The sequence below is a fragment of the Streptomyces sp. NPDC056987 genome, from assembly GCF_042673865.1.
Taxonomy (GTDB): domain Bacteria; phylum Actinomycetota; class Actinomycetes; order Streptomycetales; family Streptomycetaceae; genus Streptomyces.
Genome location: NZ_JBHURV010000060.1, coordinates 1 through 43948, shown reverse-complemented (window position 1 = coordinate 43948; position 43948 = coordinate 1). Strand labels below are relative to the sequence as shown.

At 69.9% G+C, this 43948-nt stretch carries 39 protein-coding genes, 1 pseudogene and 1 riboswitch; of the genes and pseudogenes, 11 read left to right on the top strand and 29 right to left on the bottom strand.

Annotated features, from left to right (window positions below):
* Positions 1-350: 350 nt before the first annotated feature.
* From ACFTZC_RS39600 to ACFTZC_RS39590, 3 genes are all read right to left on the bottom strand, one after another.
* Positions 351-1607, bottom strand: coding sequence for an IS256 family transposase (locus tag ACFTZC_RS39600; RefSeq protein WP_382898677.1), 1257 nt, complete (start codon positions 1605-1607; stop codon positions 351-353).
* A gap of 757 nt (positions 1608-2364) precedes the next feature.
* A complete protein-coding gene (locus tag ACFTZC_RS39595) occupies positions 2365-3852 on the bottom strand; it encodes an MFS transporter (RefSeq protein WP_382898675.1) in 1488 nt (495 codons plus the stop codon).
* Positions 3853-4557: 705 nt separating this feature from the next.
* Positions 4558-5577, bottom strand: coding sequence for a helix-turn-helix transcriptional regulator (locus ACFTZC_RS39590; RefSeq protein ID WP_382898673.1), 1020 nt, complete (start codon positions 5575-5577; stop codon positions 4558-4560).
* Between the two features lie 157 nt (positions 5578-5734).
* Between ACFTZC_RS39590 and ACFTZC_RS39585 the strand changes: the two genes are divergently transcribed.
* From ACFTZC_RS39585 to ACFTZC_RS39570, 4 genes are all read left to right on the top strand, one after another.
* A complete protein-coding gene (locus ACFTZC_RS39585; RefSeq protein WP_382898672.1) occupies positions 5735-6109 on the top strand; it encodes a nuclear transport factor 2 family protein in 375 nt (124 codons plus the stop codon).
* A gap of 89 nt (positions 6110-6198) precedes the next feature.
* Positions 6199-6963, top strand: coding sequence for a DNA/RNA nuclease SfsA (locus ACFTZC_RS39580; RefSeq protein WP_382898670.1), 765 nt, complete (start codon positions 6199-6201; stop codon positions 6961-6963).
* A 102-nt stretch (positions 6964-7065) separates the two neighbouring features.
* Entirely contained in the window at positions 7066-8016 is a 951-nt protein-coding gene (locus ACFTZC_RS39575; protein WP_382898668.1) for an NAD(P)-dependent alcohol dehydrogenase, read from the top strand.
* A gap of 369 nt (positions 8017-8385) precedes the next feature.
* Entirely contained in the window at positions 8386-8763 is a 378-nt protein-coding gene (locus ACFTZC_RS39570) for a DUF952 domain-containing protein (RefSeq protein WP_382898666.1), read from the top strand.
* Positions 8764-9036: 273 nt separating this feature from the next.
* Here ACFTZC_RS39570 and ACFTZC_RS39565 read toward each other — a convergent pair whose 3' ends face one another.
* Together ACFTZC_RS39565 and ACFTZC_RS39560 are read right to left on the bottom strand one after the other, a co-directional pair.
* Positions 9037-9153 (bottom strand): hypothetical protein, encoded by a 117-nt coding sequence (locus tag ACFTZC_RS39565; protein ID WP_382898683.1) that lies wholly within the window; start codon positions 9151-9153, stop codon positions 9037-9039.
* Between the two features lie 165 nt (positions 9154-9318).
* A complete protein-coding gene (locus tag ACFTZC_RS39560; protein ID WP_382898664.1) occupies positions 9319-9546 on the bottom strand; it encodes a hypothetical protein in 228 nt (75 codons plus the stop codon).
* 643 nt (positions 9547-10189) lie between these two features.
* Positions 10190-10393: riboswitch (cobalamin riboswitch) on the top strand.
* A gap of 164 nt (positions 10394-10557) precedes the next feature.
* Between ACFTZC_RS39560 and metE the strand changes: the two genes are divergently transcribed.
* Entirely contained in the window at positions 10558-12876 is a 2319-nt protein-coding gene (metE, locus tag ACFTZC_RS39555; protein ID WP_382898663.1) for a 5-methyltetrahydropteroyltriglutamate--homocysteine S-methyltransferase, read from the top strand.
* A gap of 168 nt (positions 12877-13044) precedes the next feature.
* Here metE and ACFTZC_RS39550 read toward each other — a convergent pair whose 3' ends face one another.
* From ACFTZC_RS39550 to ACFTZC_RS39535, 4 genes are all read right to left on the bottom strand, one after another.
* Positions 13045-13401, bottom strand: a complete 357-nt coding sequence (locus tag ACFTZC_RS39550) for an SDR family NAD(P)-dependent oxidoreductase (protein ID WP_382898661.1) — start codon at positions 13399-13401, stop codon at positions 13045-13047.
* Between the two features lie 30 nt (positions 13402-13431).
* The gene (locus tag ACFTZC_RS39545) at positions 13432-13827 is read right to left on the bottom strand and encodes a hypothetical protein (RefSeq protein WP_382898659.1); all 396 of its coding nucleotides are present in this window, start codon (positions 13825-13827) and stop codon (positions 13432-13434) included.
* Between the two features lie 193 nt (positions 13828-14020).
* The gene (locus tag ACFTZC_RS39540) at positions 14021-14743 is read right to left on the bottom strand and encodes a cation transporter (RefSeq protein ID WP_382898657.1); all 723 of its coding nucleotides are present in this window, start codon (positions 14741-14743) and stop codon (positions 14021-14023) included.
* Positions 14740-15078, bottom strand: coding sequence for an ArsR/SmtB family transcription factor (locus ACFTZC_RS39535; RefSeq protein WP_382898655.1), 339 nt, complete (start codon positions 15076-15078; stop codon positions 14740-14742). The genes ACFTZC_RS39540 and ACFTZC_RS39535 overlap by 4 nt, the downstream gene beginning before the upstream one ends.
* A 107-nt stretch (positions 15079-15185) precedes the next feature.
* On the opposite strand from ACFTZC_RS39535, the gene ACFTZC_RS39530 reads away from it, so the two are divergent.
* The 5 genes from ACFTZC_RS39530 (at position 15186) to manD (ending at position 20625) form a co-directional block, all read left to right on the top strand.
* Entirely contained in the window at positions 15186-15971 is a 786-nt protein-coding gene (locus ACFTZC_RS39530) for a FadR/GntR family transcriptional regulator (protein WP_382898653.1), read from the top strand.
* A gap of 196 nt (positions 15972-16167) precedes the next feature.
* A complete protein-coding gene (locus tag ACFTZC_RS39525) occupies positions 16168-17490 on the top strand; it encodes an ABC transporter substrate-binding protein (RefSeq protein ID WP_382898651.1) in 1323 nt (440 codons plus the stop codon).
* On the top strand, positions 17490-18476 hold the full coding sequence (locus tag ACFTZC_RS39520; RefSeq protein WP_382898649.1) for a carbohydrate ABC transporter permease: 987 nt from the start codon (positions 17490-17492) through the stop codon (positions 18474-18476). The genes ACFTZC_RS39525 and ACFTZC_RS39520 overlap by 1 nt, the downstream gene beginning before the upstream one ends.
* On the top strand, positions 18473-19348 hold the full coding sequence (locus ACFTZC_RS39515) for a carbohydrate ABC transporter permease (RefSeq protein WP_382898648.1): 876 nt from the start codon (positions 18473-18475) through the stop codon (positions 19346-19348). Before ACFTZC_RS39520 ends, ACFTZC_RS39515 begins: the two co-directional genes overlap by 4 nt.
* A gap of 62 nt (positions 19349-19410) precedes the next feature.
* Positions 19411-20625, top strand: coding sequence for a D-mannonate dehydratase ManD (manD, locus tag ACFTZC_RS39510; protein ID WP_382898646.1), 1215 nt, complete (start codon positions 19411-19413; stop codon positions 20623-20625).
* 54 nt (positions 20626-20679) lie between these two features.
* Here the strand turns inward: manD and ACFTZC_RS39505 are convergent, their stop codons facing one another.
* The 6 genes and pseudogenes from ACFTZC_RS39505 to ACFTZC_RS39480 all read right to left on the bottom strand — a co-directional run.
* Positions 20680-22311, bottom strand: a complete 1632-nt coding sequence (locus ACFTZC_RS39505) for a glycoside hydrolase family 13 protein (RefSeq protein ID WP_382898644.1) — start codon at positions 22309-22311, stop codon at positions 20680-20682.
* A 30-nt stretch (positions 22312-22341) separates the two neighbouring features.
* Complete coding sequence (locus ACFTZC_RS39500) at positions 22342-23274, bottom strand: carbohydrate ABC transporter permease (RefSeq protein ID WP_382898643.1); 933 nt, start codon at positions 23272-23274, stop codon at positions 22342-22344.
* 25 nt (positions 23275-23299) lie between these two features.
* Positions 23300-24259, bottom strand: coding sequence for a carbohydrate ABC transporter permease (locus tag ACFTZC_RS39495; protein WP_382898641.1), 960 nt, complete (start codon positions 24257-24259; stop codon positions 23300-23302).
* Between the two features lie 7 nt (positions 24260-24266).
* Positions 24267-25616, bottom strand: coding sequence for an ABC transporter substrate-binding protein (locus ACFTZC_RS39490; protein WP_382898640.1), 1350 nt, complete (start codon positions 25614-25616; stop codon positions 24267-24269).
* A gap of 180 nt (positions 25617-25796) precedes the next feature.
* Positions 25797-26816, bottom strand: a complete 1020-nt coding sequence (locus ACFTZC_RS39485; protein WP_382898638.1) for a LacI family DNA-binding transcriptional regulator — start codon at positions 26814-26816, stop codon at positions 25797-25799.
* Between the two features lie 151 nt (positions 26817-26967).
* Positions 26968-30747: pseudogene (locus ACFTZC_RS39480) on the bottom strand (discoidin domain-containing protein); the annotation flags it as partial.
* A 568-nt stretch (positions 30748-31315) separates the two neighbouring features.
* On the opposite strand from ACFTZC_RS39480, the gene ACFTZC_RS39475 reads away from it, so the two are divergent.
* Positions 31316-31651, top strand: coding sequence for an SCO0607 family lipoprotein (locus ACFTZC_RS39475; RefSeq protein WP_382898636.1), 336 nt, complete (start codon positions 31316-31318; stop codon positions 31649-31651).
* A 7-nt stretch (positions 31652-31658) separates the two neighbouring features.
* Here ACFTZC_RS39475 and ACFTZC_RS39470 read toward each other — a convergent pair whose 3' ends face one another.
* From ACFTZC_RS39470 to ACFTZC_RS39405, 14 genes are all read right to left on the bottom strand, one after another.
* The gene (locus ACFTZC_RS39470; RefSeq protein WP_382898634.1) at positions 31659-32909 is read right to left on the bottom strand and encodes an amidase family protein; all 1251 of its coding nucleotides are present in this window, start codon (positions 32907-32909) and stop codon (positions 31659-31661) included.
* 71 nt (positions 32910-32980) lie between these two features.
* Positions 32981-33487 carry a flavin reductase gene (locus ACFTZC_RS39465; RefSeq protein WP_382898632.1) on the bottom strand — a complete coding sequence of 169 codons (507 nt, stop codon included), beginning with the start codon at positions 33485-33487 and terminating at the stop codon, positions 32981-32983.
* A 116-nt stretch (positions 33488-33603) separates the two neighbouring features.
* Positions 33604-34557 (bottom strand): PDR/VanB family oxidoreductase, encoded by a 954-nt coding sequence (locus ACFTZC_RS39460; RefSeq protein WP_382898630.1) that lies wholly within the window; start codon positions 34555-34557, stop codon positions 33604-33606.
* A 41-nt stretch (positions 34558-34598) separates the two neighbouring features.
* Complete coding sequence (locus ACFTZC_RS39455) at positions 34599-35378, bottom strand: SDR family NAD(P)-dependent oxidoreductase (protein ID WP_382898628.1); 780 nt, start codon at positions 35376-35378, stop codon at positions 34599-34601.
* Positions 35375-35929: an aromatic-ring-hydroxylating dioxygenase subunit beta gene (locus ACFTZC_RS39450; RefSeq protein WP_382898627.1), complete on the bottom strand. Its 555-nt coding sequence runs from the start codon at positions 35927-35929 to the stop codon at positions 35375-35377. Before ACFTZC_RS39450 ends, ACFTZC_RS39455 begins: the two co-directional genes overlap by 4 nt.
* On the bottom strand, positions 35919-37193 hold the full coding sequence (locus ACFTZC_RS39445; protein WP_382898626.1) for a Rieske 2Fe-2S domain-containing protein: 1275 nt from the start codon (positions 37191-37193) through the stop codon (positions 35919-35921). The genes ACFTZC_RS39450 and ACFTZC_RS39445 overlap by 11 nt, the downstream gene beginning before the upstream one ends.
* The gene (locus tag ACFTZC_RS39440; RefSeq protein ID WP_382898624.1) at positions 37190-37564 is read right to left on the bottom strand and encodes a hypothetical protein; all 375 of its coding nucleotides are present in this window, start codon (positions 37562-37564) and stop codon (positions 37190-37192) included. Before ACFTZC_RS39440 ends, ACFTZC_RS39445 begins: the two co-directional genes overlap by 4 nt.
* A gap of 59 nt (positions 37565-37623) precedes the next feature.
* The gene (locus tag ACFTZC_RS39435) at positions 37624-38763 is read right to left on the bottom strand and encodes an acyl-CoA dehydrogenase family protein (RefSeq protein ID WP_382898681.1); all 1140 of its coding nucleotides are present in this window, start codon (positions 38761-38763) and stop codon (positions 37624-37626) included.
* Positions 38764-38955: 192 nt separating this feature from the next.
* Entirely contained in the window at positions 38956-40413 is a 1458-nt protein-coding gene (locus ACFTZC_RS39430) for an ATP-binding protein (RefSeq protein WP_382898623.1), read from the bottom strand.
* 13 nt (positions 40414-40426) lie between these two features.
* Positions 40427-41047 carry a response regulator transcription factor gene (locus ACFTZC_RS39425; RefSeq protein WP_382898621.1) on the bottom strand — a complete coding sequence of 207 codons (621 nt, stop codon included), beginning with the start codon at positions 41045-41047 and terminating at the stop codon, positions 40427-40429.
* A 1-nt stretch (position 41048) separates the two neighbouring features.
* Entirely contained in the window at positions 41049-41330 is a 282-nt protein-coding gene (locus ACFTZC_RS39420; protein WP_382898620.1) for a hypothetical protein, read from the bottom strand.
* Entirely contained in the window at positions 41327-41791 is a 465-nt protein-coding gene (locus tag ACFTZC_RS39415) for a nuclear transport factor 2 family protein (protein WP_382898618.1), read from the bottom strand. Before ACFTZC_RS39415 ends, ACFTZC_RS39420 begins: the two co-directional genes overlap by 4 nt.
* Positions 41788-42582, bottom strand: a complete 795-nt coding sequence (locus ACFTZC_RS39410; RefSeq protein ID WP_382898679.1) for an ATP-binding cassette domain-containing protein — start codon at positions 42580-42582, stop codon at positions 41788-41790. Before ACFTZC_RS39410 ends, ACFTZC_RS39415 begins: the two co-directional genes overlap by 4 nt.
* Positions 42583-42683: 101 nt before the next feature.
* Positions 42684-43948: dipeptide/oligopeptide/nickel ABC transporter permease/ATP-binding protein (locus ACFTZC_RS39405; protein ID WP_382898616.1), on the bottom strand; the 1265-nt coding region annotated here is incomplete at its 5' end.

Below are 43948 nucleotides of genomic sequence, written 5' to 3'. Positions count from 1 at the left end.
TCAGGCCGCCTCCTTGTGGATACCGCATGCTCCGGTGATACCGCACGGGCAACGAGCCGTCAGCCCCTACGACTCCACGAGTTCAACCTCAGTAGGCAAGTCTACTTGGGGACGGACACAGGGCACGGGTGAATGTGCCTGCGAACACTTTGAGTGTTCTCGGAACCCTATCTCCGCGCTGAAACCTCGCATCGGCACGGTCGTCACGTTTGCGCTGGAAGTCGCTGTCGAGTCGAGCAGATCCCAGACGCGCTCGCGTACTCGTTGCTTGGCTTCGTCCACATGTGTGCGCATGTAGGGCGCGTTCACGCTGGAGTAATAGTCAAGATCTCTGGATCAGTTGAGGTTGTTCATGCCGCGCGGGCTGAGGATCGCTCGACGAGGATGCCCCGCTTGAAGTCGGCCCCGGCACGGACCAGTGCGACGAGGTGGGGTGCGTTCACGGCTCGCCACCGCTGCTGGGCGGACTCCACCAGTTTGAAGACCATCGCCAAGGCGGCGGCCGCGCTGCCGGCGCCCTTCGTGACCTTCGTGCGGAGCCGAACCGTTGCGAAGGTGGACTCGATGGGGTTCGTGATGCGCAGGTGGATCCAGTGCTCGGCGGGGAAGTCGTAAAACGCGAGCAGTTCGTCCGTGTCATCGGTGATCTTCTTGACCGCTTTGGGAAACTTCGCCCTGTAGGTCTTCTCAAATGCCGCGACGGCCTTGAGTGCGTGGTCGCGGTCCTCTGCGTTGTAGATCTCTCGCAGGGCCTTCTTCGCCCCAGGCTGGGCAGACTTCGGCAGGGCGTTCGCGACGTTGGCGATCTTGTGAACCCAGCACCTCTGATGGCGGGCCTGAGGGAAGACCTCGGTCAGAGCCTTCCAGAAACCGAGCGCGCCATCGCCGACCGCCAGGACAGGGGCGCGCATCCCGCGCCGCTGACAGTTGCGCAGCAAGTCGCCCCAGGCGTCGGCCGATTCCCGGTAGCCGTCGCTCATGGCGATCAGCTCCTTGGTGCCATCCGCGCGCACGCCCATCAGTACGAGCACGCACGACCTCGCCTCCCGCAGGCGTATGCGCAGGTGGATGCCATCGGCCCACACGTAGATGTAGTCGCTGCCGGACAGATCGCGCTCGCCAAACGCCTGGTGATCGGCCTGCCACTGCTGGGTGAGCCGGGTGACCGTCGCCGGTGACAGGCCCGCCGAGCTGCCGAGGAACTGCTCCAGGGCAGGCACGAAGTCGCCCGATGACAGACCGTGTAGGTAGAGCAGCGGCAGCACTTCGCTGATCTTCGGCGACTTGCGGCACCAAGGCGGAAGAATCGCCGAGGAGAACCGCTGGCGCTCACCCGTTGCCTCATCGATGCGCTTGTCGTTGACGCGCGGGGCCCGCACCTCGACGACTCCCGCGGAGGTGGTGACCTTCCGCGGCTGGTGGTGACCGTTGCGGACCACGAGCCGACGCCCCTGCTCGTCCTTCTCGTGCGCCAACTCGGCTATATAGGAGTTGACTTCGGCCTCCAGCGCGGCGGCCAGCATCCCCCTCGCACCCTCCCGGACGATCTCGTCGATCAAGGAGGAGCGGTTGACGGTGGTGCCGTCGTCGTTCACTACGCTGAGCACGGACGTGCCTTCCCGGCCGGCGCTGCAACGTCGACCTTGCTCGGTGACCACTCCATCTCACCCGGCAAGGTACGTCCTCCCAGGCTGATCCACAGGTCCTGCAGCATTGCTCTCCCTGGAGGAGAAGGGCGTACGAGACCCGTTCATCATCCGCTCTCCCGAAGGTGACAAGTTCTACCTCCTCGCTACCGATCTCAAGATCAACGGTGGCAAGGGGTGGGACTACGAGATGCGGCACGGCAGCAAGTACCTCGAAGTCTGGGAGTCGACGGATCTGGTCCCCTGGTCCGAGCAGCGCCATGTCCGGGTCTCGGTCGACGCGGTCGGCATGACGTGGGCGCCTGAGGCGACGTACGAGGAGAGGCTGGGCTCGTACGTCGTGTACTGGTCGTCCAACCTCTATGGCGCGGATGACCCGAACCACACCGGCAGCACCTATCCGCGCATGTTGTACGCCACCACCCGTGACTTCCGAACCCCGGTCGACCTGCCGGACATCAGGCGGCGGAACTGGCAGTTGGTGGACGACTGCATCCGAACCGGCGCTGGAACGGACTGGGTTGAGGGACCGACTGCTTTCAAGTCCAACACGGAGGATGCCTGGTACGTCTTCATGGACGAGACACCGCGGCGCGGGTACATCCCCTTCACGGCTCGGAGCCGGCCTTCGCGCCCGTGCCGTGATCCTTGGCTGCACATACGAGCGGAGCCGGTCGGCCACGAGGGCCGACCGGCTCCGTCCGGAATGCGGGCGAGATCAGCCCGTGTGCGCGGCGGACCGGCCTTCGACGTGCTGCTTCTTCATGTTGACGGCGATCGCGGTGGTGGCGAGCGCGGCGACGAACATAACAGCGGTGGCGAAGAAGGCCAAGGTGTAGCCGTGTGTCAGGGCGTCCGCCGCCTTGGCGACCAGGGGTTGGTTCTTGGTCGCGAGTCCCTGGTAGAGGGTGGCCGCGGCGTTCGGCAGTCGGTCGGCGGCGGCGTTGGTGGAGAGGGTCGACAGGATGGCCAGGCCGAGCGCGCCGCCGATCTGCTGGGAGGTGTTGAGCAGGGCGGAGGCGATACCCGTCTCCTGGCGCGCGACGGCGTGGACCGCGCCGAGGGTCATGGGCACGAAGCTCATGCCCAGGCCGAGGGCCGTGACGAACATCGCGGGCATGAGGTGGGTGATGTAAGAGGAGCCGGGGGTGAGGGTGGTGAACCAGAACATCCCCGCAGCGGCCACCAGCAGTCCGGGAGCGGCGACCACGCGCGGAGCGACGTGCGTGACGAGCTTGGCGCTGACACCGGCCGCCGTGGCCATGCCGATACTGAAGGGCAGGTAGGCGAAGCCGGTCTTGATGGCGCTGTAGCCCAGGATGAGCTGCATGTAGAGGGTGAGGAAGTAGAAGAAGGCGATCATCCCGGCGCCGACGAACAACATAGTGGCGTAACTGCCGGAACGAGTCCGGTCTTTGAGCAGGTGCAACGGCATCGTCGGGTGCGCGGTGCGCCGTTGGAGGCCCAGGAACACCGGCAGGAGTACCGCGGCGGAGAGGAAGGACACGAGGGTGAGGCTGTCGGTCCAACCGTGCTCGCCGCCGCGGGTGATGCCGTAGACCAGGGCGAGCAGACCCCCGGTACCCGTGACCGTGCCCGGGATGTCCAGGCGTCCGGGGTGGCGCTCAGCCTCGACGAGCAAGCGGGTGCCGGCCAGGATGGCAACGCCGATGGGGATGTTGACGAAGAACACCCAGCGCCAGTCCAGGGCGTCGGTAAGAACACCGCCGAGCAGCAGCCCGACGGTGGCGCCCATGCCGCCCATGGCCGCGTAGACGCCCATGGCACGGTTGCGCTGATGGCCCGCCGGGAACGTTGTGGTGATCAGAGCCAGAGCGCTGGGCGCCGCGAGTGCCGCGCCGACACCCTGCAGGACACGAGCGAGAACGAGCAGACCTTCGTTCGGGGCAAGGCCCCCGAGCAGTGAGGACAGGGTGAAGACGGCGATGCCGGCCTGGAAGACAAGACGGCGGCCGTACAGGTCACCGATCCGGCCGCCGAGCAGCAGCAGTCCGCCGAAGGCCAGCGCATAGGCGTTGACGATCCAGGCGAGGTTGGCGTCGGACACATCCAGGTCGGTCTGGATGTTGGGAAGGGCGATGTTCGTGATCGTGGCGTCGAGAACCAGCATCAGCTGGGCCGCAGCGATCACTATCAGGGCGAGGCCCAGATGGCGTTCGCCGGGCGGGCCAGTACGCGTGGCCACGGCGGGCGCAGTGGTGACAGTTGAGCTGTCGGAAGACATGGAAGAACTCCGAGGGAGTGGTGAGTGACCGCATTCCCGAGAGCTTCGGATGGGGAAGATGGCCCGCTGATCCGTGGGAATGGACAGGGCGAGAATAACATCGCGAGCGGCGGTGCGAGTGTTCATTCTCGTGCTTGCATTTCAGGAATCGGTATGGGCACAGAAAATCACGCAAGCCTCCGTGCCCATACCTTTTCAAGGTTTGCAAATCAAGATGCACTCTGCAATTACAGGTGCGTTCGGTGCCGCCACACATACATCGCCCTCCGGATTTTTCCGTCGGGTTCCCTTGCCTCGGAAACCCTGGTCACGCTGAGGTAAGAGCGATGCAGACCTTGTCGCCGCGCAGGCTCTTCAATCCGCCCGCAGTGAACATGCAAGGCGGTCAGTTCCTCTGCAGAACACTTCCTCGCCTGCACCAGCATCACCTGCACCCTCATCTGCTACCGCAGACTCGCCCCTGTTACGAGGGCCTGACTCGCATCTCGCCGTACCTGGCCGAGCACATCAACTAGTTCGGTGCGTACTCCACGCATGAACTCGGCATCCAGGCGGCGGCGTACGACCCGAAGCTGGACGTTGGTTTCACCCCGTTTCGCGAGCAGTACGTGCGGGCCGCCGGATTCGGTAGGGCAGCCTGATCGGGATGCGTCCAAGGTTTGCTGGTCAGGGTGCCGGGCGGGGGAGGTAGAGGGCGGCCGTCGCTGCGGCCTTGTGGGCCAGGGCCCGGCGGAGGTCGTCAGGGGCGAGGACTTCGGCGTCGGGGCCGAAGGCAAGGAGCGCCTCGGCGGCCACGAGGGCGCGGAAGCGCAGCTCCACTCTTGTCCAGCCCGTCTCCGTCTCCGTCTCCGTCTCCGTCTCCGTCTCCGTCTCCGGAGAGTCGCCCGGATCGGGGGCTGCGAGGTCGGGCTCGTGGATGCGCAGAAACTTGGCCAGGATCTCGTCGCGGACCTTGACGGTAACGGCGAGGGGGGCGGGGATGTCGTCGATGCGGCGGCGCAAGGTGTCCCACACGTCGGCCAGCTCCATACCGTCACGACGCTGCGCGGGCTGGTCGAGGACGGCGGCGGAGAGGGCGCGGTCGGTGCGGAACAGTGCGGGTTCGCCGTCGTGGTCGGCGACGAGGTACCAGACGCCGGCTTTGCTGACGAGGCCGTAGGGGTCGAGGGTGTACGTGCGCACGCGGTTGTCGCGTCCGTGGCGGTAGCGCAGGCGCAGACGGCGGTCGGTGAGGACGGCCTGCTGGAAGGCGGCGAGTTCGGTGGCGGGGTGGTCGGGGCCGGGGGTGCCGCGCCAGCGGACGGGGTCGATGAGGATGCGGCGGCTGGCCAGGTCGGCGTCGGGGCGGTGCGGGGCGGGCAGGGCTGCCATGACCTTGCGCAGGGCGGAGCCGAGAGCCTGGCCCAGACCGAGGTCGGCGTGGGCGGGCCCGGACAGGAGGACGAACAGTGCGCGGGCCTCGTCGCTGGTCAGCCCGGTGACGTCGGTGCGGAAGCCGGGGAGCAGGGCGATCCCGCCCTGGGGGCCGCGGACGGTGTAGACAGGTACGCCGGCGGCGGACAGAGCCTCCACGTCCCGCATGATCGTGCGGACCGAGACCTCCAAGCGGTCGGCCAGATCAGAGGCGGGCAGCTGATGGTGGGTCTGCAGCAACAGCATGATCGAGAGCAGCCGGTCGGATCTCATGGCCCAAAAGTCCCTCCCGTATATGACCAAGGATGTCATATATGGCGCGGAGGATGCAGATATCGGCCCGCCGACGGGGCAGGCCGGACGCTCCTGGCGGGCAGGCTGCCGACCTGCCGGATGTACTGGAGCAAACAACTGGGAAAGGTGCATTCCGATGACTGCCACCACCGGATCCGCGCAGGAGATCGCCCAGGCGTACACCGAGGCGTGGATGAACAAGGACATCGACCAGGCGCTGTCCTACGTCGCGGACGACGCGGTCTGCAAGGCCCCGAACGGCACGTTCGAGGGCAAGGCCGGCTTCCAGACCTTCATCGGGCCCTTCGCCGGCTCGCTGAACGGCGCCACCCTCATCGACGTCCTGGGCGACGACACCCACGCCGCCGCCGTTTACACCCTCGACGCGCCTTTCGCGAGCGACTTCCCCGGCATGGACTACGTCACCGTCAAGAACGGCCTCATCACCCAGGTGCTGAGCCACTTCGACCTGTCCCCGCTCATCCAGGCCGGCGGCAACCCTCAGCACTGACCGCCCCGCGTCCGTGCCCGGTCTGCCACCGCCGCCGGCTTCGGGCGCGGCGCCCACGCCGCCCACCACCGCACGCGATCGAAGGCTGCATGAGAACCCTCACCACCCGGGGCGACACGATCCGCTTCCCCGAGCCCCTGACCCGGGCCAGGATCACCCGGCGCCCGAACCGGTTCATCATCGACGCCGACATCCACGGGAGCGAGACCGCCTGCCATTGCCCGACCACCGGCCGCATCGGCAACCTGGTCCTGGACGGACTCGACTGCCTGCTCTCGCGCAGCGACAACCCCGCCCGCAAGACCCCATACACCGTGGAAGCCATCAGCGTCGATGCCCCAGGCACCGCCCGTCCGGCCTGGATCGGCATCAACCAGAGTGCCGCCAACCGCTACGTCGAGCAGGCCCTGGTCCACCACCTGCTGCCGAAGATCGTCACCGCGCACAGCGTGCTGCGCGAGCAGACCCTGGGCCGCTCCCGCCTGGACTTCCTCGTCGACGACGACACCTACGTCGAGGTGAAGACCCCACTGGACAACCTCCAGGTCGCCCTGGGCGATCACGTCCACACCCGCACCCGCCCGCCGCTGGCCTCCACCGACCGGCTGGTCAAACACATCGGGGAACTCGACCGCAGCCTCCAGGCCCATCAACGCGCCGTTCTGCTGCTCTGCTTCGTGTACGACAACCCCGGCTTCCAGGTCCGCCCCAGCAGTCACCACGATCAGGTCCAGGCGTCGGTCGCCCAGGCCGTGCGGGGTGGCGTGGAGATCTGGCAGGTCAACTTCCGCCTGGATGCGGCCGGGGTCCACGTCGCGCGTCACTCCGACCTCACCAGCCAGTTCCTCGTCTGAGGGCTGCCGCCTCCCACCACGGCCCCGGAACACCGGCACGACCCGAGCCCCAGTAGGCACCACCGAGTTCAACCGCACGGATCTTCTCAAGGAACACGCCTCATGCGCAGAATTCAGTACCACCGCTACGGCGGCCCGGACACGATGCGGCTGGAGGGCTTCACCCTGCCCTCGCCACAGGAGGGAGAGGTTGCGGTCTCCGTCGTCGCGGCCGCGGTCAACCCGATCGACTGGAAGGTCCGCCAGGGCGAGCTGAAGATGATGACCGGCCGGGCCTTCCCCCGCGCGATGGGCTCGGACTTCTCCGGGACCGTCACCGTGGTCGGCCCCGGTGTCGTCGGCTTGAAGCCAGGCGACCCGGTGTACGGGATCACCGCGCTGAAGCCCAGCGGCGCCTTCGCCGAGGCCGTTATCGCCCCCGCTTCCCACCTGGCTATCAAGCCCGCCGGTCTCTCCTTCGAGCAGGCCGCCGCGCTCGCCACCCCCGTGGTCATGGCCTTTGCCGGACTCATCGACCGCGCCCGGCTGCAGGCCGGCCAGCGGGTCTTCGTCAACGGGGCGACCGGCGGCGTCGGCCAAGCTGTCGTCCAGCTCGCCCATGCCCTCGGCGCCACCGTCACCGGCACCAGCGGCCCCACTTCCGTACAGCACGCCCACGCCCTCGGTATCGACCGCCTCTACGACTACACCGCCGCCGACCCCGCAGACCAGAAAGAACTCCAAGGCGCGTTCGACGTCGTCTACGACACCAACGGCTTCCTGCCGGTCAAGACCGCGATGCGGCTGTTGAACAAGACCGGCGTCTACCTCGACATCAACGCCACCCCCGCCAAGTTCGCGCACGCCGCTTTCGCCCGCCGCCACAAGATCTTCTTCTGCAAGCCCGACACCCGGGCCCTCACCGCCGCTGCCGACAGGGCCGCCGCCGGGGACATCCGCATGTCCATCGGCGAAACCGTCTCTCTGGAGGGCGCCACCACTCTGATCGCCGGCCTGGAGACAGGCCGAAAGATCAACGGCAAGGGCCTGATCCTCACCAACCTGACCAACTGACACCCCAGGCAACAACCGCTCGGCACCCAGATGACCAACCCCACACCCGCTGGATGACGGATCCTTTCGCATAGCAGCGGAAAGATGCTGCTATCCCGGGGGCAGGCCGAGAACGGCACCGTGTGCCGCATTCTCACGGAAGACGCCGACAGCACCGACCAGCCCGGAAACCGGGTCCGCCGCCCTTCAACCGGCGGCGGACCTCGCCACCCCGGGGGAACCTGCTCAGCAGCCCGGTGCTGACTGAGGCCACCCATCCACGGCGGGACTCGGGAGCCGGGCCGACCGCGCCAGGCGGCTACATTGAACCGCCTGGCTTCCGTAGTCCGGGGCCCGCGCGCCCCCTATTTCGAGGAGCTCACGGCCAGCATGTCCAGTCGTGCCACCATCCAGCACGTGGTCCCACTCGATGAGTGGAACGCCCGCCCCGACGGCCCGTACGCACCCGGGTCGCTCTCGGAGGACGGATTCGTCCACTGCTCACCCGACGAGGAGACCACCATCGCCATCGTCAACGCCTTCTACCGGGACGCACCGAGACCGCTCCTGACACTCGTTCTCAACGTGGACCGGCTCACCGCGAAGTGCGAGTGGGAGCCAGCAGTGCCCGTCCCGCCGCCAGGGGTCACCGAAAGCACCCTGTTCCCTCATGTGTTTGGGCCTCTCAACCGGGACGCGATCGAACACGTACTGGAGGTGGAGTGGGATGACCAGGGGCGGGCGGCAGGACTGAAGGAAAGAGACTGAACGCCTTCGCGGTAACGCCATTCGTCGCCCGCCGGCAGAGGATTTTTTTGTGCCACAGTAGTTGTGGTCGTCATCTGCCTCTCCGGCGGTGGCGGTGCGCAGCGGTCAGCCACCAGTCCGTCCAGGACCGATAGAGCGAATTCCTGGATTGCGGAGCCACAGGACGTGCGTGGGCACCGCAGCGAACAATCACTGCCCTCGGCGGCCAGCCGAAATCACATTGGCTGCGCCCCTTGGCCAGCTCCGCCTCCAGTTGGGCGAACTGCTTGTCGCTCAGCCTCGGCAGTGACGCCGGCCCCTGTGACCGCAGAGCGCGCGGACCGCCTCGTCCCACATCTGCCGCCAGCGCTGCACTGAACGAACGCTGACCCGTAGGTCCTTGGCGATCACCGAGCTCGCCTCGCCCCGGGCGAACCCCTCAGCCGCCTTGAGCCGTAACTCCTCGCGGAACTGCTGCCGTTCGGCGGTCAGCCCGCCCCCTTGTGGATACCGCGTGCCCCGGTGATACCGCACGAGCGACGAGCCGTCAGTCCCTACGACTCCACAAGTTCAACCTCAGTAGGAGAGGCTCTCGACGGTAAAAGTGACCTCCGCCTCACCGTTCGTGCCCCGGACGGTCCTGGTCTGCTGCCCAGTCTTGTCGTGGTGCGAGTCCCACACGATGCTGCCGTTCACGTCGACATCGTCGACCGGCGCGAAGATTCCGTCGTAGTCCAGCAAGAGGACGTCGATGCCGAGGATGCCGTCGGGAGCTTGGACCCAGTAGTCCTTGGGCGTCAGCATTCAACGGACACAGCGGCTGGCGGTTGCTGTCCCGCTCGTGCCGTCGGGCGCCGGACATCAGACGGGCGGTCCAGCATGCCGGAAGTCCGTGCGTTCCTCGCTTGAGCTGCCGATCCTGGGCTGCCGTCCTTCAGGTGACTCCGTGCTCCGGAAAGCGACCGGGCTCAGCCACTTCGACCGCACCTACCTCAACCGCCCGGCAGATCGAGTGTTTCATCGCGAGGACGCCCTACTCCGGGTGGTCCGCGTACGGACGCCACCCGTGGCCGCAACCCGAGCAGACCATGTCCGCAGGGTGCCCCCATCGTCCCCCAGATCTGGAGTTCCTGGGACTGGCAGGCCGGGCGGGCCAGAATCTCCGTGGTCGCCTCTGCCGTCCGCGCTGACGCTGCAAGGCGGTCTTTTGTCGCGACGAGGGAGCTGACGTGGTTCCGGCCCGCAACTATGGGAGAGACCGTGCAGAACCATCAAGCGGGTTCCTCGGCTCGGGCTCGGGGTTCCGGCGAGGCGGTAGGAGCCAGTACCGGTCCCGGCGATCGCGCCGTTGAAGGCCGGGCGGGAGTTCTCGCGCTCCGTGTCAGATTCCGGAATGTGAACACGCTCGACCAAAGGGCTGTCCACACTCTAGCCTGGCCATGCAGCTGGTTCGCCCTGCCCTCCAGGCAGACGCGTCGTAAGAGGGAACCCGGTGGGAATCCGGGACTGCCCCGCAGCGGTGAGTGGGAACGACCGCCGTCATACGCACTGGATCCGACGTACAGGGTCCGGGAAGCGACGGCCAGTAGGTGTCTTCCTCAGGAAGGCGTGCTCGCGAGTCCGAAGACCTGCCCGTTGCCCGTGTGCGAACCATTCGTGCGCGGAGATCCCGGTGACCTCGTGGGCGGGTCGGCGTACATATCAGGCGGATGACCGCGCTGTGCCGCGCGAGGTCGGGTCCGTCCGGTTCGTCACCCCTTCGCGCTCGCGTCCTGTCCCGGGATTCCAGGGAGATATCTCGCGAAGGAGATTTCCGTGACAACGAAGTCCGCAGCCGCGGCAGCACGGGCCACCGTGTACGGCTACCCCCGCCAGGGCCCGAACCGGGAACTCAAGAAGGCGATCGAGGGCTACTGGAAGGGCCGCGTCACCGCCGACGCCCTGCAGGCGACCGCCGCCGAGCTCCGGCGGAGCAACTGGCGGCACCTCTCCGACGCCAGGATCGACGAGGTGCCGACCGGTGACTTCTCGTACTACGACCAGGTCCTCGACACCACCGTCATGGTGGGCGCGATCCCCGACCGGCACCGCGCCGCCGTCCAGGCCGACGCGCTGGACGGCTACTTCGCCATGGCCCGCGGTACCCAGGAGATCGCTCCCCTGGAGATGACCAAGTGGTTCGACACCAACTACCACTACCTGGTCCCCGAACTGGGCCCCGACACCGTCTTCACGGCCGACTCCACCAAGCAGGTCGCCGAGCTGAAAGAAGCCCTCACCCAGGGACTCACCCCCCGGCCCGTGCTGGTCGGACCCGTCACGTACCTCCTGCTCGCCAAGCCTGCTCCCGGCGCGCCCGCGGGCTTCGAACCGCTGATGCTCCTGGACCGGCTGCTTCCTGTGTACGCCGAAGTCCTCGCCGACCTGCGCGCGGCCGGCGCCGAGTGGGTCCAGCTCGACGAGCCCGCCCTCGTGCAGGACCGCACCCCGGCCGAACTGAAGGCCGCCGAGCGCGCCTACCGTGAGCTCGGCGGTCACGCCGACCGGCCGAAGGTGCTCGTCGCCTCCTACTTCGACCGGCTCGGCGACGCCCTGCCGGTGCTGGCCAAGGCGCCGGTGGACGGGCTGGCGCTGGACTTCACCGGGGCCGCCGCCGCCAACCTGAACGCCCTGGCCGCCGTCGGCGGACTGCCCGGCAAGCGCCTGGTCGCCGGTGTCGTCAATGGCCGCAACATCTGGATCAACGACTTGGAGAAGTCGCTGTCCACTCTCGGCACCCTCCTCGGGCTCGCCGACCGCGTCGATGTCGCCGCCTCCTGCTCCTTTCTGCACGTCCCGCTGGACGCCACGGCCGAGCGGGACATCGACCCGCAGATCCGGCGCTGGCTGGCCTTCGCCCAGCAGAAGACGGCTGAGATCGTCACGCTCGCCAGGGGCCTCGCCCAGGGCACCGACACCATCACCGGCGAACTCGCCGCCAACCGCGCCGATCTCGCCGCCCGCGCCAGCTCACCCATCACGCGTGACCCCGCCGTGCGAGCCCACTCCGAGGCCGTGACGGACGCCGACGCGCGACGCTCCCGGCCGTACGCCGAACGCGCCGCGGCCCAGCGCTCCCACCTCGGCCTGCCTCTGCTGCCGACCACGACCATCGGCTCGTTCCCGCAGACGACCGAACTGCGCACCGCCCGTGCCAACCTGCGTGCCGGCCGCATCGACTCCGCCGGGTACGAGGAGCGCATCAAGGCGGAGATCCAGGAGGTCATCTCCTTCCAGGAGAAGATCGGCATCGATGTCCTGGTGCACGGCGAGCCCGAGCGCAACGACATGGTGCAGTACTTCGCCGAACAGCTCACCGGCTACCTCGCCACCCAGCACGGCTGGGTCCAGTCCTACGGCACCCGGTACGTCCGCCCGCCGATCCTCGCCGGGGACATCTCCCGCCCCGAGCCGATGACCGTACGCTGGACGTCCTACGCCCAGTCGCTGAGCGACCGCCCGGTCAAGGGCATGCTCACCGGCCCGGTCACCATGCTTGCCTGGTCCTTCGTCCGCGACGACCAACCCCTCGGCGACACCGCCCGCCAGGTCGCCCTCGCCCTGCGCGACGAGGTGAACGACCTGGAGGCGGCCGGGACCTCGGTCATCCAGGTGGACGAGCCCGCGCTACGCGAGACCCTGCCTCTGCGGGCCGCCGACCGCGCGGCGTACCTGGCGTGGGCGACGGAGGCGTTCCGGCTCACCACAGCCGGAGTGCGGCCGGACACCCAGATCCACACGCACATGTGCTACGCCGAGTTCGGCGACATCGTGCAGGCGATCGATGATCTCGACGCCGACGTCATCAGCCTGGAGGCCGCCCGCTCCCACATGCAGGTCGCCCGCGAACTCGCCGCCCACGGCTACCCGCGCGAGGCCGGGCCGGGTGTCTACGACATCCACTCCCCGCGCGTGCCGAGCACGGATGAGGCTGCGGAGCTCCTGCGAACCGGACTGAAGGCCATCCCCGCCGAGCGGCTGTGGGTCAACCCCGACTGCGGGCTGAAGACCCGCGGCTGGCCCGAGACCCACGCATCCCTGGAGAACCTGGCCGCCGCCGCCCGCGCGGTCCGCGAGGAACTCACCGCGTCCTGACCGCAAGCCCGGTCGGCTGGGGGAGGAAGCATCCGCCTTCCTCCCCCAGCCCCCGGCTTGAGAGAGAGCAGCAGCCCATGGCTCTCGGCATCCCCAGTACAAGCGCGGACAGAGCACTGTCCATTCGTGACCTCCTCGCACGAGGAGGTCACTCTTACTCCTTCGAATTCATGCCCCCCGCGCAGCACGGCCGCCGAAGCCGGGCTCTGGACCCGCGAAATCCGCGTCGGTGTACTCGGTGAACGGCTTGCCGATGTAGACGCCGGCGCTGTTGACCACGGTGTCGATCCGGCCGAACCCGTCCATCGCCGCCGCCACGATCCGCGCGCCGGCGCCGCACTCGGCCAGATCGTCGTTGAAGGCGAGCACCTGCGGGTCCTCGGACTGCGGCATGGAACGGCTGGTGGCCACGACCGCGTACCCGAGGTCGCGGTAGGCGGTGACGACGGCAGAGCCGATGCCCCCGTCGGCACCGGTGATGATCGCGACCTTCTGGGCGGTGCCCGCACCCGTCGTGTCCTTCATGCTTCACTTCCTTCACCTGACCAGCGGGAATCAGGCCGGTGACGGTTCTGGTACCCCCCGGGACCCGCCGGCCCCTCGGCGATGGCTCACTCGGCAGGTGACCTGACCCCGTCCCACCCCGCCCCGGGACGGGGTCACTTGAGGATTTCCAGCATCCGCTCTCCCAGGACCGCGGCTGAAGTTGACCCCGACCTTCTCCTGGACGTCGGTCTCCAGCAGCCACGTCACCCTGGAGGCCAGCCCCACGCCCTCTTCTTCCTCGTTGGTGAAGCAGGTGATGTTGTAGTCCTTGAACGGCGACTCGCCATGGATCCTGGTGGCCAGCAACGAGGCAGGGCCGTGGCAGACGATGAACAGCGGGTTGCCCGAGGCCAGCTGCCACGTCAACAGCCGCCCCATGTCGGCGTCGAACGCCAGGTCCGACATGGGCCGCCCGCGGTCGTCGCGGCAGCCCTCGTTCTGAACCCAGTGATCCTGCCCATGGCCGAACTCCCCCTCCGTGATGCGCCGACCCTCGTGTTGATCACGATCGGATCGTTGACTGCGGTCAGACTAGGCAGCCCGGGACCGGACGGGTCCCTGCACCTTTCCAGGGTGCGCCGGGGCCGGCCCCGGCGGTTCAGCCGCCGCAGCCGCAGCCGGGGCGGCAGCCGCAGGCGTCTGTTCCGGCGCCGGCGGACGGGGTCGTCGTGGCGGCGGGGACCGCGCAGCAGCCCTTGCCCTGCCAGGCGTCGCGCCCCTCCTTGACCGCGACGGCGGCTATGACCAGGGCGGCGACGGGATCGGCCCAGGACCAGCCGAGGGTGGCGTTGAGGACCAGGCCCACCAGGAGGACGGCCGAGAGATAGGTGCACAGAAGGGTCTGCTTGGAGTCCGCGACCGCGGAGGCGGAGCCGAGTTCCCGTCCGGCCCCGCGCTGCGCGGCCGACAGGAACGGCATGATCGCCAGGGACAGGGCGGCGATGACGATGCCGGTGACGGAACGCTCGGCCTCGCCGGTGCCGGTGAGGGCCCGGACGGCGTCGACACTCACGTAGGCGGCGAGGGCGAAGAAGGAGACGGCGATGATCCGCAGTGTGGTCTGCTCCCGGGCCTCGCGGACGGCGTGGTCGCGGGCGGAGAACTGCCAGGCGACCGCCGCGGCGGAGGACACCTCGATCACGGAGTCGAGACCGAAGCCGACCAGGGCGGTCGACGAGGCGATCGTGCCGGCGGTGATCGCGACGACGGCCTCGACGACGTTGTAGGCGATCGTGGCGGCGACCAGCAGCCGTATGCGCCGGGTGAGGACGTCGCGGCGGGCCGGGGCCGGGCCTGGGCCGACGGAGGTCCCGGCGGTCATCGGCAACAGCCCTTCTCGTCCGCCTCCGCACAGGTCTTGTCGGCCTCGACGGCTACCACGGCGGTGCGCAGGTCGTCCAGCGCGCGGCCGAGGCGCGCGTCGGCGAGTTCGTAGCGGGTGCGCCGGCCGACCGGTACCGCGACGACCAGGCCGCAGTCCCGCAGGCAGGCCAGGTGGTTCGACAGCCGGGTACGGGAGATCTCCAGGGCGTCCGCGAGGTCGGCGGGGTGGGCCGGCGCCTCGCGCAGGGCGAGGAGGATCCGGCAGCGGATCGGGTCGGCGAGGGCGCGGCCGAACCGCGCCAGCACCTCGATGTCAGCGGCGAGAGTCAACATGGGGACTAACAGTACACGGAAGTCTGAATTCATAAAGACTTGAATCGGTCACTTACGGGCGGACGTGCGTCCCGGACGCCCCGCGAGCCCCCTGTATCCTGCTGCGCATGCCGCCTGCCCCTTCCCCGCAGCCGGATCGCGGTGCACTTCCCGCCCAGGCGGGACTCCTGACCGAACGCCTTGCGCGTCAACTGGAGCATGACATCCGGTCCGGAGAGATCGCCGTCGGCACGAAACTGCCTTCCGAACGCGAACTCGCCGCGCGGTTCGGCTCCAGCCGCAACGTGGTCCGCGAGGTGCTGCGCCGGCTGGAGGCCCAGCACCTGATCGAGGTCGCGCCGGGCCGCGGGTCGTTCGTCCGGGAGCAGACGCCCGGCCAGGCCCGCAGCTACGACGCCCTGTACCGGGCCGGCCGGCCCACGGTCCGGCAGCTCATCGAGGCACGGGTGCCGCTTGAGGTCGAGACCGTCCGGCTGGCGACGGAACGTGCCACCACGGAGGACATGTCGGCGATGCGGGCGGCCAGGGACGCCGTGGAGACGGCCACCGATGTCGTCGCCAAGGCCCAGGCGGACGTCGACTTCCACGACGCGATCGCGGCGGCGAGCAGCAACCCGGTCCTGCGGATCATGCTCTCCTCGATCAGCGGGATGATGTTCGAGATGATGCTCCGCTCGAACTCCGATCCGTCGATCGGCGAGGCCGGTGTGCCGCACCATCCCGAGATCTTCGAAGCGATCGAGGCCCGTGATGTTGAGCTGGCCTGCGAGCGGATGCGGGCCCATCTGACCCTCGGGTTGCGCACCTACGGCGCCGATCTCGATGTCAGTGTGCACGCGATGGCCCGGCAGCACATCGAATCACTGCTCGGCCAGGCCGGCCACCCGGGTTAGGACCCGCCGGGGAGCGGGCCACCGCTCCGGTACGTTCCGTGGTGCGCCGCGGGACGCAGCGTCATACCGGCACACCAGGGCTGTTCAGTGTGCGCCGTCTCTTGCTACGGTCCCTGTCACTGCCACAACTGGTCCTACCAGTTGGACCAGTTGAATGGGGCAGATAGGGACGTAACGCACCAGAAAGACGAGGACGATGAGGTCCACGAGCAGCCAGTTCCTCAGCCGGCGCTCCTTCGGCAAGGCCGCCGCCGGCTTCGCGGCCGCGGCGGGCATGGGGTCGCTCGGCGCCTGTTCGAGCAGGGGCGGCACCGCCCCGGCCGACGCGCCGCTGAGGATCATGGCGATCAACCACGTCTGGTCGCAGGCGATCAGACGCCGTCTCAAGGAATTCGAGAGCCGCGCCGGACGCAGGGTCTCCATGACCCTGCTCACCGCCGACCAGCTCTCCAACAGCTACAACGTCAAGCTCAACGCCTCCGGAACCGACGTGGACGTCATGATGGTCCGGGCGCTCCAGGACCAGTCGCTCTTCGGGCTCAACGGCTGGCTCACCGATCTCACCGGCCTGGTGAAGGGCGAAACGGCGTACGACTGGGAGGACTTCCAGGACGCCCCCCGCGAGGTGTCGGTCACCGCGGGCAAGGTCCTCAGCGTCCCCGTGGTGACCGAGCGCCCGACGCTCTACTACCGCAAGGACCTGGTGGAAGGGCTGGGCGGGCCGCCCCGGACGCTCGACGATCTGAGGGAGATGTCGCTCGAACTCGCCGACCGGGGCCGGAACTTCTTCGGCTATGTCGGGAGGGGGCAGCGCAACGGCGCCGTCAGCCAGTGGTCGAGCTTCCTCTACTCCTTCGGCGGAGACTTCATCGTCGACGGAGCGTCGGGCATCGGATCGCCGGAGGCGGTGGCCGCGTACGCCTATTACGGCGCCCTGCTGGAGCGGACCGGACCGCCCGGGGCCACCAACATGAGCCTGGAACAGGCCATGCCGGTCTTCGCGCAGGGCAAGGCGGCCTTCTACGTGGACGCCGACGCCATCTACAGCAATTTCCTCGACCCGAAGATCTCCACCGTGGGAGAGACCGTGGGGTTCGCCCCGTTCCCGGCCGGTCCGGCCGGGGCCCGGCCGCACAACATCCCCTCCTGGAGCCTGGGCATCAACCGCTTCTCCCTTCTGCGCGACGAGGCGTGGGAGTTCGTCCGGTGGGCCTCCGGCCCGGAGATGGTGGCGGAACTGCAGGCGGCTGGCATCCCCGGCGCCCGCCGGTCGGCGTGGTCGGACCCGAGGACGCTCGCCGCGTTCCCGCCCGAACTCGCCGCGACCATGCGGACCAACGCGGAGCGGGGCATCGGGCACGACCGGCCCCAGGTCCTCCAGGTCGGCCGCTCACGCGACATCGTCGGACGCCCGCTGGTGGCCGGAATCCTCGGCAAGAAGGTGGCACCCGTCGCCCGCGACGCCGACGCCGAGTTCAACGACTTCCTGGTCCGCGACAACCGCCACCGGGAGTCCTGATGCGTACGACCGAGACCACCATGACGACGCCGGACGGCACGCCCGGCACCGCCTCCGGCACACGGGGGCCGGCCGCGCGGCGCTCCCGACCGCGCCCGCCGCGCACCTTCGAGCAGGCCAACCGGCGCCTCAAGTGGGCGATGCTCGCACCCGCGCTCGCCTTCGTCGGCCTGATGATCGTCTTTCCGCTGGCCTTCACACTCAACCTCAGCCTCACCGACGCCTTCGGCGCGGTGAACTCCGGCAACAACTACATCGGCTTCCAGAACTTCTCCGACGCCCTCGGCGACTCCCGCCGCTTCTGGCCCGCGGTGCAGCGCACGGTGGTCTTCACCGTGGGCGCGGTCCTGCTGGAGACCGTGCTCGGCCTGGCCCTCGCGATGCTCATGCGCAAGCCGTTCCGCGCCATGCGCTGGGTGCGTACGGTCCTGATCATCCCGCTGCTCACCACGCCGGTCGCGATCGGCATCCTGTGGCTGCTCATCCTCGACCCGAGCAACGGCATCGCCAACCATCTGCTCACCGCCGCCGGACTGCCGCCGCAGGAGTTCCTCGGCTCGGTGAGCCAGTCCCTGCCGACACTGATGCTCATCGACGTGTGGCAGTGGACACCGATGATGACACTGCTCCTGCTCGCCGGGCTGACCACCCTCCCCGAGGAGCCGGAGGAGGCGTCCCTGGTCGACGGGGCCAACAGCTGGCAGCGGTTCCGGCACGTCATCCTGCCGATGCTCGGCCCGACGCTCGCCACCGCCCTGGTGCTCCGCGCCGTGGACGCGCTCAAGACCTTCGACGTCCTCTACGCGACGAAGGGAGCGGGCGGAGGTTCCGACTTCGAGGCGGAGACCCTCAACGTCTACGCCTACGGTCTCACCTTCGACTACCAGGAGTACGGGCTGGCATCGGCGGTCCTCGCCCTGTTCACGCTCTTCATCATCGGCGTCGTGGTCCTGCTCCGCCGCCGTACCGGAAGGAAGACCGCATGAGCCCCACCGCCGCCGCCTCCTCCTCCGTACGGAACACCGGCGCCCCCGCTCCCGGCCGGCGCCCGCGCCGTTACGGGTCCTGGCTGCGGGGCACCGCCATCGCCGCCGTGACGCTCGTCTTCGCGCTGCCGGTCGTCTGGATGTTCGCCGCCGCCTTCAAGACGAACGTCCAGGTGACCGACCCGACCGTCGGTCTGTGGTTCTCCCCCACCCTCGACAACTTCCGCAACGTCCTGGACACCGGGCAGATCCTGCGGCCGATGGGCAATTCGCTGCTCGTCGGGGTGGTGTCGACCGCGCTCTCCGCGCTCATCGCCGTACCGGCCGCCTGGGCCGTGGGCCGGTTCCGGATGCGCCGCACCGGATCGCTCATCCTGGTGGCGCGCATCGTTCCGGCGGTCTCCCTGCTGGTTCCCTGGTACTACCTGTTCGCGCGGGCCGGCCTGGTGGGCTCCTACACCGTGCTGATCCTCAGCCATATGTTCGTCTCGGTCCCGCTGATCCTCTGGATCATGATCAGCTTCTTCGAGGGCCTGCCGGTCGAACTCGAAGAGGCGGCGCGCACCGACGGGCTGTCGGCGTTCGGCGCGTTCTGGCGCATCACACTGCCGCTGGCCGCGCCGGGCACCGCCACGGCCTCCCTGCTGGCCTTCGTCTTCAGCTGGAACAACTTCATGTTCGCGCTGATCTTCGCCGACGAACGCACGCAGACCGTGCCCGTGGCGCTGTTCAACTTCATCTCCTACGCGAGCACCGACTGGGGCGGTCTGATGGCCGCCGCCGGTCTCATCACGGTGCCGGTCCTCCTCGCCGCGGTCCTCGGACAGAAGTACCTGGTGGCGGGGTTGACCTCAGGCGCTTCGAAGGGCTGACCCCTCCCCCGTCCTGTCCACCGTTCACCGTCCGCATCACCCAGCTCAGGAAGAACGCATTCATGAAGATCGTCGACGCGAAGGTCGTCGTCACCAGCCCCGGCCGTAACTTCGTCACGCTGAGGATCACGACCGACGAGGGCCTCACCGGCCTCGGGGACGCCACCCTCAACGGGCGGGAACTGGCCGTCGCCGCCTATCTGCGGGACCATGTGGCACCCCTGCTCATCGGCATCGACCCGCACCGCGTCGAAGACACCTGGCAGTCGCTGTACCGCGGCGCCTACTGGCGGCGCGGGCCCGTGACGATGGCCGCGATCGCCGCCGTCGATGTCGCGCTGTGGGACATCAAGGCGAAGGCCGCCGGCCTCCCGCTGTACCAACTGCTCGGCGGCGCGAGCCGGGAGCGCGTGGGAACGTACGGACACGCCGACGGGAGGGATGTTCCCGAGCTGTTCGACTCGATCCGTGCCCGCCTGTCCGAGGGGTATCCCGCGATCCGGGTGCAGACGGGCATACCGGGGCTGAAGACCGTGTACGGGGTGCACAGCAGCCCCGACCGCGCCGAGGCCGCACCCCACCAGCAGGCCCGTCCCGTGGTCGAGGACTGGGACACCGCGGCGTACCTGCGCCACATCCCCACGGTGTTCGAGGCGGTACGGAACGAGTTCGGGCCCGAACTGCCCCTGCTCCACGACGCGCACCACCGCCTCACCCCCGCGCAGGCGGCCCAGCTCGGCAAGGACCTGGAGCCCTACCGCCTCTTCTGGCTGGAGGACTGCACCCCGGCCGAGAACCAGGAAGCCCTCCGGCTGGTCCGCCGCCACACCACCACCCCCCTCGCGATCGGCGAGGTCTTCAACACCGTGTACGACTACCAGACGCTCATCGGCGAGCAGCTCATCGACTACGTACGCTCGGCCGTCACCCACTTCGGCGGTGTCTCGCCGCTGCGGAAGCTCTTCGACTTCGCCGCGCAGTACCAGATCAAGAGCGCCATCCACGGCCCGGAGGACATCTCGCCGGTCGGCATGGCCGCGGCCGTCCATCTCGACCTGGCGGTGCACAACTTCGGAATCCAGGAGTACGCGGGGCACACACCGCTGACCCACGAGGTGTTCCCGCACGCCTACACCTTCACCGACGGACACCTCCACCCGGGCGAAGCCCCGGGTATCGGGGTGGAGCTGGACGAGGAACTGGCCGCCGCGCACCCGTACGAGGCCGCGTACCTGCCGGTCAACCGGCTCCAGGACGGCTCCGTCCACGACTGGTGAACCCACCCCGGCCCCCGCACCGCCGGCCCCCGGCGCCGGTGGACACACGGCCGCTCAGGCGCGCAGCCAGACGGCCGTGTCCGGGGGCAGGAGGTCCCCCGTCAGCGGGGCGCTGGTGAGCAGTACCTCCGTGTGCGGGGGCAGCGGCGTGGGGGGTGCCGAGAAGTTGACCACGCAGATCAGGGCGCCCGTGTCCGGGGCGGCGCCGGTGTCCGGGGCGCGTACGAAGGCGAGCGCCCCGGAGGGCGACTCCAGCCAGGTCATCGGACCGTCGCCGAAGCCGGGTCCGGTACGGCGCAGCCGCAGGGCCTCCCGGTAGAGGGTGAGCATGGAGCCGGGATCGGCCGCCTGGAGGTCGGCGGCGTACCGGGGCCAGGCGCGCGGCTGCGGCAGCCACGGTTCGGTGGCCGAGCCGAATCCGGCGTACGGCGCGTCGGCCGTCCACGGCAGCGGCACCCGGCAGCCGTCGCGCCCCGGATCCCGGCCGCCGGAGCGGGCGTGCATCGGGTCCTGGATCCGGTCCAGCGGGATCTCCGCTTCGGGCAGGCCCAGTTCCTCGCCCTGGTAGAGGTAGACGGCGCCGGGGAGGGCGAGGGAGAGCAGCGCGGCGGCGCGTGCCCTGCGGGTGCCGAGACCGGGGTCGGTCGGGGTGCCGAACTCCTTGGCCGCGAAGTCGAAGCCGGTGGCCTCGCGCCCGTACCGGGTGACCGTGCGGGTGACGTCGTGGTTGCAGAGCACCCAGGTGGCGGGCGCGCCGACGGGGTGGTGCTCGGCGAGCGTCTCCTCGATCGCGGCGCGCAGCCTGCGGGCGTCCCAGGGGCAGGCCAGGAAGCTGAAGTTGAACGCGGTGTGCAGTTCGTCGGGGCGCAGATAGCGCACGAAGCGCTCGGTGTCCGGCAGCCACACCTCACCGACGAAGATGGCGCCGTACGCGTCGGCGATGGCGCGCCAGGAGCGGTAGATGGCGTGCAGTTCGTCGAGATCGACGTACGGGTGCGGGTCGCGGCCGGCGGTGAAGTCCGGCAGGGCGGGGTCCTTGGCGAGGAGCGCCGCGGAGTCGATCCGTACGCCCGCGACGCCCCGCTCGAACCAGAAGCGCAGCACCTCCTCGTACTCCCTGCGTACGGCGGGGTGGGCCCAGTTGAGGTCGGGCTGCTCGGGGGCGAACAGGTGCAGGTACCACTCGCCGTCGTCGAGCCGGGTCCAGGCGGGCCCGCCGAATTCGGAGACCCAGTCGTTGGGCGGGATCTCGCCGTGCTCACCGCGGCCGGGCCTGAAGTGGAAGAGGGCGCGCTCCGGGCCGCCGGGGCCCGCCGCCCGTGCGGCCCGGAACCAGGCGTGCCGGTCGGAGACATGGTTGGGGACGACATCGATGATCGTACGGAGGCCCAGCTCACGTGCCTCGGCGATGAGTTTCTCGGCCTCGGCGAGGGTGCCGAAGGCCGGGTCGACGGTGCGGTAGTCCGCCACGTCGTAGCCGCCGTCGGCGAGCGGTGAGAGGTACCAGGGGGTGAACCAGAGCGCGTCGACCCCCAGTTCGACCAGATAGGGCAGCCTGGCGCGGACCCCGGCGAGGTCCCCGGTGCCGTCCCCGTCGCCGTCGGCGAAGCTGCGTACGTAGATCTGGTAGATCGCGGCGCCCCGCCACCAGAGGGCGTCGGCGGGCTCCGGCGGGCTGCCTTCCATACGGTGTTCCTTTCGGGGGGAGGGAAGGGCTCAGCCCTTGGTGCCGCCGGCGCTGATCCCGGCGATGATGTGCCGCTGGAAGACCAGGAACATCACCACCATCGGGATACTGGCGATCACCATGGCGGCGATCAGCACCGGGAGCGGGATGTTCTGGGAGAGCTGGACGAGCGCGACACTGATGGGCTGTTTGCCGGTGTCGGAGAAGACCATCAGCGGCCACAGGAAGTCCTGCCAGACCGCGACCAGCGCGAAGATCGACACCACCCCGAGCACCGGCCGGGACATGGGCAGCAGGATCGACCGGAGCGTACGGAGCCTGCCCGCGCCGTCGATCTCGGCGGCTTCCAGGACGTCGCGCGGGATCTGGTCGAAGAAGCGCTTGAGCAGGTAGAGGTTGAAGGCGTTGGCGACGGCGGGCAGCCAGATCCCCAGCGGGTCGTTGAGCAGGCTGGTGTGGATCAGCGGCAGATCGGCGATGGTCAGGTACTTCGGTACGAGCAGTGCCTGGGCGGGCACCATCAGGGTGGCGAGTATGCCGCCCAGGATCACCTTTCCGAACGCGGGCCTCAGCTTGGACAGGGCGTAGGCCGCCGCCGTGCACAGGACGAGCTGGAGGATCCAGGCCCCGGTGGCCTGCACCACGGTGTTGCCGAGGTGGGTGGGGAGCCGCATCAGCTCCCAGGCGTCGGTGTAGGCGCCGGTGTGCCAGGTGCCGGGGAGCAGTGTCGGCGGTGTCCGCACCAGTTCGTCCGGGGACTTCATGGCCCCGGAGACCATCCAGTACACGGGGAAGAGGAAGGCGAGGACGAAGGCGAGGACGACACCGGAGAAGACGGTCCAGTAGAGCGTCTTTCCCCGGGTGCTCGCGAGCGCCAGAGGGGAGACCAGGGTACGTACGGCGTGGCCGCGTCCGGTCGGTGTGCCGGTTCGGGTCGTGGTTCTGGTCCCGGTTCTGGTCATGGTGGCGGTTCTCCTCCCAGTCGTCTCAGTCGTCGGTGCGGGTGAGCCGCAGGTAGAGGGCGGAGAAGAGGCTGAGCACGGTCAGCAGCAGCACGCTGAGGGCGCAGGCGCCGCCGAAGTCGTTGTAGAGGAAGGCGTACTTGTAGATGAGGTAGAGGACGGTGACGGTCGAGTTCTCCGGGCCGCCGCCGGTGATCACGAAGGGCTCGGTGAACACCTGCATCGTGGCGATGATCTGGAGGAGCATCAGCATCAGGATGATGAAGCGGGTCTGCGGGACGGTCACATGGCGCACCCGCTGCCAGAGGGTGGCTCCGTCCAGCTCGGCCGCTTCGTACAGCTCTCCCGGAATCCCCTGGAGCGCGGCGAGATAGATGAGGACCGTGCCGCCCATGTTGGCCCAGGTGGCGACCATGACCAGGGAGAGGAGCGCGGTGTCGGCGCCGTTGGTCCAGTTCGAGGTGGGGAGGTGGAGGAAGCGCAGGGCTTCGTTGGCGAGCCCGGCGCCCGGATCGTAGAACCACTTCCAGAGCAGGGCGCTGACGACCGGCGGGATCATCACCGGGAGGTAGACGACCACCCGGAAGAAGGCCCGCGCGTGCCGCAGTTCGTTGAGGACGAGGGCCATCAGGAACGGTACGGCGAAGCCGACGAGCAGGGCGATGACGGTGAAGGTGAGTGTGTTGCGCCAGGCCGCGCCGAACTCGGGATCCTGGAAGACCTGGGTGAAGTTGGCCGTACCGACCCACTCCGGTTCCGCTCCGGGGGTGTACTTCTGGAAGGCGATGATCACCGCGCGGATCGCCGGGTACCAGGAGAAGAGCGCGAAGCAGAGCAGGCCGCCGATGAGGAAGGCGTAGGCGCGGAGCTGGTGCGAGAGGGCGCGGCGGAGGGCGCCGGGGGCCGTGCGGCGGGCCGGTTCGGGGCGTCCTGGCACCGGTGCGGGAGGCGGCGCGGACCGCCGGGGGGCCTGGGCAGTCTTCATGGGTGCGTCAGCCCCGGGCCAGGATTCCGTCGATCTTCGACCGGGCGTCCTTGAGGAGCCGGTCGATGTCGGCGTCCTGGTCGGTGAGGACGGCGGAGACCGCGCCGTCGAGCACCGAGTAGATCTGCTGGGCCTTCGGGGGCTCCAGCTTCGCCGTCAGGTTCTGGCTTCCGTCCAGGAAGGCCCGGTAGTTCTCGACGGGGACGTTGGCGTACGTCTTCTTGAGCTCCTGGTCCCTGGTGTCGGTGGCGCCGCTCCACAGCCGGGGCTCGGGGAGGCCGACCGGCGCCTTGAGATCGGCGGCGCGCTTCCAGTCGTTGAGGCCGGAGCCGGGGGCGTTGGTCTGGAACTCCAGCCACTTCAGACCGGCCTTGATCTGGGCCGGCGACGCCTTCCTGCTGAACATGTAGCCGTCGCCGCCGATGAGCGTGCCCTTGCCGCCGGGCATGGGCGCGAGGGCGAGATCCTCGTAGGAGCCGCCCTTCTCCTTGACGAGGATCGGGATGTTGTCCGGGGCGGAGAGATACATGCCGAGCCGGCCCGAACCCATCATCTGCTGGACGTCGTTGAGGATGAGCAGTTGCTTGGTGCCCATGGAGCCGTCGCGCCACCGCATGTCCTTCAGGTTCTGGAGGACCGCCCTGCCCTCGGGGCTGTCGACGGCCGCCTTCCTGCCGTCCGGGGTGACGACATCGCCGCCCTGCGAGTAGATCTCGGCGGTGAAGTGCCAGCCGCCCTGGTTCTGCGCGCTGTAGTCGGCGTACCCCACGTAATTTTTGCCGAGGCCCGCGATCTTCTTGGCGGCGGCACGAACCTCTTCCCAGGTGGCCGGTGGCTTGTCGGGGTCGAGGCCGGCCCGCTGGAAGAGTTTCCTGTTGTAGAGCAGCCCCATCGAGTAGTTGGTGCGCGGAACGCCGTAGACCTTTCCGTCGGCGGTGTAGACATCGCGCAGCGACTGCTGGATGTCGCCGTAGCCCGCCATGTCCTTCACGTACGCGGTGATGTCCGCGGCCTGGTCGATGTCGACGACGTGCCCGGCATCGGTGAAGTACGTGTAGAAGACGTCTTCCATCTGGCCGCCGGCGAGCTTGGCGTCGAAGGTCTTGGGGTCCTGGCAGGGGAAGGCGTCGTGGCCGACGATGTCGATGTCGGGGTTCGCCTTCTCGAACGTCCTCATGTCGTCCTCGAAGTTCTGCCGGTCGATCCTGGCGCTCTTGGGCGGCATGCAGTTGACGGTGACGCGCGTCTTGCCGCCGGCCGAGCTGTCGCCGTCCGAGCCGCAGGCGGCCAGTGCGGTGAGGGCGAGGGCGGTGGCTGTGGCGGTGGCGCAGGTGCGGCGGAACCCGGAACTACTCATCGGCGGACCCCTCTTGGGCAGGAGCGCGGGAAACCCACAGCACCTCGCTGTGTGGCGGCGCTCACTCAACCACCAACAACGGATGTCCGCAATATGTCGCTCTGATTTAGAAAATAGTTGACAGGATTCCGCAGGCACCGGCGCACAGCGGCGGGCCGACCGCGGGGCGCCGGCCCCGTGTCAGTCGCGGGGCGCCTGCCCCGTGGAGCCGCGTACCACCAGCTCCGGTTCGAACAGCAGCTCGCCGGGGGGCACCACGCCGCCCTGGATCTGGGCGTTGAGCAGGTCGACGGCCGCCCGGCCCATCGCCTCGATGGGCTGACGGACCGTCGTCAGCGGCGGTTCGGTGCAGTTCATGAACGCGGAGTCGTCGAAACCGACGACCGAGACCCGGCCGGGCACCGCGAGACCGCGCCGGCGCGCGGCCCGTACCGCCCCCAGGGCCAGTGGATCGCTGGCGCAGATGATCCCCGTGACGCCCCGGTCCAGCAGGCGCGCGGCCGCCGCCTGGCCGCCCTCCAGGGAGAACATGGTCCGCTCGACGCACTCGTCCGGGAGGGCCTGACCGGCGCCGCCCGCCGCCGCGTACGCCACGTGCGCCGCCGCGAGCTTGCGCCGGGACGGGATGTGGTCGGCCGGGCCGAGCACCAGCCCGACGCGCTCGTGGCCGAGCGAGGACAGGTGGCGCCACGCCTGCTCGACCGCGACGGCGTCGTCGCAGGAGATGCAGGGGAAGTCGAGGTTCTCGATCGGCGCGTTGATCAGGACGACCGGGACACGGCGCTCGGCAAGCAGCCGGTAGTGGTCGTGCGGGGCGTCCGCCTGGGCGAAGAGACCACCCGCGAAGACCACCCCGGAGACCTGCTGCTGGAGCAGGAGTTCCACGTAGTCGGCCTCGGAGACGCCGCCCTTGGTCTGGGTGCACAGCACGGGGGTGAGGCCCTGCTGGGCCAGCGCACCGCCGATGACCTCGGCGAACGCCGGGAAGATGGGGTTCTGCAGCTCCGGCAGGACCAGACCGACGAGCCGGGCGCGCTCCCCGCGGAGCTGGGTGGGACGCTCGTAGCCGAGAACGTCCAGGGCGGTCAGTACGGACTGCCGCGTGGCCTGCGAGACACCGGGCTTGCCGTTGAGCACCCGGCTGACCGTGGCCTCGCTGACCCCAACTTTCTTCGCCACCTGAGCAAGTCGTCGCGTCATGCGCGCAAGAGTATCGCAAGAATTGCAAGCCACTTGCTCTGCTGTGCGCTGCGCACTGCGCGCACAATCGTCCGGTACGGTGCCGGCCGCGCGTACCGGCCGGCACCGCCCCACGGTCCCGTTCTCTCGGTCCCGTTCTCTCGGTCCCGTCCTAGGGGTTGATGTTGATCTTGAAGGTGGATGTGGTGTTCCTGATGTCCACGGCGTTGTTGTCGAGCCTCAGGCGGTTGAAGGTGACCTCGCCGACGGCCGGCCCCTGCCCTCCCTCCGGCATTTCGTTGGCCCACAGTCCGAAGCCGGACTTCGCGTCGAAGGCGTCACCGCTCTTGCGTGCCCCGGTGATCGAGACGTCGTTGAGGATGGTGTCCTTGACCGGGAACTGCGGCTGCCCGCCCACATAGTTGGTCTGGAACATGATGCCGCTGTAGGTCGGATCGACGATGTCGGCATCGTTGATCCTGATCCCCTGGAACACCTTGGACGCGGAGAACAGCCAGATCCCGGGGAAGGTCTGCCCGTTCCAGAAGTGTCCGCCGGCCCGGACGACCGACACGTTCTCGATCGTCGTCGGACCGGTCCCGAAGCCGTTCATCGGATACCCGAAGTCCAGCGAGCTGACCGTGATGCCCGCGTACACCAGGGTGTCCGCGACATGGATGTTGCGGAAGGTGTTGTCGTAGCCGCCGTACACGGCGATGCCCGCGGCCCGCCAGGTCAGGATCGACGTCAGGTTCTCGTAGACGTTGTTCTTCATGTCCGAGCCCCCGGCGTCGATCGCCGAGAAGAGCGCGAAGCTGTCGTCGCCCGTGGCCCGCGCCTCGTTGTTGACGACATGGTTGTCCGTGGAACCGTTGGTCATGTTGACGCCGTCGGCGAACATGTTGCGGATCCGGGAGTTCTTGATGGTGATCCGGTCGGTGTTCGCGCCCCAGTAGAGACACACCATGTGCTCGTTCCAGATGTTGTCGATCACCATGTCGGCGACATTGGAGAAGTCGAACACCTTGCCCGGGCCGTCGATGCGCGAGGTGTAGTTGCCGAAGTACGCGAAGCCGCTGAAGGACGATCCGTTCGCGGCGGCCTCGGCGCGGAAGCCGATGTCGGTGTTCTCCTGCGACGCGGGGGCGTGGAACCGGGTGAACCACGGCCCGGCGCCGACGACCCGCACGGGCTTGCCGTACACCTGGAACTTGGCGGCCGTCTCGTAGTCACCGGCCGGCAGATAGACGCCGACGAGCTTCCCGGTGGTGTCCATCCGGACCTTGTCCAGCGCGTTCTGCACATCCTGGTGGCCGAGCCCGGCCGGCACGGCGTACGTGGCCGGGTCCGGGTTGGCGATCGGTGTGGCCTGCTCCAGGCTGATGAAGTCGATCGCGTACTTCGAGGTGTTGGCCGCGTCCTTCTGGAGCTTGATCCTGCTGCCCTTCGGCACGGTTCTGCCCAGCAGGACGTTGGCCTCGTCGTAGATGTGGCGGGGCGCGCCGGCGCCGGGCGAGTTGCCGGGGGCCGCCTCGGCCCCGTACAGCCAGGCGTACTTCGAGGTGAGGTCGACCGCCTTGAGGAAGGTGTCGTCCACGTAGATGTTCAGGGTGGCGTCGATGCCGCCGCCGCCCGCCGAGTCCGGGATGGAGAACCGGGTGACCAGGGTGTTCGTGCTCGCCTTGGTGGTGAACTCGACGGAGGCGCCGGTGTCGTCGAGCGTGACGGCCTTACGGCCCGACGCCTCGCCCGCGAGGTCGCCGACGGTCCTGTTGGGCCCGACGACCCGCGCGCCACCGCCGGTGACGCCGTCCTCCGCCTCGTACAGGTCGTACGGCATGTCGGCGCCGCGGCCGACGAAGAGCGGCTGGGTGCTGGTGTTGTTGCCACGCTTCACCGGCAGTTCGTTGGCGTCGGCGGCGAGGGTCACCTTGAGGGTGTACGAGCCGTTGACGGCCGTCCAGGTGCCGAGGCCGACCGGCGCGCCGGTCGCTCCCGGGGCGATGGTGCCGTTGTGGGCGCCGGTGAGGGTCTTGACCGTGGCGCCCTGGGCGTCGAGCACGGCGAGGGTGATGCCGTGTGCTCCGCCCGCCGACGCGACGGTGCCCTGGTTCCTGATCGCGACGGAGAAGGCCACGGTGTCCCCGGCGGAGGGCGAGGACGGGGTGGTGGCGACGGTCGCGGCGACCAGGTCGGAGCTGTCCACCGCCCGCACCACGAGCGGGGTGGGGCTGGTGTGGGCGTTGTTGCTCTCGTTCTCCTCGATGATCAGGCCGTCCGGGTCGACGACAGCGCCGATCCGGTACGAACCCGCGTCCCGCTGCCCGATGTTCGCGGTGACCGTGGCCGAGGCCCCGGCCGCCAGCGCGCCCACCTGGGCGGTGGCCGCCTTGGTGTCGCCGAGCCGGAACTCGACCGGGCCGGCCGGCGCGGCGGCGCGTCCGGTGTTGCGTACCGTCGCCGACAGGGTGATCGCGTCCGACTCGACCGGCGCGGTGGGTGCGGCGCTCAGCTCGGTCACCGTGAGGTCCGGGTTGGGCGCCGGTGCGCCGAGCACCTGGAACTCCGCCACCTGACCGGCGCCGGAACCGGTGTTGGAGGTGAACCTGAGCTGGACGTCGGCGACGCGCGCGGCGACCGGGATGGTCACCGCGTTGCCGGTCGCCGGGGTGAAGGCGTAGTCCTTGGCGGCCACCAGGCTGGTGAGCCCGGTGGCGCTCTGCTCGCGGCCGAGCACCTGGATGTTCTGGGTGCGCGCTCCCCAGGCGCCGTCCGGGTTGAGCTTGACGACGACACTCCGCGTGTCGGCGTTGGCGCCCAGCTTCACCGTGAGGGTGTTGGGGTAACTGCCGCCGGCGCCTTCCCAGTAGGTGGTGAGGCTGTTGTCGTTGGCGTTCTCCGCGGCGTAGGTGTGGACCACGGAGGACGCGGAGATCGGCCGGCCGACGGCGAGGTTCGACGCCGAGCCCGGACTCCCGTCCCGTATCACCGTGTTGCTGTCGGCCGACACATTGCCGGCCGCGTCCCTGGCCCGGACGAAATACGCGACGGTCGCCCCGGCCGGCTGAGTGTCCGTGTACGTGGTGACGTCACCCGCCACGCTCTTGCGCAGGACGTTGCCGGCGTAGATGTCGTAGCCGGTCACGCCCTTGTTGTCGGTCGAGGCGCTCCAGGTCAGCTTGATCTCGTCGGCGGACGGCTCGGTGAGGGCGAGGTTCGCGGGGGCGGTCGGCGCCTCGGTGTCCCCGCTGTCGCCGCGCCGGGTGACGGTGTTGCTCTTGGCGGAGACATTGCCCGCCGCGTCCTTGGCCCGTACGTAGTACGCGACGGTCGCCCCGGTGGGCTGGGTGTCCAGGAAGGTGGTCACCTCGCCCGCGACGCTGGTGCGCAGCTCGTCGTTGGCGTAGATGTCGTACCCCGTCACCCCCGTGTTGTCGGTGGACGCCTTCCAGGCCAGCTGGATCCGGCCGGTGGCGGGCTCGGTGTACGAGAGTTCGGCCGGCGCGGTGGGCGCCTCCGTGTCACCGGTCCCGGGTCCGTAGATCTCCAGTTCGGAGAGCTGGCCGCCGGGCTGGGCGGTGTTGGCGGTGATCAGTACCCGGAGGAAGCGCGTGGTGGTGGCGTCGAAGGGGATCGTCGCCGACCGGCCGCCCGCCGCGTCGAACGTGTACGCCTTGGAGGCGGTGAGATCCGTAAAGGCGATCCGGTCGGTACTGCCCTGGATCTTGAGGGTCTGGTCCCTGGCGCCCCAGCCGTCGGGGAGCCGCAGCACCACCTGGTCGACCCGGACCGCGGTGCCGAGGTCGGCCTGGATCCACTGCGGGAAGGCGTTGTTCGTGCTCTCCCAGTAGGTGGCCCGGTTCCCGTCGTTGGCGTTGCCGGCGCCGTAGACCTCGGTGAAGCTGCTCGCGGTCAGGGTCTTGCCGAGGGCCAGGTTGACCGGGGCGGCGGCGATGCCTGGGCCCCTGGCCGAAGGGCCGTCGGCCGCCGCGGCGGCGGTGAGCGTCGGCCAGCCGGCCAGTAACAGGCTCCCGGCGAGGGCGGCGGAGAGGATGCGCCATCTCCTGCGTAGCGATCTCATGGATCCCCGATCTTCGGCCTCGGCGCGAGAGCGGCGAGGGCGCGGCTCTGACCGCACGCCGGCACGGCATGCGTGTGTGCACTGATGAACGGAGTATTTTGCGCTTCGCGGTGTGAGAATTGCAGAGAAATGCGGACCCGTCCATCGCCCGGACCGAACCAAATCCTCGCAGCGGTCTTGGAGTTGGTGGTCACATCCCTTGTACGAGGCCATTCGCCGCCGTTCCGCCGCGCCGAGCAGGGAAACGTAAGCGATCTGCAAGAGATGCTGGATTTTTGCGGTGCTGACGAAAATACAGAGAGTGTCACGGGGCCGCCGTCGCGGCCCCGTGGCGGGCATCCGGGGGAATTTACACCGACACGTGAGTACGTGTACTCACGTCGGGCTTCGCTCCGTCCCGGCAGGATGGCCGCATCGACCCACACCGAGGGAGTCCACCATGCGTACCACCAGCCGATTCCGTACCTCACCGCCCGTGCGCGGCCGGCGCCCGATGCGGACGGTCACGGGACTCGTCCTGGCCTGCGCGGCGATCGCGGCGCTGAGCGGCTGCTCGATCGAGGACGCGATCTGCGCCGACGGCGAGTACCCGGTGATGACCGTGGGCAGCACCGGCCGCGCCTGCACGCCCGAGGACGAGGATCCCCCGAAGGGCTACGTCCGCTACCCGGAGGGCAAGGTGCCGGAGAAGGTCGGCGACAAGTGGGACATCTACTGGGAGACGCACGCCGTGGACGAGAAGGGCGAGATCATCACGGTTCCCGCCGCCGGATGACGGTCCCTCACCCGATCGCCGGCGGGTGCCCGGCGATCAGTGCCTCGGTGCGCCGGGCGATGCCGAGCAGCCGGCCCACCCGCCCGGGGTGCCCGACGAGCTGGAGTCCGAGCGGCATGCCGTCCGGATCGCGGTGGCCCGGAACCGTGACGACGGGCAGCCCGAGGAGCTGCCAGCAGCGGCTGAGCACCGGGGTGCCGGTGGCGCCCACCCCGTACGGCGCGGGGCCCGGTGCGGCGGGGGCGAGGATCACGTCCGTACGCTCCAGCAGGGCGAGGATCCGGGTACGTGCCGCACGGGCGGTCTCCAGCGCCGCCCGGTACTCGGCCCCGGAGGACCGGGCCCCGCGGTCGAGGAGTTCCCGCAGCGGGGTGCTGAGCGCCTCGGGGTGCCGGGCCTCGGCGGCGAGGGAGCGCGCGGCCTCGTGGGCCATGACCGTGGCGTGGGCGTCGGTGAGTTCGGCGACCGGGACCCGGTCGCCGAGGTCGGCGCGGCGCGCTCCCGCCGCGCCCAGGGCGCGGGCGGTGCGGTGCAGGGCGTCGAGCATCGGCGGTTCGATGTCGGCCAGTTCGGTGCCGGACCACACCAGCACCTCGATGTCGTCCGGGACCTCCTCGGTGGTGGTGGCGTCGACGGCGGCGACGGCGGCCGCCAGCTCCGTGACCGTGGCGGTGAGCAGCCCCGGCGCGTCGAGGCTCGGGCTCAGCCCGGCGATGCCCCGCGTGGACCAGGCCCCGACCGGGGCGACATACCCGGCGACACCGCAGAAGGAGGCCGGCCGGGTCAGTGAGCCCGCCGTCTGGGAACCGAGCGCGAGGGGCACCACGCCCGCCGCCACGGCAGCCGCCGAGCCGCTGGAGGAGCCGCCCGGTGTGTGCTCCGGGCGGTGCGGATTGCGGGTCGGACCCGGCTGGAAGTACGCGAACTCGGTGGTGACCGTCTTGCCCAGGGGTACGGCGCCCGCCCGGCGCAGCCGCTCCACCAGCCAGGCGTCGGCCTCGGCGATCCGGCCGCGCCGCAGGGGCGAGCCGCACTCCGTGGGCAGTCCGGCTACGTCGATGATGTCCTTCACTCCGAACGGGACGCCGCGGAGCGGCCCGTCCGGGGCCCGCCGGGCCGCCGCGCGGGCGCCGTCCGCGTCCACCCGTACCCAGGCGTGGATCTTCCCCTCCGTCCGCTCCAGGCGCGTCAGGGCGTCCTCCACGGACCGGGACGCGGACACAGATGCGGACGCCGATGCGGATGCGGGTACCGACATATCAACCTGCTTTCTGCGGAGGAGGGAGACGGGGAGACCGGACGGTGCGCTCGCCGGGCGGAGCCCGCCGGTCAGCAGGCCACCGGTGGCGGGGTCGCGTCCAGGCTGTGGAAGTCCCGGTTGAAGTAGACGAGGCTCCGGCCGCCCGACCGCGTGCGGATCCGCTCGACCTCCACGAAGAGCACACTGTGCGAGCCCATGGGCTTGGTGTCCGTGATCCGGCCGACCGCGGTGACCAGGGCGTCCTTCAGCACCGGCACATCGTGGGTGCGGTCCCAGACGTCCCAGGTGAAGCGCTCCGCCATGGACACCTTCGTGGCGCCCGCGAAGTGCAGGGCCAGCGCCCGCTGGTCACCGCCGAGGACATTGACGCACACCCGTCCGTTGGCGTTGAAGACGTCGTGCATGGCGCTCTTGCGGTTGACGCACACCAGCACGGTCGGCGGGTCGTCGGTGACGGAGCACACCGCGCTGACGGTGATGCCGCAGCGGCCGTTCGGGCCGTCCGTCGTCAGGATGTTGACGGCCGCCGGGAGATGGGCCATCGCCTCCCGGAATTCGGTCTGACTGGCGTTCACGGCCGCGCCGCTCCTCTCGCGTTGCTGCATGGTGGTGTGTCCTGAGGCGTGCGTGTGTCCTGGGGCCTGCGTGTGTTCTCGCGCCTGCGTGTGTCCTCGGGCCTGCGTCGGAGCGCTCACCACACCTCGACCACCAGTCGCGGCGTCCTCGACCGGGAGACACACGCGGCGATCTGGTCTCCGGCCGCCTTCTCCTTGGCGGTCAGGCAGTGGTCGCGGTGGTCGGGTTCGCCCGCGACGACCCGCAGGACGCAGGTCCCGCAGATACCCTCCCGGCAGGAGGTGTCCAGCGGCACGCCGTTCTCCTCCAGCACCTCCGCGATACTCCTGCCGGGCGGTACGGCGTAGACCTCGCCCGTGTCCAGCTCGACCTCGAACCCCTCGGCGGGCGCGGCGTCCGCCGGGTCTCCCGCCTGGAACAGCTCGGAGTGGATCTGCTCCTCGGGCACACTGCGGGCCGCGAGGCCGGTGACGTACTCCATGAAGCCCCGCGGGCCGCAGGTGTAGACGTGCGCGTCGGACGGTAGCCCCGCCAACTCCCGCTCCAGGACACGGGCGTTCGCCTCTCGGCCCAGGCCGAGGGAGAAGACCACCCGGTCGGCGAAGGCGGACTCCTCCAGGATCTCCGCGAAGGCCGCCTCGGCCCGGCTCCGGGCCACGTAGTGCAGCTGGAACTCCGCGCCCGTACGGTGGAGTTCGTACGCCATCGCGAGCAGCGGCGTGATGCCGATGCCGGCGGCCACCAGATGGTGCTCGCCCGCGTCCGGGGCGAGGCCGAAGAGCGATCGGGGCGCGCCCACGGCCAGTTCCGTGCCAGGCGGCGCCTTGTCGTGCAGGGCCTGGGAACCGCCGCGCGAGTCCGGTTCGCGTTTCACCGCGATGGTGTACGCGCCCGTGTCGTCCGGTGGCCCGCACAGCGAGTACGGGCGGGTGATTCCGGTGGGCCCGGTCACATCGATGTGGGCGCCCGCCGGGTAGCGGGCGAGGGCGGCGCCGTCGGGGCGGGCGAGCCTGAGGACCTTGACCGCGTCCGTCGCGTCGACGGCGTCGGTGACGGTGACAGTGAACATCCGTCTGCCTTCACGTTCGGGAGGGGAAGCTGACGGCGCTGTCAGCGCATGTACAGGCCGCCGTTGGCGTCCCAGCACGCCCCGGTGACCGCGTCCGCGTGCTCCGAGGCGAGCAGCACGGCCATGTCGGCGATGAAGCGGGGGCGGCCGAGCCGGCCCGCCGGAATCGATGCCTCGATCCGGGCGAGTTGTTCGGGAGGGACCATCTCGCGGACCACCGGCAGGTCCTGGGGGCCCGGGGATATGGCGTTGACGGTCACCCCGTGCGGGCCGAGTTCCCGGGCGAAGACCTTGGTGAGGGTGGCCACGCCGCCCTTGGCCGCCGCGTAGTGCGCGCCGGTCGCCGTGCCGCCGTTCTGGCCGGCGAGGGAGGCGATGTTGACGATGCGTCCGTATCCGCGCTCGGCGAAGTAGGCGCCGAGGACCTGGCAGCCGAAGAAGGTGCCGTCGAGGTTGGTGGAGACCACGGTCCTGAAGCTGTCGGGGGCGATGTCCATCAGCGGCTCGGCCTTGGCGACGCCCGCGTTGTTGACCAGGACGTGGAGGGCGCTCCAGTGTGCGACGATCCGGTCGCGGACCCGTACGAAGGCGTCCTTGTCGCGGACGTCCAGGGCGAGGCCGATCGCGTTCCGCCCGGCCGGGTCGAGCTCCGCGGCCGCCTTGACGGCTGCGTCCTCGTCCAGGTCGGTCAGCGCCACGCGGTAGCCGCGGTCGTACAGCCGGCCCGCGATACAGGCACCGAGGCCGCGGGCGGCGCCCGTCACGAGGGCGATGCGGTGGGTGTCGTCCTCCCGGCCCTCGCCGGTTCCGTGCGGGCTCACAGCAGGAACCCCGATGCCGTCACCGTGTCCTCGGAGTTGACCAGCCGCACGATCTTCCGGGCGATCCGGGGACCAGTCGGAGGGCCGTCGGAACCGGCCGTGCCGTCCGCGCCGTACGTGATCCGGTGGGTGACGTCGGCGGCGAGCACGAAGGTCTCCTCGCGCTTGTAGCCGACCAGGATCTGCGCCGAGCAGAGCTCGATCGCGTGCTCCTCGCGTCCCGTGACGACGAAGCGGGAGACCGACCGGACCGTACGGGCCGCGGCGGCGGCCGAGATGGAGAAGCCGCCGGTGAGCCGTTCGATGCGCATGCGGCGCATCCGCTCGTCGTCGTAGACCAGGTTGAGGCGACCGGCGAAGTCCGTCGTGTCGCGGTCGATGGGGACGATGTACTCACCGCCCGCGGCCCACAGAAGGTCCCACTCCGCGTACCGCCGGGCGTCCAGCAGATGGGCCTCGCGCCAGATCAGCGATACGGCGGCGAGGGCGCGCGGATCGTCCAGCGGGAGTTCGCCCGCCACCGCCGCGGTGGTGAGGGCGTCAGTCGTCATGGGTCATCGTCCTCTTCCACATCGCGTACGCCTCGCGCATCCCGGTCTCGTCGGTCGCGTGGGACGTGGGCTGTCCCAGGTCGTCGGGTTTCTCCCGGCCGAGCCCCCGGTTGACGAGGATCGGCATCTCCGCGCCGCCGGTCACACCGCGCTGGACGCGGTTCCACGCCTCGGCGTCGTCGGGGCTGCCGAAGCCGAACGGCCCCTGGAAGTGCTCGTGGATACGGAGCCGTTCGCGGTTGACGATGTCGGGGGCGCCGTCCAGGCCGAGGGCCACGTGGCGGACTTCCGTCCGGGCCACCGAGATCGGCCGCAGCACGCGGAAGAACGACATCGACATGGCGACGTTCGGGAACAGGTTGAGGTTGAACCCGGCGCCGTGCAGGGAGCGGACGATCCGCCGGACCTTCTCCGGGGGCATGTCCTTCGACAGTTCCTCGACGACATGGCGGAAGCGGTCCTGGAGCTTCTCCGTCCCGTCGTCGACATCCAGGTCGACGTGAGCGGCGACGGAGACGGACACACTGTGGCCGTTGCCGAGGGCGTGGGTGACCGCGGTCTCGTCGGTCATGATGGACAGCATGCTCGCGGTCTCGGCGTCCACCGACGACATCCAGGAGCGGTGCACGATCGGGAAGTGGTACCAGTCGGTGGTGTTCTCCAGCTGGATCTTCCAGTTGCCGTCGAACCGGAACTTGTGCTCGCCCTGCACCTTGACCGGGTAGCCGGCGCCCTGCTTCATGAAACGGTCGATCCACAGCCGGGCCCCGCCGAGGAAGTCCTCCAGCGGCTCGATGTCGTGGTCGAAGCTGGCGAAGACCATGCCCCCGTAGGTGCCGACCCGCAGCCTCTGCAGCGGCATGTCCTTCTTCTCGGCGACGTCCTCGTACCCCTCGGGGTACGGGATGCCGCGGAGCGTGCCGTCCAGCGCGTACGACCAGGCGTGGTACGGGCAGGTGAAGCCGTTGCCGTTGCCCTTGGGGGTCTCGCAGACGCTGGCGCCGCGGTGGCGGCAACGGTTGAGCAGGACGTGGACGGTGCCGCGCCGGTCGCGGCTGACGATGACGGGGCGGCGGCCCACCCAGGCGGTCCTGAAGTCGCCCGCGTTGGCGATCTCGCTCTCGTGCGCCACCCACACCCAGGTGCGGTGGAAGATCCGGTCCATCTCCCGTTCGAAGAGCCCGGGGTCGGTGTAGAGGGTGCCGGAGACCCGGTCGTGCCCGACGAGGGAGGCGATGTCGGGGGTCCGCGGGGACGCGGTCATCGGGTGGCCTCCGGATCGGGCAGCGGGCGGCCGGCGCGGGCCTCGATCTTCATGTAGCGCCACAGGCCGTACTCGCCGACCTGGACGGTGCGGAAGAGGTTGCACACCGCGGCGACGGTCGGCTGGTCGACGACGTCGGCCAGTACGTACGAGGTCCAGGGCCAGGAGCCGGACGGGCCGACCATGTGCTGGTCGTCGTCGATCGTGCCGAGGACGCGCACGCCGGGCATCCCGTGGAGCCGGCCGAACATGGTCATGAAGCCGTCCCAGACCGCCTTGCCCTGGCCGGTGGGCAGATCGAAGAAGTTCTGGTTGACGCCGATGCAGAACAGCACCCGCAGAGGTGCGGTGCCGGACTCGGGCTCGGGCATGGAGGGGTCCTGCCTTTCAGGGGTGGCCGGATGGCGGTCGTGAGGAGGGGCGGCGGCGGTCAGAGGTAGCCCGGGAAGGGCGGGACTCCGGTGAGGACCGCGCCGGCGCCGTCGTACATGCCCTCCTGGAGGAAGGCGTGCTGCGGGACGACCGAGGCGTCGCGCAGGAAGCGCTGCATGGGGCTGCCGTCCGCGATGGCGGCGATGCCGCTGAGCTGGTACGCGCTCCGTACGGCCGCGAAGGAGGTCTCCGCGAGATGGGTGGCGGCGAGCCGCAGCAGGCTGGCCTGGGCGGCGCTCGCGGGGTCCCCCGCCGTCACCGTCGCCCAGGCCTCCTCGGTCGCCTCGTAGAAGAAGGCGCGCGCGGACCGGAGCCGCGCCTCCGCCCGGCCGACGGCGATACGGTACGTCGCGCGCTCGGCCGGTCTGGGCGCGCCGGTGAAGCCCTGGCGGCCGCCCTGGGCGACGGCGTGGTCGAGGGCCGCGCGGGCCACACCGAGTCCGACCACCGCGAGGACCTGCGCGGCGTACGGGACCGTCGGGTAGCGGTACAGGGGCTCGTCGACGGTGGGTTCGCCGCCGCGGACGAACGTCCACTCCGCGGGGACGACGACGCCGTCGGCCACCAGGTCGTGGCTGCCGGTGCCGCGCATCCCGATGACGTCCCAGTTCTCGGCGATCTCCACCTGCCCGGGGCGCAGTACGGCGGTCAGCGGACGGCCCGCCCGGTCCTCGCCGGCCGTGATGCCGACGCCGAACACATCGGCGCCCTTGCACCCACTGGCGAACTTCCACCGGCCGGAGACCCGGTAGCCGCCCTCGACGCGCTCGGCGGGCCGCACCGGGAACAGGCCGCCCGCGAAGACGACATCGGGGCCGTCGGCGTACAGCGCGGCCTGGGTCTCCAGGGGAAGCGCGGCCAGATAGACATGGGAGGAGCCGAAGCTGGCGACCCAGCCGGCCGAGCCGTCGACGACCGATATCCGCTCGACGAGGCGGAGGAATTCGACCGGTGGCAGCGGGTTGCCGCCGAATCGCGTGGGGACGCTCGACCGGTAGATTCCCGCGCGCTTGAATTCGGCGATCACATCGCGCGGAACGTGCCGCTTCTCCTCGAATTCGGCCCGCCGTTCGGCCACGACGTCCAGGACCCGCTCGAAGGCCGAGAAGGCGTCGGAGGAGGTGTCGGGGGAGGTCATGGCGGGGATCTCCGGGGCGGTCTCCGGAGAATGGGCGGCATCGTGCGGGGGATGGGAATCCAGCGTCCGCGTCATGAGAGTTTCTCCTCGCATTGCCGGGCGGCGGTTTTCTCGACCGCCCTGCCTTTACGCTAGGCGCGGCAACCGGCCTTCCACCATCGGGACTTGACCGCACTGTGTAGGGGAATTCCCCTATCCGGTGGTGCGGGCCCCCGGCAGGGTGAAGCGGAACACGGCGCCGCGCGGTGTGTTCGGGCCGACGCCGATCCGGCCGCCGTGGCGGGTGATGATGCGGTGGCTGAGGGCGAGTCCGATTCCGCTGCCGTTCTCCTTGGCGGTGAAGACTCCGTCGAAGATCCGGTCACCGGGTGGCGGGCCGTCGCCCCGGTCCCGGACGGCGAGTTCGGCGTCGCCGTCACCGGCCCGCCGGGTGGTGATCCGTACGCTGCGTTCCGCGGCCGGCCGGCGGGCCATTTCCTCGACCGCGTTGAAGGCGAGGTTCATCACGACCTGCCCGATGAGCACGTTCTCGCAGCGCACGGGGAGCGGATCCGCGGTGAGGTCGAACTCCGTCACGACACCGTGTTCCTGGGCGCGCAGCTCGATGAAGTAGACGCAGTCGCGGACGATGGTGTTGAGGTCGGTGAGCTGTTCGGACTGTTCCAGGCGGCCCACGTACTGCCGCAGGCTGCCGAGGATCCGCCGGGCGCGGTCGATCTGCCGGACGGCGTTGTCCAGCCCCCAGGCCACCTGTTCGTCGCCCGCGGCGAGCCGGCCGCGCGCCCCTTCGACGAAGTTGTACGCGGCGGCCAGCGGCTGGCTCACCTCGTGGGCGATGGCCATGGCCATGTCGCCCATGGCGTTGTAGCGGGCGAGGTGGTCGAGGCGCTGGGTGTCGCGGCGGTGTTCCTCCTCCTCGCGGACGCGGTCGCTGATGTCGTAGAAGAGGAGCATCCGGCCGCGCAGATCGCTCTCGATCCCGATGTACTGGCAGGTCGCCGCGTACCAGCGGGGGTGCGCGCCGGGCGCGGCGAACCGGTAGCGGCCCTCGCGGGCGGGCACGGGCCCGTCGGGGCAGTAGTCGGCGAAGTCGGCGCCGTGGAGGCCCTCGCCGAGCTGTCTGGTCGCCGACTCGCTGGCGAAGACGACCCGGCCGGCGTCGTCGAGGACGACGATGCCCTCCGCGAGGCCGCCCAGGAAGGTGCGGAGCCGGCTCTCGGTGCGGAACAGATCGCGCCGGACCGCCTTCTCCTCGGCGATGTCCCGGAACTGCACCATCACCACGGTTCCGGCGGGCAGGTCGACGCGGATCGCGATGGCCTCGGTGAGGATCTCCTCGCCGCTCTTGGAGCGGTAGCACCACTCGGTGGCGCTGACCCCGTCGGCGACGGCGTGGCGCAGCCAGCGATGGCCGAGTTCGCGGCTGTACTCGCGGGCGTTCTTGCTCATGTCCGGTGCCTTGAGCGGCTTCAGCTCCTCGACGCTCCAGCCGAGCAGGTCGCAGGCCGCGCCGTTCGCCCAGAGGATCTCGAAGGTACGGGCGTCGTGCAGCAGGACGCAGTACTTCAGGGCCTGGGTCAGCGCCTCGAAGTCACCGGGGGCGAGTCCGGGCGTGGTCCGCGGCGCGGGGTCCGGCGGGGGTCCGGCCATGGGGCGGTGCCTCTCATTCTCCGGCCTCCGGGGGGCGCAGGCCGAGTCGGAGCATGTCGCGTACAAGCGTGGTGAGGCTCTCGGCGCCCGTCTTCTCGCGGATGCGGGCCCGGTGCACGTCGACGGTCTTGGCGCTGATCCCGAGCCGTACCGCGATCCGCTTGTTCGGCAGACCGTCCACGGCCAGCCCCAGCACCTCCCGCTCCCGCACGGACAGGCCCGCGAGCCTGGCCCGCAGTCCGTCCTGCCGGGCGGCCCGTGCGAAACGCTCGCGGGCCAGTCGCTGCGCGGACTGCACGACATCGAGCAGGTGCTGGGGGTCGTACGGTTTCTCCAGGAAGTCGACGGCCCCGTTCTGCAGGGCACGTACGGACATCCGGATGTCCCCGTGCGCGGAGACGAAGATCACGGGCAGCGGTGAGCCCGTCTCGTTCAGCAGCTGCTGGACCCCGAATCCGCTCAGTTCGGGCATCCGCACGTCGAGGACGAGACAGGCGGGCCGGCCGCGGTCGTACGCGGCGAGGAAGGTACGGGCGTCGTGGAAGCGCTCCGAGCGGATACCGACCGACCCGAGGAGCCAGGCGAGCGACTCGCTCAGCGCCTCGTCGTCGTCCAGGATGTAGACGAGGCACATCTCAGCCGTCCCAGGCGGCCGGAGCGGTCCAGTACTCACTTCCGTCGGCGCTGATCCCGTGCCGCCACGCGCTCGTACGGCGCAGGGCCGGCTCGACCCGCGCGGTGGCCGCGTCGGCGCCGTCAGGGCCGTCCTCCTCGACCTGCCAGTGCACCCAGTTGACCTCCCGGCCGGTGCCGTCGTGCACGAACAGGTCCACGTGGTGCCAGCCGTAGCCGTGGGTGTCGGCGTAACAGGTCAGCAGCATCGTCCGGTCCGTCGTCGCCACCGTCCGGTCCGTCATCGTTCCTCCAACAGCGGTGCGGCGAAGAGCCGTTCGGTACGGAAGGCGGAGATCCGGGGCCCGTCGGGACCGGTACGGAAGGTCACGTCGAGGCGGGCGACCATGATCTCGGCGCCGCCCGACGCGTACCGCGAGAGCTGCTGCATCTGCCAGCTCCCCCGCGCCGCACCGTCCCTCACGTCGACGGTGCCGGGGAAGAGCAGATGGGTGTTGGCCAGGAAGTGCGGGGCGGGCGGCAGATACGCCGACAGCATCGCGACGATCGCCGTGCGGCCCTCGGTACGGCCGAACCTGTCGGCGTACGCGCTGCCGCCGCCCTCCCACACCGCGTCCTCGGTGAACAGGTCGCCCAACTCGCCCTCCGCGCGGGCGGGTACGTCGCAGAGGGCGAGGTAGCGGGTCAGGGTGGCCGCGAAGGGGGCGGGGTCGGCGGAACCGGCAGCCTCACGGACGCCGGTCATGAGGCGGCCAGTTTCAGGCGCTCGGCGCGCCGCTGGGCCTGCCGTTCCGGGTCCGGTACCGGCGCCGCGAGCAACAGCCGCTCGGTGTAGGCGTGTTCGGGGCGCTCGGTGACCTGGGCGGTGTCCCCCGTCTCGACGATCTCGCCGCGGTACAGCACGGCCACCCGGTGGCTGATGTGCCGTACGACGGAGAGGTCGTGGGTGACGAAGAGATACGCGACGCCCGTCGCCTCCTGGATCTCGATGAACAGGTCGAGCACCCGGGCCTGTGTGGTCAGGTCGAGGGCGCTGACCGGTTCGTCGCAGACGATCAGCCGGGGGTCCCGGCACAGGGCGCGCGCGATGGCGATCCGCTGGCGCTGGCCGCCGGAGAACTCCCGGGGCAGCCGGTGGGCCGCGTCCCGCGGCAGGTACACGTGGTCGAGAAGGGTCCGCACCCGGCGTTCCGCTTCGGCGCGTGCGACCCCGGTCACGAGCAGCGGTTCGGTGAGGATGTCCATGACCGTCATGGCCGGGTTGAGCGAGGTGAACGGATCCTGGAAGACGACCTGGATGTCCTTGCTCAGCGCCCGGCGCTCCCGCCTGCCCAGCCGGGAGACGGGACGCCCCTCGTAGCGGATCTCACCGCCGGTGACCGGGGCGAGGCCGAGCACGGCCCGGCCCAGGGTGGTCTTGCCGGAGCCGGACTCGCCGACCAGGCCGAGGGTCTCACCGGGGGCGATGGACAGGTCGATGCCGTGCAGGACGCGGAACGGCTTCCCGCGGCGGCCCTTTCCGGGGTACTCCACCACGACGTCGTCGAGTTCGAGGAGCGGGGCGGCAGGAGGCGCCCCGGGGGCCGGGTCGGCCGGCCCGGTCGGGGAGGCCTGAGGGGCCCTGGCAGCCGGAGACGTCACGGCGTCACCTCCTTGAGAGGTTCCTGGAGGGCGGCGGGAGAGTGCGACGCGCCGCGCACCGGCCCGCCTTCGAGGGTGGATTCCAGGAGCTTGCGGGTGTACGGGTGTGCGGGCGCCGCGAAGATCTGGCGTACCGGCGCGGTCTCCACGATCCGGCCGGCCCTCATCACGGCGACGCGGTCGCAGATGTCCGCCACGACACCGAAGTCGTGTGTCACGAGGATCATCCCCATCTCGCCCTCCCGCTGGAGCGAGCGCATCAGGTCGAGCACCTCGGCCTGGACCGTGACGTCGAGGGCGGTGGTCGGCTCGTCGGCGATCAGGAGCCGCGGGTCGCAGGAGACGGCGCCGGCGATCAGGACGCGCTGCGCCATGCCGCCGGAGATCTGGTGCGGATACGAGCGGTACACGCGCTCCGGGTCGGGGATGCCGACCCGTTCCAGGAGGGCCAGCGCCTTGGTACGGGCCTCGGCGCGGGACAGTCCCAGGTGCCTGCGCATGGGTTCGGCCAGCTGGGAGCCGATCCGGAAACAGGGGTCCAGGTTCGACATGGGTTCCTGCGGGATGTAGCCGATCCCGCGCCCGCGCAGCGCGTTGAGCGCGGCCGTGTCCAGCCCCAGCAACTCCCCTCCGTCGAAGGAGAGATGGTCGGCGCTCACCTGCGCCTCGTACGGCAGCAGCCCGAGGACGGAGAACGCCGTCTGGCTCTTGCCCGAGCCGGACTCCCCGACCAGGCCGAGGACTTCGCCGCGCTCCACGGTGAGGCTCACCCCGTCGACCACCGTCTTGAGGCCGCCGGGCGCCGGGTAGCCGACCCGTAGCCCCGTCACGGTGAGCAGACGGTCCTGAGCGGGCTCCGCGGCCGTCGCGCCGGTGCGCCGCGCGACGGTCCCCGGGCGTCCGGTCACCCGGCGCTCGCCCGTGCCCAGCGCGTCGCGCACCGCGTTGCCCAGCAGGCTGGCCGCCAGGATGGTCAGGCTCATCGCGAGGCCCGGCCACACCAGGAGTTCGGGCGCGTTGTACACATTGGTGAAGCCGTCGGCCAGCATCGCGCCCCAGCTCGCCTGCGACGCCTTGCCGAGGCCGAGGAAGGAGAGGCCGGCCTGGATGCCGATCGCCACGGCGAAGAGCTGGGTGGCCTGGATGACCGACGGGGCGATCACCACGGGGAGGACGTGGCGCCGCATGATGCGCGGGTCGCCGAGTCCGGAGACCCGGGCGGCGTCGACGTACAGCTCCTCCCGGACGGCGACCACCGACG

Excerpts from the sequence above, each read along its gene's own strand:
- ACFTZC_RS39440 (WP_382898624.1), bottom strand. The coding sequence starts at position 37,564 with ATGCCCGAGCCCGAGTCCGGCACCGCACCTCTGCGGGTGCTGTTCTGC.
- ACFTZC_RS39540 (WP_382898657.1), bottom strand. The coding sequence starts at position 14,743 with ATGACCGCCGGGACCTCCGTCGGCCCAGGCCCGGCCCCGGCCCGCCGC.
- ACFTZC_RS39515 (WP_382898648.1), top strand. The coding sequence starts at position 18,473 with ATGAGCCCCACCGCCGCCGCCTCCTCCTCCGTACGGAACACCGGCGCC.
- ACFTZC_RS39525 (WP_382898651.1), top strand. The coding sequence starts at position 16,168 with ATGAGGTCCACGAGCAGCCAGTTCCTCAGCCGGCGCTCCTTCGGCAAG.
- ACFTZC_RS39435 (WP_382898681.1), bottom strand. The coding sequence starts at position 38,763 with ATGACCTCCCCCGACACCTCCTCCGACGCCTTCTCGGCCTTCGAGCGG.
- ACFTZC_RS39590 (WP_382898673.1), bottom strand. The coding sequence starts at position 5,577 with ATGAGATCCGACCGGCTGCTCTCGATCATGCTGTTGCTGCAGACCCAC.
- ACFTZC_RS39560 (WP_382898664.1), bottom strand. The coding sequence starts at position 9,546 with ATGCTGACGCCCAAGGACTACTGGGTCCAAGCTCCCGACGGCATCCTC.
- ACFTZC_RS39450 (WP_382898627.1), bottom strand. The coding sequence starts at position 35,929 with ATGACGACTGACGCCCTCACCACCGCGGCGGTGGCGGGCGAACTCCCG.
- ACFTZC_RS39545 (WP_382898659.1), bottom strand. The coding sequence starts at position 13,827 with ATGTCGGACCTGGCGTTCGACGCCGACATGGGGCGGCTGTTGACGTGG.
- ACFTZC_RS39580 (WP_382898670.1), top strand. The coding sequence starts at position 6,199 with ATGAGAACCCTCACCACCCGGGGCGACACGATCCGCTTCCCCGAGCCC.
- manD (WP_382898646.1), top strand. The coding sequence starts at position 19,411 with ATGAAGATCGTCGACGCGAAGGTCGTCGTCACCAGCCCCGGCCGTAAC.
- ACFTZC_RS39570 (WP_382898666.1), top strand. The coding sequence starts at position 8,386 with ATGTCCAGTCGTGCCACCATCCAGCACGTGGTCCCACTCGATGAGTGG.
- ACFTZC_RS39460 (WP_382898630.1), bottom strand. The coding sequence starts at position 34,557 with ATGTTCACTGTCACCGTCACCGACGCCGTCGACGCGACGGACGCGGTC.
- ACFTZC_RS39550 (WP_382898661.1), bottom strand. The coding sequence starts at position 13,401 with ATGAAGGACACGACGGGTGCGGGCACCGCCCAGAAGGTCGCGATCATC.
- ACFTZC_RS39530 (WP_382898653.1), top strand. The coding sequence starts at position 15,186 with ATGCCGCCTGCCCCTTCCCCGCAGCCGGATCGCGGTGCACTTCCCGCC.
- ACFTZC_RS39445 (WP_382898626.1), bottom strand. The coding sequence starts at position 37,193 with ATGACCGCGTCCCCGCGGACCCCCGACATCGCCTCCCTCGTCGGGCAC.
- ACFTZC_RS39575 (WP_382898668.1), top strand. The coding sequence starts at position 7,066 with ATGCGCAGAATTCAGTACCACCGCTACGGCGGCCCGGACACGATGCGG.
- ACFTZC_RS39585 (WP_382898672.1), top strand. The coding sequence starts at position 5,735 with ATGACTGCCACCACCGGATCCGCGCAGGAGATCGCCCAGGCGTACACC.
- ACFTZC_RS39495 (WP_382898641.1), bottom strand. The coding sequence starts at position 24,259 with ATGAAGACTGCCCAGGCCCCCCGGCGGTCCGCGCCGCCTCCCGCACCG.
- ACFTZC_RS39490 (WP_382898640.1), bottom strand. The coding sequence starts at position 25,616 with ATGAGTAGTTCCGGGTTCCGCCGCACCTGCGCCACCGCCACAGCCACC.
- ACFTZC_RS39505 (WP_382898644.1), bottom strand. The coding sequence starts at position 22,311 with ATGGAAGGCAGCCCGCCGGAGCCCGCCGACGCCCTCTGGTGGCGGGGC.
- ACFTZC_RS39520 (WP_382898649.1), top strand. The coding sequence starts at position 17,490 with ATGCGTACGACCGAGACCACCATGACGACGCCGGACGGCACGCCCGGC.
- ACFTZC_RS39485 (WP_382898638.1), bottom strand. The coding sequence starts at position 26,816 with ATGACGCGACGACTTGCTCAGGTGGCGAAGAAAGTTGGGGTCAGCGAG.
- ACFTZC_RS39430 (WP_382898623.1), bottom strand. The coding sequence starts at position 40,413 with ATGGCCGGACCCCCGCCGGACCCCGCGCCGCGGACCACGCCCGGACTC.
- ACFTZC_RS39470 (WP_382898634.1), bottom strand. The coding sequence starts at position 32,909 with ATGTCGGTACCCGCATCCGCATCGGCGTCCGCATCTGTGTCCGCGTCC.
- ACFTZC_RS39415 (WP_382898618.1), bottom strand. The coding sequence starts at position 41,791 with ATGACCGGCGTCCGTGAGGCTGCCGGTTCCGCCGACCCCGCCCCCTTC.
- ACFTZC_RS39535 (WP_382898655.1), bottom strand. The coding sequence starts at position 15,078 with ATGTTGACTCTCGCCGCTGACATCGAGGTGCTGGCGCGGTTCGGCCGC.
- ACFTZC_RS39425 (WP_382898621.1), bottom strand. The coding sequence starts at position 41,047 with ATGTGCCTCGTCTACATCCTGGACGACGACGAGGCGCTGAGCGAGTCG.
- ACFTZC_RS39475 (WP_382898636.1), top strand. The coding sequence starts at position 31,316 with ATGCGTACCACCAGCCGATTCCGTACCTCACCGCCCGTGCGCGGCCGG.
- ACFTZC_RS39420 (WP_382898620.1), bottom strand. The coding sequence starts at position 41,330 with ATGACGGACCGGACGGTGGCGACGACGGACCGGACGATGCTGCTGACC.
- ACFTZC_RS39500 (WP_382898643.1), bottom strand. The coding sequence starts at position 23,274 with ATGACCAGAACCGGGACCAGAACCACGACCCGAACCGGCACACCGACC.